Source organism: Plantactinospora mayteni (assembly GCF_016862935.1).
GTDB classification, from domain to species: Bacteria; Actinomycetota; Actinomycetes; order Mycobacteriales; family Micromonosporaceae; genus Plantactinospora; species Plantactinospora mayteni.
In genome coordinates, this window is the sequence record NZ_BONX01000049.1 from 113,282 (window position 1) to 169,146 (window position 55,865).

General features: G+C 72.5%; 47 protein-coding genes and 1 pseudogene (1 of these 48 cut by a window edge). 20 read left to right on the forward strand and 28 right to left on the reverse strand.

Features of this window, described 5'->3' with window-relative positions:
* Positions 1 to 535: the 5' portion of a hypothetical protein gene (locus Pma05_RS32815; protein WP_203861380.1), read on the reverse strand. It extends 11 nt beyond the left edge of the window; only the first 535 of its 546 coding nucleotides appear in the window; its start codon is at positions 533 to 535; its stop codon lies beyond the left edge, outside the window.
* Positions 536 to 642: 107 nt separating this feature from the next.
* Between Pma05_RS32815 and Pma05_RS32820 the strand changes: the two genes are divergently transcribed.
* Together Pma05_RS32820 and Pma05_RS32825 are read left to right on the forward strand one after the other, a co-directional pair.
* On the forward strand, positions 643 to 1,893 hold the full coding sequence (locus tag Pma05_RS32820) for a GNAT family N-acetyltransferase (RefSeq protein WP_203861381.1): 1,251 nt from the start codon (positions 643 to 645) through the stop codon (positions 1,891 to 1,893).
* Between the two features lie 117 nt (positions 1,894 to 2,010).
* Positions 2,011 to 2,322 carry a hypothetical protein gene (locus Pma05_RS32825; RefSeq protein WP_203861382.1) on the forward strand — a complete coding sequence of 104 codons (312 nt, stop codon included), beginning with the start codon at positions 2,011 to 2,013 and terminating at the stop codon, positions 2,320 to 2,322.
* Positions 2,323 to 2,385: 63 nt separating this feature from the next.
* On the opposite strand, the gene Pma05_RS32830 is transcribed toward Pma05_RS32825, so the two are convergent.
* The 3 genes from Pma05_RS32830 to Pma05_RS32840 all read right to left on the reverse strand — a co-directional run bounded on the left by Pma05_RS32830 (position 2,386) and on the right by Pma05_RS32840 (position 5,010).
* Entirely contained in the window at positions 2,386 to 2,859 is a 474-nt protein-coding gene (locus tag Pma05_RS32830; RefSeq protein ID WP_203861383.1) for a ribose-5-phosphate isomerase, read from the reverse strand.
* A gap of 136 nt (positions 2,860 to 2,995) precedes the next feature.
* Positions 2,996 to 4,270, reverse strand: coding sequence for a DUF1015 family protein (locus tag Pma05_RS32835; protein WP_203861384.1), 1,275 nt, complete (start codon positions 4,268 to 4,270; stop codon positions 2,996 to 2,998).
* 110 nt (positions 4,271 to 4,380) lie between these two features.
* The gene (locus tag Pma05_RS32840; RefSeq protein ID WP_203861385.1) at positions 4,381 to 5,010 is read right to left on the reverse strand and encodes a mycothiol-dependent nitroreductase Rv2466c family protein; all 630 of its coding nucleotides are present in this window, start codon (positions 5,008 to 5,010) and stop codon (positions 4,381 to 4,383) included.
* 222 nt (positions 5,011 to 5,232) lie between these two features.
* On the opposite strand from Pma05_RS32840, the gene pepN reads away from it, so the two are divergent.
* Positions 5,233 to 7,785: an aminopeptidase N gene (gene pepN, locus Pma05_RS32845; RefSeq protein ID WP_203861430.1), complete on the forward strand. Its 2,553-nt coding sequence runs from the start codon at positions 5,233 to 5,235 to the stop codon at positions 7,783 to 7,785.
* 421 nt (positions 7,786 to 8,206) lie between these two features.
* Here the strand turns inward: pepN and Pma05_RS32850 are convergent, their stop codons facing one another.
* From Pma05_RS32850 to Pma05_RS32865, 4 genes are all read right to left on the reverse strand, one after another.
* Entirely contained in the window at positions 8,207 to 8,632 is a 426-nt protein-coding gene (locus tag Pma05_RS32850; protein ID WP_239313613.1) for a DUF5130 family protein, read from the reverse strand.
* A gap of 4 nt (positions 8,633 to 8,636) precedes the next feature.
* A complete protein-coding gene (ctaJ, locus tag Pma05_RS32855; RefSeq protein ID WP_443678469.1) occupies positions 8,637 to 8,933 on the reverse strand; it encodes an aa3-type cytochrome oxidase subunit CtaJ in 297 nt (98 codons plus the stop codon).
* Positions 8,934 to 9,130: 197 nt separating this feature from the next.
* Positions 9,131 to 10,411 carry a kynureninase gene (gene kynU / locus Pma05_RS32860; RefSeq protein WP_203861387.1) on the reverse strand — a complete coding sequence of 427 codons (1,281 nt, stop codon included), beginning with the start codon at positions 10,409 to 10,411 and terminating at the stop codon, positions 9,131 to 9,133.
* A gap of 190 nt (positions 10,412 to 10,601) precedes the next feature.
* The gene (locus Pma05_RS32865) at positions 10,602 to 11,504 is read right to left on the reverse strand and encodes a tryptophan 2,3-dioxygenase (protein ID WP_239313616.1); all 903 of its coding nucleotides are present in this window, start codon (positions 11,502 to 11,504) and stop codon (positions 10,602 to 10,604) included.
* Positions 11,505 to 11,685: 181 nt separating this feature from the next.
* Here Pma05_RS32865 and Pma05_RS32870 point away from each other — a divergent pair, with 181 nt between their 5' ends.
* From Pma05_RS32870 to Pma05_RS32880, 3 genes are all read left to right on the forward strand, one after another.
* Positions 11,686 to 12,138: an Lrp/AsnC family transcriptional regulator gene (locus Pma05_RS32870; protein WP_203861389.1), complete on the forward strand. Its 453-nt coding sequence runs from the start codon at positions 11,686 to 11,688 to the stop codon at positions 12,136 to 12,138.
* A 149-nt stretch (positions 12,139 to 12,287) separates the two neighbouring features.
* The gene (locus Pma05_RS32875; RefSeq protein ID WP_239313594.1) at positions 12,288 to 12,809 is read left to right on the forward strand and encodes a hypothetical protein; all 522 of its coding nucleotides are present in this window, start codon (positions 12,288 to 12,290) and stop codon (positions 12,807 to 12,809) included.
* A gap of 14 nt (positions 12,810 to 12,823) precedes the next feature.
* A complete protein-coding gene (locus Pma05_RS32880; RefSeq protein WP_203861390.1) occupies positions 12,824 to 13,651 on the forward strand; it encodes a class F sortase in 828 nt (275 codons plus the stop codon).
* 5 nt (positions 13,652 to 13,656) lie between these two features.
* Here Pma05_RS32880 and Pma05_RS32885 read toward each other — a convergent pair whose 3' ends face one another.
* Positions 13,657 to 14,190: an HNH endonuclease gene (locus Pma05_RS32885; protein ID WP_203861391.1), complete on the reverse strand. Its 534-nt coding sequence runs from the start codon at positions 14,188 to 14,190 to the stop codon at positions 13,657 to 13,659.
* Between the two features lie 379 nt (positions 14,191 to 14,569).
* Between Pma05_RS32885 and Pma05_RS32890 the strand changes: the two genes are divergently transcribed.
* The 3 genes from Pma05_RS32890 to Pma05_RS32900 all read left to right on the forward strand — a co-directional run bounded on the left by Pma05_RS32890 (position 14,570) and on the right by Pma05_RS32900 (position 17,844).
* Entirely contained in the window at positions 14,570 to 15,589 is a 1,020-nt protein-coding gene (locus tag Pma05_RS32890) for a mechanosensitive ion channel family protein (protein WP_203861433.1), read from the forward strand.
* A 365-nt stretch (positions 15,590 to 15,954) separates the two neighbouring features.
* Positions 15,955 to 17,322 carry an MFS transporter gene (locus tag Pma05_RS32895; protein WP_203861392.1) on the forward strand — a complete coding sequence of 456 codons (1,368 nt, stop codon included), beginning with the start codon at positions 15,955 to 15,957 and terminating at the stop codon, positions 17,320 to 17,322.
* Between the two features lie 90 nt (positions 17,323 to 17,412).
* The gene (locus tag Pma05_RS32900) at positions 17,413 to 17,844 is read left to right on the forward strand and encodes a globin (RefSeq protein ID WP_203861393.1); all 432 of its coding nucleotides are present in this window, start codon (positions 17,413 to 17,415) and stop codon (positions 17,842 to 17,844) included.
* A gap of 16 nt (positions 17,845 to 17,860) precedes the next feature.
* On the opposite strand, the gene Pma05_RS32905 is transcribed toward Pma05_RS32900, so the two are convergent.
* The 4 genes from Pma05_RS32905 to ettA all read right to left on the reverse strand — a co-directional run bounded on the left by Pma05_RS32905 (position 17,861) and on the right by ettA (position 21,588).
* Positions 17,861 to 18,484 (reverse strand): type III secretion system chaperone family protein, encoded by a 624-nt coding sequence (locus tag Pma05_RS32905; protein WP_203861394.1) that lies wholly within the window; start codon positions 18,482 to 18,484, stop codon positions 17,861 to 17,863.
* 131 nt (positions 18,485 to 18,615) lie between these two features.
* Entirely contained in the window at positions 18,616 to 19,404 is a 789-nt protein-coding gene (locus Pma05_RS32910; protein WP_203861395.1) for a DUF8185 domain-containing protein, read from the reverse strand.
* An 11-nt stretch (positions 19,405 to 19,415) separates the two neighbouring features.
* Entirely contained in the window at positions 19,416 to 19,919 is a 504-nt protein-coding gene (locus tag Pma05_RS32915; protein ID WP_203861396.1) for an acyl-CoA thioesterase, read from the reverse strand.
* Positions 19,912 to 21,588: an energy-dependent translational throttle protein EttA gene (ettA, locus tag Pma05_RS32920; protein WP_203861397.1), complete on the reverse strand. Its 1,677-nt coding sequence runs from the start codon at positions 21,586 to 21,588 to the stop codon at positions 19,912 to 19,914. Before ettA ends, Pma05_RS32915 begins: the two co-directional genes overlap by 8 nt.
* Before the next feature lie 332 nt (positions 21,589 to 21,920).
* Between ettA and Pma05_RS32925 the strand changes: the two genes are divergently transcribed.
* Entirely contained in the window at positions 21,921 to 23,321 is a 1,401-nt protein-coding gene (locus Pma05_RS32925; RefSeq protein WP_101367673.1) for an alpha,alpha-trehalose-phosphate synthase (UDP-forming), read from the forward strand.
* A gap of 11 nt (positions 23,322 to 23,332) precedes the next feature.
* Entirely contained in the window at positions 23,333 to 25,927 is a 2,595-nt protein-coding gene (otsB, locus tag Pma05_RS32930) for a trehalose-phosphatase (protein ID WP_203861434.1), read from the forward strand.
* 89 nt (positions 25,928 to 26,016) lie between these two features.
* Here the strand turns inward: otsB and Pma05_RS32935 are convergent, their stop codons facing one another.
* The 4 genes from Pma05_RS32935 to Pma05_RS32950 all read right to left on the reverse strand — a co-directional run bounded on the left by Pma05_RS32935 (position 26,017) and on the right by Pma05_RS32950 (position 30,868).
* Complete coding sequence (locus Pma05_RS32935) at positions 26,017 to 27,243, reverse strand: WD40 repeat domain-containing protein (protein ID WP_203861398.1); 1,227 nt, start codon at positions 27,241 to 27,243, stop codon at positions 26,017 to 26,019.
* Between the two features lie 87 nt (positions 27,244 to 27,330).
* Entirely contained in the window at positions 27,331 to 28,614 is a 1,284-nt protein-coding gene (gene cobA / locus Pma05_RS32940) for a uroporphyrinogen-III C-methyltransferase (RefSeq protein ID WP_239313598.1), read from the reverse strand.
* Between the two features lie 2 nt (positions 28,615 to 28,616).
* A complete protein-coding gene (cobT, locus tag Pma05_RS32945) occupies positions 28,617 to 29,699 on the reverse strand; it encodes a nicotinate-nucleotide--dimethylbenzimidazole phosphoribosyltransferase (RefSeq protein ID WP_203861435.1) in 1,083 nt (360 codons plus the stop codon).
* Positions 29,699 to 30,868, reverse strand: a complete 1,170-nt coding sequence (locus Pma05_RS32950) for an aminotransferase class I/II-fold pyridoxal phosphate-dependent enzyme (protein ID WP_372441595.1) — start codon at positions 30,866 to 30,868, stop codon at positions 29,699 to 29,701. The genes cobT and Pma05_RS32950 overlap by 1 nt, the downstream gene beginning before the upstream one ends.
* Between Pma05_RS32950 and Pma05_RS32955 the strand changes: the two genes are divergently transcribed.
* Positions 30,839 to 31,285: a hypothetical protein gene (locus Pma05_RS32955; protein ID WP_203861440.1), complete on the forward strand. Its 447-nt coding sequence runs from the start codon at positions 30,839 to 30,841 to the stop codon at positions 31,283 to 31,285. The two genes, Pma05_RS32950 and Pma05_RS32955, sit on opposite strands and share 30 nt — an antisense overlap.
* 9 nt (positions 31,286 to 31,294) lie before the next feature.
* Positions 31,295 to 33,460: a transglycosylase domain-containing protein gene (locus Pma05_RS32960; protein WP_203861401.1), complete on the forward strand. Its 2,166-nt coding sequence runs from the start codon at positions 31,295 to 31,297 to the stop codon at positions 33,458 to 33,460.
* A 103-nt stretch (positions 33,461 to 33,563) separates the two neighbouring features.
* On the opposite strand, the gene Pma05_RS32965 is transcribed toward Pma05_RS32960, so the two are convergent.
* Positions 33,564 to 34,145, reverse strand: coding sequence for a GNAT family N-acetyltransferase (locus tag Pma05_RS32965; RefSeq protein ID WP_203861402.1), 582 nt, complete (start codon positions 34,143 to 34,145; stop codon positions 33,564 to 33,566).
* A 367-nt stretch (positions 34,146 to 34,512) separates the two neighbouring features.
* Complete coding sequence (locus Pma05_RS43825; RefSeq protein ID WP_203861403.1) at positions 34,513 to 36,789, reverse strand: cobyrinic acid a,c-diamide synthase CobB; 2,277 nt, start codon at positions 36,787 to 36,789, stop codon at positions 34,513 to 34,515.
* Between the two features lie 200 nt (positions 36,790 to 36,989).
* Here Pma05_RS43825 and Pma05_RS32975 point away from each other — a divergent pair, with 200 nt between their 5' ends.
* Together Pma05_RS32975 and Pma05_RS43025 are read left to right on the forward strand one after the other, a co-directional pair.
* Positions 36,990 to 37,823, forward strand: coding sequence for an SURF1 family cytochrome oxidase biogenesis protein (locus Pma05_RS32975; RefSeq protein ID WP_239313600.1), 834 nt, complete (start codon positions 36,990 to 36,992; stop codon positions 37,821 to 37,823).
* Between the two features lie 241 nt (positions 37,824 to 38,064).
* Complete coding sequence (locus Pma05_RS43025) at positions 38,065 to 38,706, forward strand: hypothetical protein (protein ID WP_239313602.1); 642 nt, start codon at positions 38,065 to 38,067, stop codon at positions 38,704 to 38,706.
* 25 nt (positions 38,707 to 38,731) lie between these two features.
* On the opposite strand, the gene uppS is transcribed toward Pma05_RS43025, so the two are convergent.
* The 3 genes from uppS to Pma05_RS32995 all read right to left on the reverse strand — a co-directional run bounded on the left by uppS (position 38,732) and on the right by Pma05_RS32995 (position 41,713).
* Positions 38,732 to 39,511, reverse strand: a complete 780-nt coding sequence (uppS, locus tag Pma05_RS32985) for a polyprenyl diphosphate synthase (protein ID WP_203861404.1) — start codon at positions 39,509 to 39,511, stop codon at positions 38,732 to 38,734.
* Between the two features lie 144 nt (positions 39,512 to 39,655).
* A complete protein-coding gene (locus Pma05_RS32990) occupies positions 39,656 to 41,428 on the reverse strand; it encodes an ATP-dependent DNA ligase (protein WP_203861405.1) in 1,773 nt (590 codons plus the stop codon).
* Positions 41,429 to 41,506: 78 nt separating this feature from the next.
* A complete protein-coding gene (locus Pma05_RS32995; RefSeq protein ID WP_203861406.1) occupies positions 41,507 to 41,713 on the reverse strand; it encodes a hypothetical protein in 207 nt (68 codons plus the stop codon).
* 184 nt (positions 41,714 to 41,897) lie between these two features.
* On the opposite strand from Pma05_RS32995, the gene Pma05_RS33000 reads away from it, so the two are divergent.
* Positions 41,898 to 43,589 carry a COG1361 family protein gene (locus tag Pma05_RS33000; RefSeq protein WP_203861407.1) on the forward strand — a complete coding sequence of 564 codons (1,692 nt, stop codon included), beginning with the start codon at positions 41,898 to 41,900 and terminating at the stop codon, positions 43,587 to 43,589.
* A 155-nt stretch (positions 43,590 to 43,744) separates the two neighbouring features.
* On the opposite strand, the gene Pma05_RS33005 is transcribed toward Pma05_RS33000, so the two are convergent.
* The 3 genes from Pma05_RS33005 to Pma05_RS33015 form a co-directional block, all read right to left on the reverse strand.
* On the reverse strand, positions 43,745 to 45,109 hold the full coding sequence (locus tag Pma05_RS33005; protein ID WP_203861408.1) for a dipeptidase: 1,365 nt from the start codon (positions 45,107 to 45,109) through the stop codon (positions 43,745 to 43,747).
* Positions 45,110 to 45,313: 204 nt separating this feature from the next.
* Positions 45,314 to 46,492 carry a M48 family metallopeptidase gene (locus tag Pma05_RS33010; protein WP_203861409.1) on the reverse strand — a complete coding sequence of 393 codons (1,179 nt, stop codon included), beginning with the start codon at positions 46,490 to 46,492 and terminating at the stop codon, positions 45,314 to 45,316.
* Between the two features lie 137 nt (positions 46,493 to 46,629).
* The gene (locus tag Pma05_RS33015) at positions 46,630 to 47,232 is read right to left on the reverse strand and encodes a uridine kinase family protein (RefSeq protein WP_203861410.1); all 603 of its coding nucleotides are present in this window, start codon (positions 47,230 to 47,232) and stop codon (positions 46,630 to 46,632) included.
* 49 nt (positions 47,233 to 47,281) lie between these two features.
* Between Pma05_RS33015 and Pma05_RS33020 the strand changes: the two genes are divergently transcribed.
* Complete coding sequence (locus tag Pma05_RS33020) at positions 47,282 to 47,692, forward strand: rhodanese-like domain-containing protein (RefSeq protein ID WP_203861411.1); 411 nt, start codon at positions 47,282 to 47,284, stop codon at positions 47,690 to 47,692.
* A 112-nt stretch (positions 47,693 to 47,804) separates the two neighbouring features.
* On the opposite strand, the gene Pma05_RS33025 is transcribed toward Pma05_RS33020, so the two are convergent.
* A complete protein-coding gene (locus tag Pma05_RS33025; protein WP_203861412.1) occupies positions 47,805 to 49,376 on the reverse strand; it encodes a cobyric acid synthase in 1,572 nt (523 codons plus the stop codon).
* The gene (locus Pma05_RS33030; protein ID WP_203861438.1) at positions 49,373 to 50,437 is read right to left on the reverse strand and encodes a cobalamin biosynthesis protein; all 1,065 of its coding nucleotides are present in this window, start codon (positions 50,435 to 50,437) and stop codon (positions 49,373 to 49,375) included. Before Pma05_RS33030 ends, Pma05_RS33025 begins: the two co-directional genes overlap by 4 nt.
* Positions 50,438 to 50,833: 396 nt before the next feature.
* On the opposite strand from Pma05_RS33030, the gene Pma05_RS33035 reads away from it, so the two are divergent.
* Positions 50,834 to 52,324 carry an acyltransferase family protein gene (locus Pma05_RS33035; RefSeq protein WP_239313604.1) on the forward strand — a complete coding sequence of 497 codons (1,491 nt, stop codon included), beginning with the start codon at positions 50,834 to 50,836 and terminating at the stop codon, positions 52,322 to 52,324.
* A gap of 192 nt (positions 52,325 to 52,516) precedes the next feature.
* Here Pma05_RS33035 and Pma05_RS33040 read toward each other — a convergent pair whose 3' ends face one another.
* A complete protein-coding gene (locus tag Pma05_RS33040) occupies positions 52,517 to 53,368 on the reverse strand; it encodes a single-stranded DNA-binding protein (protein WP_203861413.1) in 852 nt (283 codons plus the stop codon).
* A gap of 171 nt (positions 53,369 to 53,539) precedes the next feature.
* Between Pma05_RS33040 and Pma05_RS43030 the strand changes: the two are divergent.
* A pseudogene (locus tag Pma05_RS43030) lies at positions 53,540 to 54,544 on the forward strand (alpha/beta hydrolase); the annotation flags it as partial.
* 746 nt (positions 54,545 to 55,290) lie between these two features.
* Positions 55,291 to 55,488, forward strand: coding sequence for a hypothetical protein (locus Pma05_RS33050; RefSeq protein WP_203861415.1), 198 nt, complete (start codon positions 55,291 to 55,293; stop codon positions 55,486 to 55,488).
* Positions 55,489 to 55,865 lie beyond the last annotated feature (377 nt).

A 55,865-nucleotide genomic window follows, 5' to 3' on the forward strand; every position in this document is an offset into this window, starting at 1 on the left:
CCACCCAGGTCCACAGGTCGACCACCCACTCGGTCTGGCGCAGGTACGCCACCCCGACCCCGGCCAGGAAGATCCCGGTGACCAGGTGCGCGCCCCGGGCACTGCGGCGGATCCGGCCGAGCTGACGCTCCCAGACCACCCGGCCGACCAGCCGGGCCAGCGCGAAGAGGCCGACCGCGACCAAGAGGGTCAGCACGAAGGTGACCACCGGACTGGTCAGGTCGCCCCGGGCCGAAATCGCCCAGATCCCCCAGCAGACGAAGGCGAAGAGGCCGCCCAGCATGCTCCAGTGCCGTCCGATGCGCAGTTGCCGCCAGTGGTAGCCCGGCGGAAGCTGCTGCCGCTCCTGCTCCGGCACCGGCCACCCGGTACCGGTCGGCTCGTGCGGCGCCTCCGGCTCGGTACGCTGCCGTGGCACCCCGACCTGGGCCACGCCCCGCCGGAAGCCCTCGGGGCCCGGCGGCATCCCCGGCCCCTCCGCACCGGGCGGCATCTCGACGGTCCGCTCGGCCCACGGCTGCGTCTGGTCTGCCATCTGTCCTGTCCTCCCCATCGGCTCGGGCCCGGAGCCCGTCCCAGTTCCGAGGGTAGCCAGCCGGCAAACACCTCGCCGAGCCAGCGTCGATCGACTAGACAGAGTCGATGACCGCCACGACGCTCGGATCAGAGTCACCGATCGAGGTCGGCACCCCGACCGACCGGGCCGGCATCGCCGCGCTGCTGAACACCGTCTTCCACGCCCCGCCGGACGAGGCCGAGGCGGAGGCGGGCCGGGCCATCACCGAACCCGAGCGATCGTTGCTGCTCCGCTCCGGGGACGCCGTGGTGGCGCACGCGGCGGCCTTCACCCGGGAACTGACCGTGCCGGGTGCGGTCGTACCGGCCGCGCACGTGACCGGGGTCGCGGTGGCGGCCACCCATCGGCGGCAGGGGCTGCTCAGCCGGCTGATGCGGCGGCAGTTGCAGGACGTCCTGGCCGCCGGTCGGGAGCCGATCGCAGTGCTCTGGGCCAGCGAGGGGCAGATCTATCCCCGGTTCGGCTACGGCCTGGCGGCGCCACGGTGGCGCCTGGACGTGCAGACCGCCGGGCTGCGCCTGGCCGAGCCGGACGGTACCGGGCCGGCGATCACGCTCCGCACCGGCGACCCGGTCGCGCTGCAACCCACGCTCGCCGCTCTCTGGGACCGGCTCCGCCCCGACCGGCCGGGCTGGTCCAGCCGTACCGACCCGTGGTGGCGGTATGTCCTGCTCGACGGTCCCGTCCAGCGATCGGACGCGACGGCCCGGCAGGCCGTACTCGCCGAGACCGCGGACGGGCCGGTCGGCTACGCGCTGTGGCGGACCCGGCCCGACTGGGACGACCGGGGGCCCCGGGGCACGGTACTCCTCGACGAGCTGGTGGCCACCGGTCCGGCGGCGTACGCCGCGCTGTGGCGGTTCCTGCTCGGCATCGACCTGACCCGGAACGTCCGGTACGGCCACGCCGCTCCCGACGAGCCGGTGCAACACCTGCTCGACGAGGTACGCCAGCTCGGTGCCCAGCTCGACCACGGGCTCTGGGTCCGGATCGTGGACCTGCCGGCGGCGTTGGCGGCCCGCAGATACCCGATCGGCGTCGACGTCGTACTGGAGGTCACCGACCCGCTCCTGCCGGAGAACGCGGGACGGTGGCGGCTGACCGCCGACGCCGGCACGGCGCACTGTACCCGGACCGACGCCCCGGCCGACCTGGCCTGCGACGTACGCGATCTCGCCGCCGCCTATCTCGGCGGCCCGTCCCTCGCCGCGCTGGCCGGGGCCGGGCGGGTCCGGGAGGTCCGCCCCGACGTGCTGACCCGGACCTCCGCCGCGTTCGGCTGGCACCGGGCACCCGCCGGCCTGGCGAGCTTCTGAGCCCCGCACCGACACGCCACCGGCCGGTAGGGTCGGGCACATGACCGAGCGGAGCGACGGACTCGGCCGGCCCAGGCCCGCAGGTCATGACATCGACCGGCGGAGCGAGGAGACGGCATGACCGATCCGGAGCGTCGACGGCGGAGGCTGCGGCACGACCCGTCGGGCGGCAGTGGCGGCCAGTCCGGGGAGGGTCGTCGCGGCGGCGACTCCGGTACCGGGCCGGGGGCCGGGGACGACCGGGACGCGGAACGTGGCCTGCGCGGACTGATCGGCTCGGGCGCCTCCCAGGTGAGTGTCGGGGCGGCGATGCGGGCCCGGGACGCGGCCCGGCCGACCGAGGCCGACCTCGCCGAGGCGGCCGAACGGCTGGTGCTGGTCCGGCGCAACTGGGTACCCCGGGACGAGCTGCCGCGCGGCGCCCGCTGAGCGCCCGCCGCCGACCGCTGAGCGCCCGCCGCCGACCAGCGCGGGGCGGGCGGCTCGTCCCCGCTACGGCGTCGGCAGCGCCGGCAGCGCGCCGGAGCGCTCGTACTCGGCGACCTGTCCGATCCGCCGCGCGTGCCGCTCGTTGCCGGAGAACGGCGTACTGAGGAACGCCTCCACGATCGCCGTCGCCTCGTCCAGGGTGTGCTGGCGGGCACCGATCGCGACCACGTTCGCATTGTTGTGCTCCCGGGCGAGCTGGGCGGTCTCGACGTTCCAGGCGAGAGCCGCGCGTACCCCGGTCACCTTGTTGGCGGCGATCTGCTCGCCGTTGCCCGAGCCGCCGATCACCACGCCCAGGCCGCCCGGGTCGGCCACCGCTCGGGCTCCGGTGTGCAGGCAGTACACCGGATAGTCGTCGTCCGGGTCGAAGAGGAACGGGCCGACGTCCACCAGTTCGTAGCCCTGCTTGGCCAAGTGGTTGGCCAGGTGCACCTTCAGTTCGTAGCCGGCATGGTCGGATCCCAGATAGACGCGCATACCGCGCAGTCTGTCAGCCCGGCGCGGCCACCTGTTGGCAGGCACGGCGACAGCCGAACAGATCACAACGTGATCCGGTCCGGGATGGCCATCCGGGCGCCCGGAACGTCCTCCGAGCGCCCGACCACCCGCGCCGTCAGCCGCGCGGCGTCTCCGTCGTGTCCCGGCCGAGTTCGGCCAGGACCAGGCCGGCCCGGGCCTTCGGGGTGAACCAGGTGCTCTTCCGGGGCATCTTCTGCCGGGCCAGGTTGACCGCGACGAAGTCCCGTACGGTCACCGGGGCGATCAGGATCGCCAGCTCCGCCCGGCCCGCGTCGACCTCGCCGACCAGCCATCGGGCCGGGTAGTCGCCACCGACGTACGTGATCCGCTTGTCGCCGGGGTCGAGCCCGAGCGCGTCCCGCAGCAGCACCCGCTCGACGAGCGCGTGGTCCAGGTTCTCCACACCGTCGGAACCGGCGGGGAGCGTGAGCGTGACCGCGTAGGTCGTGCCGGCCGTGTAGAGCTGGATCGTGCCGCCGGAGTCCGGCACCGTCGCCGGACCGGCCACCGGCTCGACCTGGGCGCCGGCCGCGCGCAGCCGGTCGAGCAGCTCGGCCGGGGTGCTGGTCAGTTCGCTGACCAGCCGGTTGTAGGGCTGGATCGCCACCGAGCCGGGGGTGGTGATCACCGCGAGGAACCGGGGCAGCTCACCGATCTGCGCGGCCAGGCTCCGGTGGTTGCCGTCCGCGACGACCAGTTCCCCGGCGCCGGCCAGCGCCAGCAGGTCGTCCTGGCGCGGCCCCGGCCCGAGCAGCCAGATCGCGTGGGTACGCCCCGCCTGGTCGGTGTCGGTGGCGGCGGGCGCACCGGCCGTGTCGGTAGCCTCGGCCAGTGCCCGGTGCAGCGCCTCGCCGGCGTTCCGCCCCGGGTCACCCTCGGCGCCGCCCTCGGCCCCGGCCCGGTTGCCGGTCTGGAGCAGCAGCACCGGCGAGAGGAGATGGCCGGTCGCCTCGGCCAGTGCCACCCGCTCCCGTACCTTGGCGATGAAGACGTCCTCGTTCCGGATCACCAGCCCGGGCTCGTCGGCGCTGGTGGAGATCTGGTCGGTGTCGACCATGGCGAACATCCCGTACCCGGGTTCGTCGCCCGGCGCGGTGATCCGGTAGAGCACCACGACCTGCTCGGCCGGGGTGTAGCTGCCGTCGGCCCGGGCCTGGGCCAACCGGGTGACCGCGTCGGGCAGCGCGTCGGTGAAGGACCGCCCGAGGCTCTCCGGCGCCCGGTGCGGCATCTCGATCGCGAGTGCGCTGGATGGGTTGTCCCGGATGATCGCCGTGATCTCGGCGTCGTCGGCGAACTCGTCGTAGTTCTGGGCGCCGGTGCCGCCAGTGGTGACCCAGGCGCGGGTGATCGGATGCACGACCGTCATGTGCCGAAACGCTACCGGCGGCGCCGGACCCGGCGTACGGATACCCCGACCGTTTCCACCCCGTGGGCGGCCCGGGCCGGTGGGTCCCGGCCGGGGCCGCCAGGGTGGCTTCAGTCGAAGCTCGGCGACTCGGTACGGGTCCGCTTCAGCTCGTAGAAGCCGGGGATGCCGGCGACCAGGAGTACGCCGTCCCAGAGCCGGCCGGCCGCCTCGCCCTTGGGGGCCGGCGTGATCACCGGGCCGAAGAACGCGATGGTCTCCCCCGGCACCGGGCCGGGAGCGTGGATCACCGGTGTGCCGACCTCCTGGCCGACCGGCTTCATCCCGGCGTCGTGGCTGGCCCGCAGCGCCTCGTCGTACTCGGTCGAGTCGGCGGCCTCGGCCAGCGCCGGGTCCAGCCCGACGTCGGCCAGCGCCGCCCGGTACAGCTCGGGGCCCCGGTCCTCCTTGCCGAGGTGGATCCGGTTGCCGAGTGCGGTGTAGAGCTTGGCGACCGCCTCGGAGCCGTGCTGCTGCTCGACCGCGATGCAGATCCGCACCGGGCCCCAGCCGGTCTTCAGCCCCTCCCGGTACCGCTCGGGCAGGTTCTCCCGGCCCTCGTTGAGTACCGAGAGGCTCATCACCCGGAACCGGATGTCGACGGCGCGGACCTTCTCCACCTCCAGCAGCCAGCGGGAGGTGATCCAGGCCCAGGGGCAGATCGGGTCGAAGAACATGTCCACGGATGCGCGCTCGGACACGGCGCGACTCCCTTCGTCGTCACGGGTAGGCCGGAATCGGCGACACCGTTACAGATCTTCACCCGTGTGGGCCGACATCGACAGCGGGATGAGACCGTGACCTGGAGCACCAGTGCCATTCCCACCGGCATGAAACACTCGATGTCGAGCCGTGGGGATGGCTCGACGCTGTCGACGGGGACAGCCAGCGGGAAAGACCGGATGGAGATTCACGTGCCAGGAGTGCGTAACCTGACCCAGGTCGAGGCGACGGAGCGGGGGCGCCTGCTTGACGTCACCGGCTATGACATCCGCCTGGACCTGTCGTCCGCCGGGCTGGGCGCGGAGGTCCGCACCTTCCGTTCGACGACCGAGGTCCGGTTCCGGTGCGCCGAGCCGGGTGCCGCCACCTTCATCGAACTGGCCGCCGATTCGGTACGCGCCGCGACGCTGAACGGCACCCCGGTCGACCTCTCCGGCTGGTCCGCCGAGGACGGGCTGACCCTGACCGGTCTGGCCGCCGAGAACACCCTGGTCGTGGATGCCGACTTCCTCTACTCCTCCAGCGGCCAGGGGCTGCACCGCAGCGTCGACCCGGTGGACGGCGAGACCTATCTCTACAGCCAGTTCGAGACCGCCGACGCGCAGCGGGTCTTCGCCTGCTTCGACCAGCCGGACCTGAAGAGTGTCTTCACCTGGCACGCGACCGTGCCGGCGCACTGGCGGGTCATCTCCAACATGCCGGTCGACGGCGAGGAGCCGGCCGGCGCCGAGGCCAAGACGATCCACTTCGTCGAGTCGGCCCGGATGAGCACCTACATCACCGCGCTCTGCGCCGGCCCTTACCACGAGGTGCGATACACCCACGACGGTGTCGACCTCGGCTACTTCTGCCGGACCAGCATGGCGCCGCACCTCGACTCGGACGAGCTGAACCTGATCACCACCCAGGGCTTCGACTTCTTCCACCAGCAGTTCGGCGTCCGCTATCCGCTGCCCAAATACGACCAGGTGTGGGTGCCGGACTTCAACGCCGGCGCGATGGAGAACTTCGGCTGCGTCACTCACGCCGAGGCGCACTACCTGTTCCGGTCCCAGGAGACCGACTTCGAGTACGAGCAGCGGGCCAACACGATCCTGCACGAGCTGGCCCACATGTGGTTCGGCGACCTGGTCACGATGCGCTGGTGGAACGACCTGTGGCTGAACGAGTCGTTCGCCGAGTGGGCCAGCCACTGGGCCAACACCAACGCCACCCGGTTCGTCGACGCCTGGACGACCTTCCTCTCCATCCGCAAGAACTGGGGCTACCGGCAGGACCAGCTCTCCTCCACCCACCCGGTCTACTGCGAGATGCCGGACCTGGAGGCCGTCGAGGTCAACTTCGACGGCATCACGTACGCCAAGGGCGCCAGTGTGCTCAAGCAGCTCGTCGCGTACGTCGGGGAGGCGCCGTTCCGCGAGGGCCTGCGCAGCTACTTCGGCAAGTACGCCTGGAGCAACGCCACCTTCGACGACCTGCTCACCGAGCTGGAGGCGGCCTCCGGCCGGGAACTGCGCAAGTTCGCCGCCGAGTGGCTGGAGACCTCGCAGGTCAACACGCTCCGCCCGGAGGTGTCGATCGGCCCGGACGGGACGTACGAGTCGGTGGTGGTCCGGCAGGAGGCGCCGAGCGAACACCCGACACTGCGTACGCACCGGATCGGGGTGGGCCTCTACGACCTGCGCGGCGACCGGCTGGTCCGGCGGGACCGGATCGAGGTCGACGTGGCCGGCGAGCGTACCGAGCTGCCCCAGCTCGCCGGGGTGGCGGCGCCGGACGTGCTGCTGCTCAACGACGACGACCTGACCTACGCCAAGCTCCGGTTGGACGAGCGGTCGATGGCGACGGTCGTGGGGCACATCGCCGCCTTCGAGTCGTCCCTGGCCCGGGCGCTGTGCTGGGCCGCCGCCTGGGACATGGTCCGGGACGCCGAGCTGGCCGCCCGGGACTACGTGGCGCTGGCGCTGGCCGGGCTGCCCGCCGAGACCGACATCAACCTGGTCACCGCTACGCTGCGGCAGGTCTCCGCCACCCTCACCTCGTACGCCGCGCCGGAGTGGGCGCCGACCGGTTGGGCGCAGTTCGCCCGTACCGCGGCGACCGCACTGCGCGCCGCCGAGCCGGGTAGCGGCCTGCAACTGGCCTGGGCCCGGACCTACGCCTCGGCGGCCCGCAGCGAGGACGAGCTGGCCGTGCTCCGCGGCTGGCTGGACGGCGTGGAGGTACCGGACGGGCTGACCGTCGACACCGAGCTGCGCTGGACGATCCTGCGGGCCCTGGTCGCGGGTGGCGCGGCGGAGCGCGCCGAGATCGACTCCGAGCTGGCCGCGGACCGGACGTCGAACGGCGAGCGGGAGGCCGCGCTCGCGCACGCGCTGGTCCCCACCGCCGAGAACAAGGCGACGGTGTGGCGCACCCTGACCGGGGACGAGGCGCTGCCGAACTGGCAGCACCGGGCACTGCTCCAGGGCTTCCAGCATCCGGCGCAGGTCGAGCTGACCGCCCCGTACGCCGAGCCGTTCTTCCAGGTCGTCGCCCAGATCTGGAAGAGGCGGGACAGCGAGCCGGCACAGGAGTTCGTCATGCTGGCCTACCCGGCCTACCAGATCACCGAGGAGACCATCCGGATGACCGACGCCTGGCTGGCCGAGCCGGGGCATCCGGCACCGCTGCGCCGGCTGGTCGCCGAGGGCCGGGACGGAGTGGTACGGGCGCTGAAGGCCCGGGCCAAGGACGCCGCGTCGCCGGCCTGACCTCACCACCGAACTGACCGCCGCCGGGCGCCGGATCCGATCCGACGTCCGGCGCCGTCGTCACGTCCGGAAACGATCCGGGTACCGGCCAGCGGGCAGCCCGGCGCTCCATTCGCCGAACTCGGGCCAGGCGGTGCCGAGCGCGAGTTCGGTCCCAGCGGTTCCGACCCACCGGCCGGCATCGAGTCGTACTGGCGGATCGAACGGGCCGAGCGGGGCCCGGTCGCGCACCTCTATCTGCGCGCCCCCGCCGGCCACTACGAGCTGCACCGCTCCGTGCCGCCGACCGGTACGGAGCTGGTCGAGCTGCCCTTCCCGGTCCAGGTCGCCCCCGGCACCTGGCTGTCCTGACCAGTCATGCTGCCCTGACCGGCACCGGAGGCCCGCTCGGGGCGGGGCGCCGGCCGGACGAGTGCGACGGTCAGGCGTTCCGACCGGCCCGGGTGGCGAGCTGGTCGAGGCCGCTGACGACGCCGCCGGTCAGGTCGCCGCCACCGAAGGCGGCCACCATGGAGAGCGCGGCGAGCTTGGCGTCCCGGTCCGGGATCCGCTTACGCGCCTCGGCACCGGTGACGACCTCCAGCACCCGCTGGTTGGGCGACACTGCGACCAGTACGGCGCGGGCCGGGTCGGCCAGCTCCAGGTGCAGCCGCTGCGCGTGCTCGCGTACGGGTTCGGTCAGCGGACCGACGTAGACGGTGAAGACCAGACCGGTGGACTCGTCTGCGATCCGCAGCGCCTCGTCGATCCGGAGGAGCTGTCGGGTGGTGAACGGACCGTCGAGAACGTTCGGCCGGGCGGTGGCGCTCGGCCCGACCTCGGCCTCGGGCCGTTCGGCCGTCGCCACGCTCTTACCAGCGGTCACTTGCGCCCCCCGTCACGCCCGCGCGCTTCGGCGCGCTGATGGTCTCGATCTCGCCGCTGGTCAACGCCCGGGCCTCGGCGCCGGCCGGCAGCGCGGTCCGGGCGGACTCGCTCAGGTGCTCGGGCGAGGAGAGGAACCAGACCGGCGTGAACTCGAACGGCCGCCCCGGGCGGTACCGCCGGGCGTTACGGCCGCTCTTGCCGGCCCGGGCCAGCACGGTGATCACGAGCACCGCGGCGGCCGGGATGGCAACGAAGACCAGCAACGTGTCGGAAACAGACAACCTCAACGCCCCCACGCGAAAACGGGATCATCGTGCCCGGCCGGAGCAGGTGACGATCTTGTCCACCCGACCGACCCGGTCGCCGTTCACGGTATCGGAAACCGCTGACCACCAGATCTCGGGGTGCCGATCCGGCCCCGCGCCGGCCGGCTTCCGGTCGCCCGGGGTCCGGCCGGCGCCCCGGGGGACGGGCCAGGTCAGCTCTTGTCGACCAGTCGGGACAGCGCCTCGGCCGCCCGCCAGCAGTCGTGGTACGTCGAGTAGAGCGGCACCGGGGCCAGCCGGATCACGTCCGGCTCCCGGTCGTCGACGAGTACCCCGTACTCCTGGGACAGCCGCTCGGTCAGCGCGGCGGCCCCGCCCCGGCCGATCCGGACGGAGAGCTGGCAGCCGCGCCGGGCCGGATCGCGCGGGGTGAGCACGGTGAGCGGCCGGCCCGGGATGACCTGGTCGAGCAGTTCTTCGAGGAAGCCGGTCAACCGCTCGCTGCGGTCCCGCAGTGCGGGCATCCCGACCTGCGCGAAGATGGCCAGGGCGCTGCGCATCGGGGCCATCGCCAGCACCGGCGGGTTGGAGATCAGCCAGCCCTCCACGGTGGCCGGTGGCCGGGAGACCGGGGCCATCTCGAACCGGGTCGCCTCGTCAGTACCCCACCAGCCCTCGAACCGGTCCACCGTCGGGTCGCCGAGGTGCCGTTCGTGCACGAAGGCCCCGGCCAGCGCCCCCGGACCCGAGTTCAGGTATTTGTAGGTGCACCAGGCGGCGAAGTCCACGTCCCAGTCGTGCAGTGCCAGCGGCACGTTGCCGACCGCGTGCGCCAGGTCCCAGCCGACCAGGGCGCCGGCCCGGTGCCCCGCCTCGGTGATCTCCGGGATCTCCATCAGCTCGCCGGTCAGGTAGTTGACCCCGCCGAGCAGGACCAGCGCCACCCGCTGCCCCTCCCGGTCGAGGTAGTCGAGCACGTCCTCGGTACGCAGGGTCTCCTCGCCGGGGCGGGGGCGCAGCCGGACCACGGCCTCGTCCGGGTCCAGCCCGTGGTGCCGGGCCTGGCTGCGCACCGCGTAGCTGTCGGACGGGAACGCGGTGTCCTCGATCACGATCCGGTCGCGGCCGGCCGTCGGCCGGTAGAACGAGACCATCAGCAGGTGCAGGTTGACCGTCAGCGAGTTCATCACCACGGTCTCGGCCGGCAGGGCGCCGACCAGCGACGCGCTCGGCCCGGTCAGTGATCGGTACGACGGCACCCAGGGCCGGTCGCCGGAGAAGTGGCCGGAGACGCCACGGGTGGCCCAGGTCTCCAGCTCGGCGTCGAGGTCGGCCCGGGCGGCCCGGGGTTGCAGCCCGAGCGAGTTGCCGACCAGGTAGGCGCTCTCGGCGTACCGGCCGCCCTCGGCCGGCGGCACGTGGAACAGGTGCCGGTGGCCGGGTTCGGCCTCGTCGCGGCGCCGGGCCGCCGCCTCCTGCTCCAGGCTGGTCATCCGCTCGTCACTCCTCTGTCGCTCGCCCCGGCACGCCCGGGGCGGTACTCCGCTGTCGCTCACCGTCGGCGCCCCGGGGCGGTCCCGCCGCTGTCGCTCGCACCTTGGCACACCCCGGGGCGGTCCCGCCGCTGTCGCTCGCAGTCCGGCACACGCCAGGGCGGTGACGGCGCGCACTCCATCTCCGGCGTTACATGTCCGTGCGGGCGGCCCACAGCTCGGGGAAGACCTCCCGGGCCATGCTCCGGCGCAGCCAGGCCGCGCCGGCCGAGCCGCCGGTGCCGACCTTCGCGCCCATGGTCCGGCGTACCGCCTTGAGGTGCTGGGCGCGCCAGTCGTCGAACTGCTCGACGATCTCCACCAGGGTCTCACCGAGTTGTCGCAGGTGGTTGTCGGGCCCGGTGTCGGCGTAGATCTCCACCCAGGCGGCGGTCAGCTCGGCGCTCGGCTCGGCCTCGGCGGAGAAGTCCCGGTGCAGCAGCGCGTCCGGCAGCGCGAAGCCCCGGCGGGCCAGCAGGGCGGTCACCTCGTCCCAGAGGCTCGGCGCCCGGAGCGTCTCGACCAGTTCGGCGTGCACCTTCGGCTGCCGGTGGAACGGCCGGACCAGGGTGGCGGACTTCAGCCCGAGCAGGAACTCCAACTGCCGGTACATCGCGGACTGGAACCCGGAGCCCTCGCCGAGCAGGTTACGGAACCGGTTGAAGTCCGCCGGAGTCATCCAGCGCAGTCCGCGCCAGGCCGCGTTCAGCCCCTCCAGGTGCAGGGCGGCCCGGTGCAGCGGGGCGAGTGCGCCCCAGAGGTCGTCGGCGCGCAGCCGCTGCCGCGCCCCGCGCAGCTCGAAGCAGGTCAGCCCGAAGTACAGCTCCATGATCTGGCTGACCATCAGGAACGACATCTCGCCGGGATCCCGGCTCAGCGGCTGCTGGAGGCGGTGCAGCGTACTCGCGTGCACGTACGCGTCGTACGGCGTCCGTTCGGCCGCTTCCAGGGTCGGCTCGCCACCGTTCGCCGCCGCCCGGGCGGCCCGCTGCGCGGCGTTGGCCGGGCGTACCCGGGGTCGGCCGGGTCGCCGCTGCCGCTGGGTACTCTCCACCGTCGCCTCCGTTCCGTTACGCGCTACCGTCATGATCTCTCCGCCCCACCGCCGGACGGAATGCCGGACCAACGGCGGTACGAGCCCAGATCCAGCGGTTGGGTGGTTCGGCACCGGAGTGGCTTAACGTTTGAAAGGTTGATCCGAGGATTCGCGGTTACGTCACGGGGAGTGAACGACGATGGACGACATGGACTGGGCGCTGCTCCGGGAACTCCAGGCCGACGCCCGGCTCTCGTTCAGCGAACTCTCCCGCCGGGTGCACCTCTCGCCGCCGGCCGTCGCCGAACGGGTCCGCCGGCTGGAGGAGGCCGGCGTGGTGACCGGGTACCACGCGCACGTCGACCTGGCCCGGGCCGGCCGGAACGTGGTGGCGATGATCCGAATGTCCTGTTACGGGGCGCGCTGCATCCTCCGCGACCCGGAGGTACCGGACTGGCCGGAGATCCTGGAGATACACCGGATCACCGGGGACGCGTGCAGCATGCTCAAGGTCGCGGCCGAGTCGATCGAGGCGTTCGAGCAGGTCATCGACCGTCTCGCCCCGTACGGGCAGCCGTCGAGCACGATGGTGCTCTCCAGCCCGCTGGACTGGCACCCGGTGCTCCCGATTCCCCCCGCGCAGGGCGGCTGACCGGGGCGACAGTCCGGTTGTCGGCCCGCCCGGAGGCGTGTGTGCTCCGGGTCGGTGGGAACACGTCACCCGACGACGGTCGCGCACCCGATCCGCGCCCGACGCGACGGGTGCCCGGCCGAGGGGATGCACCGCCGGGGAGGGAAGTCATGCTCACTGCCAAGGTCGTCGGCCGTACGATCGCCGCCGGCGTCACCGTAGCCGCCCTGGTCCCCGGGCCACTGTTCGGGAACGTGACCGAGGTACGGGCCGGACCGAACACCTTCGTGGAGGTCACCCCGAACACCGTCCAGGCGGGTAGCCGGGTCAACATCCGGGCGAGCTGCGACGGCGCGAACAACCAGCAGGCCACGGTGCACTCGGACGCCTTCGGCCGGGTGATCCTGCGGCCCGACAACGGCTTCCTCACCGCATCGGTGACGGTCCCGGGCAGCAAGGCGCCGGGGGCGTACGCGGTCAACCTGAGCTGCCAGCAGAACGGCAACAACGCCACCACCACGCTGACCGTGGTGAACATGAGTCAGGGCAGCCAGGGGCCGGCCACCGGTGGCGGCGGTACGGCCACCGGCCCGGGCGGGGCGATGATGATCGCCGGTGGTCTCGGCATCGTCGTGCTCGCGATCGGGTTCGGGATGGCCGGCCGGCGACGGCGTGCCGAACCGAGTAGCTGACCCGCGGATCGGGCATGTTCCGCTTCCCCACGGGCGACGGCACGTGGCGGGGCCGGACCGGCCGGTGGTGGGCGCGTACCGGCCGGTGGCGACGCCGTACGGCCCGGCTCGCCCGGCAGGCCACCGCGGCGAGCATCACCAGCCCGGATCCGACCGACGGCACCCCGCCCGGCACCCTGGACCCGGCGCCACCCCGGCGGGCCCGACGGACGAACCGGCGTCGGTGGGCCTGGCGTCCCGGACCGGCACCCGTGATCACCCTGCTGCTGGGCCTGCTCGTCACCCTCTTCGGGGTGCAGAGCGTCACCGGGATCACCCTGCTGCCCAGTGGGATGCCGTTCGGCGCTCCGGCGCCGCCCCGAAAGTTTCCGGTGCTGGAGTCGAGCCCGCCGGTCGGGATCGGCATCCGGTCGCTCGGCCTGACCGCACAGGTGCATCCGGTCGGGGTCGCACCGGACGGCACCATCGAGGTACCGGCGTCGGACCGCCGCGACGAGGCCGGTTGGTACAGCCAGAGCCCGACCCCGGGCCAGTACGGGCCATCGGTGATCGTCGGCCACGTCGACACCCGGACCGGGCCGGCCGTCTTCCACGACCTGGCCGGGCTGCGCCCCGGCTCGAAGATCGAGATCAACCGGGAGGACGAGTCGGTGGCGGTCTTCGAGGTCAACTCCGTCAAGCGGTTCGACAAGTCGGAGCTGCCGGTCGACCGGGTCTACGGCGACTTCAGTCGGCCCTCGCTCCGGCTGATCACCTGCGGCGGTCGCTGGGTCGGCGGCGCCACCGGGTACGCCGACAACGTGATCGTCTTCGCGTCCCTGGTCTCGGCCCGGCACACCTGAGGTGCTCAGGCGGCCTCGGCCTCGCGCAGGTCCAGCCAGTCCGCCCAGCGCGGGTCCGGCGCCCGGTGCCCCAGCACCCGCCAGGCGATGCCCTTCGGCGCGGCCGGCAGCGAGTGCAGCCGCCAGCCCAGCTCCGCCGGGGTCTTGTCACCCTTGGTGTGGTTGCACTTGGCGCAGGCCGCCACGACGTTCTCCCAGGCGTGCCGGCCGCCCCGGCTGCGCGGGAAGACGTGGTCGATGGTCTCGGCCGGGCCCCGGCAGTAGACGCAGCGCCAGTTGTCCCGGGCGAAGATCGCCCGGCGGGAGAGCCCGACGTGCGTCCGGTACGGCACCCGGACGAACCGGGTCAGCCGGACCACCGACGGCACCGGCAGGGAGTTGCGGGCACTGTGCAGGATCCCCTCCCCGTCGGCCACGCAGACGGCCTTGGCGGAGAGAACCAGGATGGCGGCTCGACGCACTGAAACGACACACAGCGGCTCATAGGTGGCATTGAGCACCAACGCTCCGGAGCCCACCGTGGGTCGTATGTCAGGCATCGCGCTCACCCTCTCGGTTGTTTCGCGTCCGCTCCCTCGCCCGCCTGGTGCCGGCCCCGCCCCCGGTGGCCGGTCGGCAGCACGCACCGACAGGCCGCCACGACCACGGCCGACGCCGGCAGATCACCGGCGTCCGTGCGCCAATAGTCCCCGATAGCTGGCGCGATTGCACGTACTAATCGGGGGTCCCGCAGAAAGCTTTCACGTCCCGTGGCAAGATGACCGGTTCCGTCCCCCACCCGGGTCCGAGGTGGCGTGGGCGCCGGCCTGGCCAGGGCGTCCGCCACGAGGCGGCGGGTCGGCCGAGACCGGCGGACGCCGGTACGGTACGAAGGCAACCGTGAACCCCACGACGCTGATCACTGCCGCCGGGCTCGGAATGCCGCAGCCCGAGACGCCGGACCCGAAGCCGAGCTGCCAGGACACTCCGCTCTGCGACCTGGTCTTCGGGGTGACCAAGTCGGCGTGGTTCGCCGAGGGGAGCAACCTCTTCCTGATCAAGCCGGCCACGATCGTGCTGATCCTGCTGGTGGCGATCCTGCTCCGCTTCCTGCTGCACCGGACCATCGACCGGCTGGTGCGGAGCACCTCGGAGAGCCGGATCCCGGCGGTGCTCCGGCCGCTGCGGGAACGGATCCCCAGCGCCGCGCCCGACCCGCAGGCCGTCGTACCCGAACGGCGCCGGCAGCGGGCCGAGGCGATCGGCTCGGTGCTGCGCAGCATGACCACGGCGGTGGTCTTCGCGATCGCCGTGCTACAGATCCTCAGCGAACTCAGCTTCGACCTCGCCCCGTTGCTGGCCAGTGCCGGCATCGCCGGCCTGGCCCTCGGGTTCGGCGCCCAGACGCTGGTCAAGGACCTGCTCGCCGGGCTGTTCATGCTGCTGGAGGACCAGTACGGGGTCGGTGACACGGTGGACCTGGGCGAGGCGACCGGGGTGGTCGAGGCGGTCGGCCTGCGGATCACCACCGTCCGGGACGCCCGTGGGGTGGTCTGGTACATCCGCAACGGCGAGATCATCCGGGTCGGCAACAAGAGCCAGGGCTGGGCGATGGTCGTGGTGGACATCCCGATCGGCTTCGCCCGTACCGAGGAGGCCACTGCGGTACTGCGGACCGCCGCCGCCTCGGTCGCGGTCGACCCGGAGCTGGCGCCCGAGCTGATGGAGCCGCCGGAGGTGGTCGGGGTCGAGCAGATCACCGTGGACGGTTCGGTGATCCGGACGGTCGCCAAGACCACCGCCGAGGGGCAACTCCCGGTCTCCCGCGAACTGCGCCGCCGGCTGGCCGAGGCGCTGGAGAACTCCGGCATCACCGCCGGCATCGCGGCGACCAGGATGTTCCCCCGGCCGTCGACCCCACCGGCCGACGGCGAGACCGGCCAGGGTGGAGCCACCTGAGCGCGCCATCCAGCGTGATCACCCCGTGGGCGTATGGCAACCGGCGCCTCGCCGGCCGGCTGCCGCACCCTCGGAACGGGTCGGCACGGGGTACCCCGGACGGTGCCGTGGGCGTACCGGACGGCCCGGACGGAGGGCCGCCCGTCAGGGGTCGCGTACCGCGCGGGCGGTCGGGTATCGTCCGTTCGACCAGTCGGAGATGCGACGATCTATCCGTTCGCCCTAGCCAGTCGTCATACGATCGGGCAGAATCCAGAACTAGCTCCCTCCCGGAGCGTAACGAAGACCTTGCTGATCCGAACGTCTAACGTTCCCGGCAGCCCCATCACATTTGGTCAGCGGTCGAGAACGATGGAGGCCCACCGGTGTCCAAAGAGACACACACTCCCGAGCGGCCGGCAACCTTTCGGGAGGTGTTCGCCCAGCGTGAATACCGGGCGGTCTTCGCGGCCACCGTACTGACCTGGACCGGCGACTATCTCGCCAAGGCCGCCGTCACGCTGCTGGTCTACCAGCAGAGCGAGTCCGTGGCCCTCTCGGCTGCCGCCTTCGCCATCAGCTACCTTCCGTGGCTGATCGGCGGCCCACTGCTCACCACGCTCGCCGACCGGTACCCGTACCGGACGGTCATGGTGATCTGCGACCTCGTCCGACTGCCGCTGTACGCCGCCATCGCGATCGACGGCCTGGACACGCCGGTGATCCTGGCGCTGCTCTTCGCCGCGACCCTGGCGAATCCGCCCAGCCAAGCGGCCCGGTCCGCGATGCTCCCGCTGCTGCTCAGCGGAGACCGGCTGGTGGTGGCGCTCTCCCTGCACGGCAGCACGGCACAGGCGGCACAGGTCTTCGGCTACGCCGTCGGGGCCGGCATCGCGCTCTACAGTCCGGCGCTGGCCCTGCTGCTCAACGCCGCCGCCTTCGGGCTCTCCGCGACGATCCTCTGGTTCGGTGTCCGGCACCGGCCCGCCGTACCGCCCGAGCAGGGCCGGCGGAATCTGCTCCGGGAGACCGGCGCCGGCTTCGCCCTGGTGTTCGGCACCCCGGTGCTGCGGGCCATCGCGATCATGGTGTTCTGCGCGATGCTCTTCGCGATCGTGCCGGAGGGGCTCGCCGCGGCCTGGGCCACCGAGTTCGCGGGTTCGGGTGCCGACCGGAGCGCCACCCAGGCACTGATCATGATCGCCGCACCGGCCGGCTTCATCCTCGGTGGCCTGCTGGTCGGCCGGGGTCTCCGGCCGGAGCTGCGCCGGTCCCTCGTGCGGCCGTTCGCGGTACTCGCCCCGCTGGCCCTGGTGCCCGCCCTGTTCGACCCGCCGCCGGTGGTGGTCGCGCTGCTGGCCGCGGTCGCCGGCTTCGCGGTCGCCGGGCTGATGCCGGTGACGAACGGGCTGTTCGTGCTGGCCCTGCCGCACGGCTACCGGGCCCGGGCGAACGGCGTGATGAACACCGGCGTGCAGGTGACGCAGGGCGTGGCGGTACTCGCCACCGGCCTGCTGGCCGAGCGGTTCACCATTCCCCGGGTGGTGGGGCTGTGGAGCGCCGCCGGAGTGCTGCTGATGCTGTTGCTGGCGCTGCGCTGGCCGCAGGCCGAGCGGTTCGACGCGGCGATCGCGGAGGCCCGGCGCCGCTCCGCCGACCCCCAGGCCGCGGTCGGGCCGGGGAAGCGGCCGGCGGAGACGTCCCCGCCCAACCCCCGGCCGCCCTCCTCCGAGGCCGGCATCGGCGCGGTCTGAGCCCCTGCACCGCTGTGCTGTGAGCCAGCCCGCACCGGGGCGACGGCTCCGACTGCGGTCGATCGCCGAGCCGGATGGCAGGATGGAGCGGTGAATCCCGCAGGTGAGCGAGAGCAGACCCGCCCGTCGGCGACCTTCTACGAGGAGATCGGCGGCGAACCGACCTTCCGGAGACTGGTCGACGAGTTCTACGCGGGTGTCGCCACCGACCCGGTGCTCCGGCCGATGTACCCGGAGGCGGACCTCGGCCCGGCGGCTGACCGGCTCACGCTCTTCCTGATCCAGTACTGGGGCGGGCCGAACACCTACTCGGCGCAGCGTGGGCATCCCCGGCTCCGGATGCGGCACGCGCCGTTCCGGGTCGGGCCGGTCGAGCGGGACGCCTGGCTACGGCACATGCGCCGGGCCGTGGACCGGCTGGAACTCTCGCCGGAGCAGGACGAGACGCTCTGGCAGTACCTCGAACGGGCCGCGTACTTCATGGTCAACACCATGGACGAGACGCCGGGGCCGGCACACTGAGCGCGGGCGTCCGCCCCTAGAGCAGGGCGCCCTCGTCGTGCAGCCAGTCGACGAAGGTGGTCGCCACCGCCGCTCCGCAGTCCAGCATCTCGACGAGCAGGGCGTCGTGCGCGCCGGCGCTCAACGGCACCTGCAACTCGGCGTAGATGGGCAACTGACCGCGCTCGGTGGGGTCCCCGACGTACGCCTTGCAGAACCGGCGGGTGTGGTTCCACTCGTTGACCACCCGGTAGGCCCGGTCGGCCCAGTCCGGCGGGACGGTGGAGTGTGGACGCGCCCGCATGACGAGGATCTCGTCGTCCGGCCCCTCCAGGGCGAACAGCACGGCGTGTCGCTCCCACATGGCCAGCAGGCTGCCGTCGCCGTCGGCGAGATAACGCACGTCGAGCAGGTCCAGTGCGTCACCGACCCGGCGTAGCGTCACCGGTGCGATCACCGGCGGAATCTCCCTGATCGACGCCCGGTCCCCGGGCCGGGAATCCCGATCCCCGGGCCTGGCCTCGGGTTCCGGCCGGGAGTCGTGTTCCGGCTCCCGAGGCGCCGGTGGCCCGACCCGGACGGCACCGTCGGACGCGATCCTGCTTCGAGTTTCCGGCTCGCCGCCACCGGCGTGGCCGGGGCGCCATGACCACCACGGCATCGCTTGCGCACCTCACTCCCCAGCGGATCCACATGCCTACGTTGCGTTGGATCCGAGGCCCGACGGTACCCGTACAGCCGGCTTGAAGCACCCCCCCAACTGCACCACCAGGACGGATGGACCATACCTCCTCATCCGTTCGGGTGATCACGCGCCGGTTTTATCGCAAGCTGGCTGACTTTCTGTGACCATGCCACTCCGAATGGTGCGGCCAATCCGACCCAACGACCCGTGATCCGCACCTGTACGGCGTCCTGCCCAGGCAGGCCGGAGGAGCCGAGAAAGCCCATCCGGACGATGGCCTGGACCAGTCGTTGAGAGATCTCGATCCGGCCGCTGGCGGGTACCGGATCGGTGCCGGCGGTGCCGGGGCCGGGTAGCGGATCGGTGGTCGGCGGCGGTCCGGTCACCACCACCGCGACGTGGTCGAGCAGGGCGTCCCGGACCGCGCGCTGGCCCACCGCCCGGCCGGCGACGCCGCCGGTGGCCGCGCCACGCAGGGTCTCCGCCGCCGCCGCCGCGATCCGGCGCAGTTCGGCCCCGGAGATCGTCTCCAGCACCGTCCCGGGCCCGCCGGGCACCGGCCACCGCCAGTCGGCGTCCCGGCGCCGCGGCAGAGCCGCACCATCCCGGCCGAGTTCGGCCAGCAGCTCGGCGGCAGAGACCGTGGCGTCGCCGGGACCGGGCCCGGCGACCACCCGGCCCACCAGCACGTCCCAGGGCAGCCGCGCCCAGAGCACGGTCCGGTCCGGAGCCCCGGCCGCCGCACCGGGGGCCCCGGAGCGGAGCCGCACCACCGCACCCGGGTCGAGCCGGGTCAACCGGGCCAGGAAGGCACCGGCGTCCGGCAGGCCGGCGAGCCCGTGCCCGTTCCCGGTCGCCACTCCCGCACCACCCGTAGCCTTCTCCCCAGCGGGCACCGAGCCACCCCCTACGCCGGCTCGTCCCGGGCCGCCGGCTCGACCAGATATCGCCGCAGGAACTCCTGCTCCTCGTCGGTCAGCCGGCGGGGTCGCTGCCGATCGAGATCGAACGGCACCAGCACCGACCGGGCCCGGCTGGCCAACACCGTACGGTCGAACAGCTCGTACGCGATGGTGAACCGGGACTGCCGCAGGTCCTCGACCCACATCTCGATGTGTACGGTCGGGGCGCGCTCGGCGGTCGCCGGGTCGAGCGTGTACGCGACCGGACGCAGATAGTCGATCTCGTGCCGGTAGATCACCACACCGTCGGCGAACGAGCCGACTCCCCAGGCCCGGCCGCCGGCGAACATCAGCGCCACCCGGGCCTCCTCGTAGAGGGTGAGGAAGCGGGCGTTGTTGACGTGCCCGTACGCGTCGAGGTCGGACCAGCGCAGGGTGCAGTCGTAGCCGAACCGCCGGCCGTCGAGCTGCTCCTCCTGGGCCGGACGGGCCCGTACCGGACTAGTCACGGGTGAGCTTGCGGTAGGTGACCCGGTGCGGCCGGGCCGCCTCCGCGCCGAGCCGGTCGATCTTGTTCTTCTCGTACGCCTCGAAGTTGCCCTCGAACCAGAACCACTTCGACGGGTCCTGGTCGTCGCCCTCCCAGGCCAGGATGTGCGTCGCCACCCGGTCCAGGAACATCCGGTCGTGCGAGATGACCACGGCACAGCCGGGGAACTCCAGCAGCGCGTTCTCCAGCGAGGAGAGGGTCTCCACGTCCAGGTCGTTGGTCGGCTCGTCGAGCAGGATGACGTTGCCGCCGATCTTGAGGGTCAGCGCCAGGTTGAGCCGGTTGCGCTCGCCGCCGGAGAGCACCTTGGTCGGCTTCTGCTGGTCGGGACCCTTGAACCCGAAGGCCGCCACGTACGCCCGGGACGGCATCTCGACCTTGCCCACCATCAGGTGGTCCAGCCCGTCCGAGACCAGTTCCCAGACTGTCTTGTCGCCGTGCAGGCCCTCCCGGTTCTGGTCGACGTACGACAGCTTGACCGTCTCGCCGACCTTCACCGAGCCGTCGGTCGGCTGCTCCAGCCCGACGATGGTCTTGAACAGGGTGGTCTTGCCGACGCCGTTCGGGCCGATGATGCCGACGATGCCGTTGCGGGGCAGCGAGAAACTGAGGTTGCCGATCAGCACCCGGTCGCCGAACCCCTTGCGCAGCGAGTGCGCCTCGATCACGGTGTTGCCCAGGCGCGGGCCCGGCGGGATCTGGATCTCCTCGAAGTCCAGCTTCCGGGTCTTCTCGGCCTCGTTGGCCATCTCCTCATAGCGGTCCAGCCGGGCCTTGGACTTGGTCTGCCGGGCCTTGGCGTTGGACCGGACCCACTCCAGTTCCTCGCTCAGCCGCTTCTTCATCTTGGCGTCGCGGCGCCCCTCGACGGCCAGCCGGGCGGCCTTCTTCTCCAGGTAGGTGGAGTAGTTGCCCTCGTAGCCGACGGCCCGGCCACGGTCGAGTTCGAGGATCCAGCCGGCCACGTTGTCGAGGAAGTACCGGTCGTGGGTGATCGCCATGACCGTGCCGGCGTACTTGGCGAGGTGCTGCTCCAGCCACTGCACGCTCTCCGCGTCCAGGTGGTTGGTCGGCTCGTCCAGCAGCAGCAGGTCGGGCGCCTCCAGCAGCAGCTTGCAGAGCGCGACCCGGCGCCGCTCACCGCCCGAGAGTTGGGTGACGTCGGCGTCCGGCGCCGGGCAGCGCAGCGCGTCCATCGCCAGTTCGAGCTTGGAGTCGATGTCCCAGGCGTCCTCGTGGTCCAACTCCTCCTGGAGCTGGCCCATCTCGGTCATCAGCTCGTCGGAGTAGTCGGTGGCCATCTGCTCGGCGATCTTGTTAAACCGCTCCAGCTTGGCCTTGGTCTCCGCCACCGCCTCCTCGATGTTGCCGAGCACGGTCTTGGCGTCGTTCAGCGGCGGCTCCTGGGCGAGCAGCCCGACGGTGTAGCCGGGCATCAGCCGGGCGTCGCCGTTGCTCGGCCGATCCAGGCCGGCCATGATCTTGAGCAGGCTGGACTTGCCGGCGCCGTTCGGACCGACCACACCGATCTTGGCCCCCGGCAGGAAGCTCAGCGTCACGTTGTCCAGCACGACCTTGTCGCCGTGCGCCTTGCGCGCCTTCTCCAGGACGTAGATGTACTGGGCCACGGTGCGGCCTACCTCCCACGGATGTGATGTCCCCGGATGCCGTGTTTACGACCGACCACGACGTCGGGCTTGCTGTGGACCGCGGTGCCGGTGTCAGGCCGGCCACGCGGTGCGGCGAAGAAACGCCGTCGTCAATCCTGACAGGTCCGGCCCGTCCCGCCCACATCACCCTCCGCCGGAGCGCCGCCGCGCCGACCGAGTGGTCATGATCACCTTTGCGTTTCTCCGTCGTATCCCGCAGGGCAGTACTTGTGGCACTGGGGGTTAGGCACCGCAGCTACGCTCAGTACGCTCAGCGGTGGACACCCGTCATCACCGGAGGTGCACTGATTGTGACCGTACGTAGCTCGTTCGTGGTCGTCGCGAATCGCCTGCCGGTCGACGAGGTGACCACACCCGAGGGACGCCAGTGGCGCCGCAGCCCGGGAGGACTGGTCACCGCCCTGCATCCGGTGCTCGCCCAGCACCAGGGGACCTGGGTCGGCTGGGCCGGCGGGGTGGGCGCCGCACCGGAGCCGTTCGACCTGGAGGGAATCCGGCTGCACCCGGTGCCGCTGAGCGCCGAGGAACTCGAACGCTACTACGAGGGCCAGTCCAACGCCACGATCTGGCCGCTCTACCACGACGCGGTGGAAACACCGGCGTACAAGCGTCGCTGGCGCGAGGCGTACCGGCTGGTGAACGCCCGGTTCGCCGAGGCAGCGGCCGAGGTGGCCGCCGAGGGCGCGACGGTCTGGGTGCAGGACTACCAGCTCCAGCTCGTGCCGGCGATGCTCCGCGAACTCCGGCCCGACCTGCGGATCGGCTTCTTCCTACACATCCCGTTTCCGCCGATCGAACTCTTCATGCAGATGCCGCTGCGCGCCGAGGTGCTACGCGGGCTGCTCGGCGCCGACCTGGTCGGTTTCCAGCAGCGGCTGGCGGCGCAGAACTTCGTCCGGCTGGCCCGGCACCTGCTCGGGCTCCGTTACGAGGGCCAGATGATCCAGGTGGACGGCCGGCAGGTCAAGGCGGGCGCGTTCCCCATCTCGATCGACGTCGCCGAGATGGAGCGGATGGCCGTCGACCCGGCGGTGCAGGCCCGGGCCAAGCAGATCCGTACCGAGCTGGGCGACCCGAAGACGGTGATCCTCGGGGTGGACCGGCTCGACTACACCAAGGGGATCGAACTTCGACTCAAGGCGTTCCGCGAGTTGCTGTCTGACGGAAAGTTGACAGTTCCCGACGCGGTTATGGTGCAGGTTGCTACGCCAAGTCGGGAACGGGTGGAGCACTACCAGGCACTCCGGGTCAAGGTGGAACGCGAAGTTGGTCGAATTAATGGCGAATTCGGCCGGGTCGGTGTACCGGCAGTCCATTACCTCCATCAGTCGTACAGTCGCAGTGAACTGGCCGCGCTCTACTGCGCGGCCGACGTGATGATGGTGACCCCGCTGCGAGACGGAATGAATCTGGTGGCCAAGGAGTACGTAGCAACACGCGCCGACTCGGGCGGCGCCCTCGTGCTCAGTGAGTTTGCCGGCGCCGCCACCGAGCTGCGCCAGGCATTCCTCTGTAACCCGCACGACCCGGACGGAGTCAAGGACGCGCTGCTGCGTGCGGTCCACGTCGACAAGGTCGAGGCCCGGCGCCGCATGCGCATCATGCAGCGCCACCTGCGTACCCACGACGTCGGACACTGGGCCCGGTCCTTCCTCAACGAGTTGGGCGTACCCGAGACGGAGGACGAGTGAAGTCCGGCTCACTGCTCGACGGGGGTCCCCGCACCCTCGACACGATCGACCCCGAGCTGCGGGCCGCGATCGGGCGGATCGCCCGGGTGCCGCAGCTCCTGGTCGCCTGCGACTACGACGGCACCCTCGCGCCGATCGTGGAGGACCCGACCAAGGCAGTGCCACTGCCCGAGTCGGTAGCCGCCGTACGCGCGCTGGCCGCCCTGCCGCAGACCACCGTCGCCGTGGTCTCCGGCCGGGCCCTGCGGGACCTGGCCACCCTCTCCCGGCTGCCCAGCGAGGTGCACCTGGTGGGCAGCCACGGCTCCGAGTTCGACATCGGTTTCGTCGAGCGGCTCTCCCCCGAGCTGATCGAGGTACGCACCCGGCTCCGCAACGAGCTGCGGCAGATCGTCGCCGGCCGGGCCCGGGTACGCCTGGAGACCAAGCCGGCCAGCATCGCGGTGCACACCAGGGGTGCCGATCCCGAGGTGGCCGCCGAGGTCGTCGCGGCGGTGGACGCCGGCCCCGCCGTCTGGGCGGACGTCACCGTGACCCGGGGCAAGGAGGTGATCGAGCTGTCGGTGATCCCCACCAACAAGGGCACCGCGCTCGAACAACTCCGTACCCAGCTCTCGGCGAGCGCGGCCCTCTTCCTCGGCGACGACGTCACCGACGAGAACGCCTTCGCCAAGCTGCACGGGCCGGACGTCGGCATCAAGATCGGGCCGGGCGAGACCCGCGCCGCCTTCCGGATCCAGGAGCCGGTCGACGCCGCCCGGGTACTCGCACTGCTCCTGGAGGTACGCCGGAACTGGCTCTTCGGCGAGCGCGCCGTACCGATCGAGCGGCACTCGATGCTGGCCAACGGGCGTACCGTCGCACTGGTCACCCCGGAGGCGAGCCTGAGCTGGCTCTGCCACCCCAAGCCCGACTCGCCGGCGATCTTCGCCGACCTGGTCGGCGGCAACCCGGCCGGCTACTTCAGCATCGCACCGGAACGCGGCGGCCTGCCGCTCGGCCAGCGCTACCGGCCGGGCACGATGACCGTGGAGACCCGCTGGTCCGGACTGACCGTCACCGACTGGCTGGACCGGCCGTCGGCCGACAGCGTGCCGAGCGGTCCGGCGGTGATCAGCGGCGACTCGACCCTGGTCCGGGTGCTCAGCGGCGCCGGCCGGGTCCGGCTGGACTTCGCGCCCCGGCCCGAGTTCGGCCAGGTCGCCGTGCAGCTCCAGCCGCTCGGCGACGGGCTGCTGGTGCTCGGCTCCAACGAGCCGATCGCGCTCTACTCCCCCGGCGTGGAGTGGCAGATCGTCAACGACGGCGGCTACGAGACGGCCCGGGCCGTGGTCGACCTGGCCGCCGCCGGTGGCTCGGTCACCTGCGAGTTGCGGTTCGGCTCGCACAGCCTGGACCACCACCGGGTACCCGTGCAGGAGCGGCAGGCGATGGCCGAGCAGCCCTGGCGGGACTGGGTCGCCGGGCTGCGGCTGCCCACCTCCGCCCGCGACCTGGTCGGGCGGAGCGCGCTGACCCTGCGCGGGCTGGTGCACGAGGCCAGCGGCTCGATCCTGGCCGCCGCCACCACCTCGCTCCCCGAGGAGCTGGGCGGGGTACGCAACTGGGACTACCGGTACTGCTGGCTCCGGGACGCGGCGATGACCGCCCGGTCGCTGGTCGACCTCGGCTCGCTGGCCGAGGCCGAGGGCTTCCTGCGCTGGGTCGACGGCTGTGTCGAGCGCACCGGCGGGCACCCGGAGCGGCTGCATCCGCTCTACACCGTCGACGGGTTCGAGCTCGGCGCCGAGGCGGTCATCGACACCCTGCCCGGGTACGCCGGCTCCCGGCCGGTCCGGGTCGGCAACCTCGCCAACCACCAGCTCCAGCTCGACGTGTTCGGGCCGGTCGCCGACCTGCTGGCGGCGGTCGCCGACCTGCGCGGCGAGGTACGCGACACCGAGTGGCGGGTACTGGAGAACATGGTCGAGGCGGTCGCCCGGCGCTGGCACGAGCCCGACCACGGGCTCTGGGAGGCCCGGCTGCCACCCCGGCACCACGTCTACTCCAAGGTGATGTGCTGGATGACCGTGGACCGGGCGCTGCACGTGGTGCGGCGGCACGGGGACGGCGACCGGCCGGAGTGGGTCGAGCTGCGCGACCGGATCGGGCACAACGTGCTGGAGTTCGGCTGGCACGAAGGCGCCGGCGCCTACACGGTGGCGTACGGCGAGGAGGAGATGGACGCCTCCTCGCTCTGGATCGGCCTGTCGGGTCTGCTGCCCGACGACGACCCCCGGTTCCTGGCCACTGTGCTGAAGGTCGAGGCCGACCTGCGCAGCGGTCCGGTGGTCTACCGCTACCGCTGGGACGACGGGCTGCCGGGCCGGGAGGGCGGCTTCCACATCTGCACGGCCTGGCTGATCGAGGCGTACCTGCGCACCGGTCGGCGGTCCGACGCCGAGGAGCTGTTCACCCAGATGGTGGACACCGCCGGCCCGACCGGCCTGCTCCCCGAGCAGTACGACCCGATCTCCGAGCGTGGGCTGGGCAACCACCCGCAGGCGTACAGCCACCTCGGGCTGATCCGCTGCGCCCTGCTGCTCGACAACATGGTCAAGGGCTGACCGGTACGCCGCTGCCGTGGACCGCGCCGAGTCGCGTCCACGGCAGCGGCGGCCTGGTCGTCCCGCGAGCGCTGGCGGGCCAGGAAGACTCAGAGCTTGTGGACGGTGACGCCGCGCCCATCGAAGTCTGCGGCCACCAGGCTCCCGTCGTCGGAAAAGGCGAGACCTTGGAAATAGTGATTCCGCCGTCCGTCATTGCCCCGCAGTCGTACTCCGATCGGCTCCCGGTTGGCGGCCGTGAACAGGTCAACGATCCCCGACCCTACTATTGCGAGGAACCTGCCGTCGACGGAATAGCGCCACCGGTGTAGCGAGGAATCCTCGGGCTGACCCGCATCGGGAAATGTCCAGGCCAGCTCTCCGGACTCCAGGGAAATAGCGCGCAGCCTTCCCGAGACCTCCCCGATCACTAGAGTCCCCGACGGATCGAAGTCGATATCGAAGAAGTGGTCAGAGTTTTCTATTTTCTTTACCAGCCGCCGCCCGTCAACATCCCAGATCTCTATCTCGCTCGGCTTGTCCAACGCCCCCCGATCAACCCGCAACAACGCCAGCCGGCGTCCAGAGGATGAAAGCGCGCCGGCCTGGTAGTGGGTCGGCGATTCGGTCGACACCTCGAACAGCGTCGCACCCTCGGCATCGACCACCTGGGCACGACCACTCAAAGAGCCGGTATTGCTCAGCCAGCCGGTGTACTCCATCAGCAGCAGGCGCTGCCGAGTCCCGTCCCAGCCGTGCCGGGCGGGACCTATGGCGTATCCGCCCTGGCAGCTAGCCAGAAGCCGGCTCCCGCCGGTAGCCAGGTCCAGCCGCCGGACCTCCTTTTCGAGCAGGTAGACGACGCCCGTACCGTCATGATCGAAGTACATGTCGCGCACGTTGGAATAGTGCTGCACACCGCTTCCGGGTATGGAATGCACCAGACGCCGAAGGCCGGTCACGACATCGATCAGACAGATCTCGGTCGCGGATTCGTCCCAGAGCCCGATGACGGCAAGCAGGGTGCCGCCATCCGGATGCAGATCGACGCCGCGCAGATAACGGTTCGGACCGACCCGGCACTCCAGCACCGCCTCACCCGGTGCCACGGCGTCCCGGTCACGGACGATCACGAACCCGCGCCTCAGCCGCTTGTCGACCTCGTCCGCCAGGGCGTCACGTGCCCCGTCCTCGGTGAAGAAATCGACGGCGCTCTCCCGTGGCTTGCCGCTGCCGGCCCAACTCGCCCTGGTCAACCGCGTTCCGACAAGCCGCAACCGGCAGTATCTTGGCTTTTGCGGGTCAGGAAACGTCAGCAGAATCTGATCTTCAGGCACCCCGCGATGCTAACCACTCGGTACGACAGACACGAATGTCGTCGAGGTGCTGCACGATCGTGTCGACGATGCGCTGCGGCCGGCAGCCTATTCTCCGGCAGGCGACCGGTCGGGCAGGGCGCTGGACAACGTCGTCACCACGTCACCGAAGACCACCACCGCCGGGGGTCGGATCCCGGCCGCGCGGGCGTGCGCCGCGACCTCGTCCAGCGTCGACCGGACGACCCGCTGAGCCCCGGTCGTGCCCTCCTGCACCACCGCCGCCGGAGTCTCCGAGGGGCGGCCGTGCGCCCGCAGCGCGGCGGCGATCGCCGGCAGGTTGTTCAGCCCCATCAGCACGACCAGGGTGCCGCGCAGCCGGGCCAGCGCCGACCAGTCGACCAGCGAGTCGGGATGCTCCGGCGGGAGGTGCCCGGAGACCACCGTGAACTCGTGCGCCACGCCCCGGTGGGTCACCGGGATGCCGGCCGCCGCCGGAGCGGCGACCGAACTGGTCACCCCGGGGACCACGGTCACCGGTATCCCGGCGGCGGCGCAGGCCAGCGCCTCCTCGCCGCCCCGACCGAAGACGTACGGGTCGCCGCCCTTGAGACGGACCACCCGGGCGCCAGCCAGGGCCCGGTCCACCAGTACCCGGTTGATCTCCTCCTGCGCGGCGGCCGGCCCGTGCGGGATCTTGGTGGCGTCCACCAGTTCGACCTCGGGCCGCAGTTCGTCGAGGAGCAGCCCGGGGACGAGGCGGTCGGCGACCACCACGTCGGCCTCGGCGAGCAGCCGCCGGCCGCGGACCGTGATCAGTTCGGGGTCGCCGGGACCCGCGCCGACCAGCGCGACCCGGCCGACGGGCCGCTCCGGCGGGCCGGGCGGGGTGACGCCGTCCGGCACCGACCCGTCGGCTCCGGTCCGCTCCGCCGGCCTGCCGGAGAGCGTTCCGCTGATCAACTGCTCCCGGATCGCGTCCCGGACGGCGACGGCCCGGCGCGGGTCACCTCCGCCGAGCACGGCGACGGTGAGCGGGCCGTGCCGGGTCACCGCCGGGGTCCAGGCGGTCGCGGCGTCGCGGTCGTCGGCGCGTACACAGAAGATCTGCCGGTCGAGCGCGGCGGCGCTGACCGCCTCGGCGGCGGCCGGATCGTCCACCGCCACCTGCACCAGCCAGGCCCCGTCGAGGTCGGCCGGCGCGAACTCGCGGGCGACCCACTCCACCCGGCCCGCGTCGACGTGTGCCCGCAGCGCCGGGGTCAGCTCGGGGGCGACCACCACCACCCGGGCCTCCGCGTCGAGCAGCGCCGGTACCCGCCGGGTCGCCACCGCCCCGCCACCGACCACCAACACACGCCGGCCGGCAAGCCGCAGCGCAAGCGGATACATGATCATTTCTCCGACACTCCCGCCGCGTCGAAGGTGGCCACCTCGTGCAGTACCCGCACCGCGCCGGCGACCACCGGATAGGCAAGCAGGGCGCCGGTGCCCTCGCCGAGCCGTAGGCCCAGGTCGATTATCGGCAGCAGACCCAGCCGGTCCAATCCGGCGGTCGCGCCCGGCTCGGCCGAGCGGTGCCCGGCGACCATCGCGCCCACCGCGTCCGGCGCGAAGGCGACCGCCGCGAGCGCGGCCGCGACCGCGCTCACCCCGTCCAGCAGTACCGGGACCCGCCGCGCGGCGCCGCCCAGGACGAAGCCGGCCAGCGCCGCGTGCTCCAGCCCGCCGACCGCGGCCAGCACGCCGAGCGGATCAGCCGGATCGGGTACGTGCCGAGCCAGCGCCGCCCGCACCACGGCCACCTTGCGGGCGTACGTAACGTCGTCGATCCCGGTGCCCCGTCCGGTGGCCTCGGCCGGGTCGATTCCGGTGAAGGCGGCGATCAGCGCGGCAGCCGCCGTGGTGTTGCCGATCCCCATGTCACCGGTGACCAGGATCCCGGCGCCGGAGTCGAGCAGTTCGTGCGCCACCCGGATGCCGGTCTCGACCGCGCTGCGCGCCTCGTCCCGGGTCAGGGCGGGCCGGGCGCTCATGTCCCGGCTGCCGGCCCGGACCTTGGCGCTGACCAGCCGGGGAGTCGACCGCCCCGACCGCTGCGCCGGTACCTTCGGCTGCGCCAGCGGGGTGGCCACCCCGACGTCGACCACGGTGACCGTGGCGCCGGTCTGCCCGGCGAACGCGTTCACCACCGCACCGCCGGCCAGGAAGTTGGCCACCATCTGCGCGGTGACCTCCTGCGGCCACGGGGTCACCCCCTGGGCGTGCACGCCATGGTCGGCGGCGAAGATCGCCACTGCGGCGGGCTCGGGCAGCGGCGGCGGACAGGTGCCGGCCAGCCCGGCCAGCCGTACCGAGAGTGCCTCCAGCGCGCCCAGCGACCCGGCCGGCTTGGTCAGCCTGGCGTGCAGGTCCTGAGCCGCGGCCATGGCCGCCTCGTCGAGTGGACCGATCTCGGCGAGGGTGGCGTCCAACATCATTCCTCCAGGATTCCGGCCAGCGCGGCCACGAACAGGTCGGTGGTGGCAGTGTCCCGTACCGCGAGGCGCAGCCAGTCGGGGCCCAGCCCCGGGAAGGTGTCGCCACGGCGTACCGCGAAACCCCGGTCGCGCAGGGCCAGCCGTACCCGGGCCGCCCCGGGCAGGTGTACCAGGACGAACGCGCTGGCCGGGGTACCCGCGACGCGTACCCGGGGCAGCTCGCCCAGCCGCCGGACCAGGTATGCCCGCTCGACGGCGATCCGGGCGGCGATCCGGCGCTCCGCCTCGACCGCACCGGGCGTGGCGCAGGCCGCCGCCGCGGCGAGCGCGGGAGTCGAGACCGCCCAGAGCGGTTGTACCGCCGCCAGCCGCTCGACCAACTCGGCGGGAGCGAGCAGGTAGCCGATGCGGAGCCCGGCCAGTCCCCAGGTCTTGGTGAGGCTCCGCACGACGACCAGCCCCGGCAGGTCGCGCCGGGCCGCCAGGGACTCGGGTTCACCGATCCCCCCGACCGCTCCCCCGTTGCCGATCCCGACAGAGCCGGCCCCGGTGGACAACGTCCCGGCAGATCCTGTCGCGGCAGATCCGGTCCCGGCAGACCTGCCGTCGCCGGACCCGATCTCGGTGGACCCGATCTCGGTGGAGCCGGTGTCGCCCGACCCGGTGTCAGCGGAGCCGGTCTCGGCGGTGATGGTGGAGTCGGCGAATGCCTCGTCGACGACCAGTACCCGGCCGGGACGGGCCAGGCTGGCCAGTACGTCGGCCGGGTGGAGTACCGAGGTGGGGTTGGTCGGGTTGCCCACGAAGACCAGATCGGCGTCGGCCGGTACCCGATCGGGGTCCAGCCGGAAGCCGGTCTCCGCCGGCAGCAGCACCCGCTCGACCCGGTGCCCGGCCGCTCGCAGCGCCGCCTCCGGCTCGGTGAACTGGGGATGCACGACGACCGGCCGGCGCGCTCCCCGGAGGGCCTGGGCGAGCAGCACGAACCCTTCCGCCGCCCCGGCGGTGAGCAGTACCTCGTCGGCCGGTCGGCGGTGTCGGGCGGCGACGGCGGCCCGGGCCGGGGCCGGATCGGGATAGCCGGTCAGCGTCTCCAGCGAGGCGAGAATCGGCTCCCGCAACCAGGGCGGCATCGGGTGCCGCTGCACGTTGACCGCGAGATCCACCAGCCCGGGAGCCAGCTCGACGTCACCGTGGTGACCGAGATCGGGGCCGTCCTCGCCGTGCAACCCGTGCTGCCCGTGCTGGCCACGCTGATCGGGTCCGTGCTGGTCGAGAGGGCCGGGCCGATGCTGGCCGTGCTGGTCGGGTCCGTGCTGATCGGGTCCGTGCTGATCGGGTCCGTGCTGATCGGGTCCGTGCTGATCGGGTCCGTGCTGGTCGAGGTCGGGCCGGTGGGGGCCGAGGTCGGGCCCGACGGAGGGCGGTGCGGGTGCGGGCCGGTGCATGGGCATGATCCTGCCGGTCGGCCGGCCGCGACGGCCAGCGGGCTTTCCGGAGCGGATCGGGAGCGGTCGAACCGATCGGTCGGGGGACTCGCACATCCGCGAATTTTTATCATGTTTTACCAAGATTTATCCTAGCTTGGAAACGTGACCAACCCCACCACCCCTCCTGCCCCTGGTCGGCTCGTACCCCTGCTCCGTGCCGGACTCATCGCCGGTGTGGTCGTCGCGGCGGCGCTGTTCCCGTTCGTCGCGGTCGGCGGACTAGCTGCCAAGGTCGGCGCCGACATGGTCAAGAAGACCCCGGCCGATCTGCTCGCCTCGGTGCCCGCGCAGACCAGCTACGTCTACGCCGCCGACGGGACGACCCTGATCACCACCTTCTACGAGGAGCACCGGCGGTACGTGCCGATCTCGCAGATGTCGCCGTACATCCAGCAGGCGATCGTGGCGTCGGAGGACTCCCGGTTCTACGAGCACAACGGGGTCGACCCCAAGGGTGTGCTCCGGGCCTTCGTCGCCAACCAGCAGGCCGGCGGAGTGTCCCAGGGCGCCTCCACGCTGACCATGCAGTACGTCCGGATGGCCCTGCGGGACAGCGCGAAGACCCCGATAGAGGCCCGGCAGGCCACCGAGCAGACGCCGCTGCGCAAGCTCCGCGAGATGCGACTCGCCCTCGACCTGGAGAAGGAGACGACGAAGTCGCACATCCTGGAGCGCTATCTCAACTCGGCCTACTTCGGCCACCGGGCGTACGGCATCTACTCGGCGTCGGAGATCTTCTTCTCGAAGCTGCCGAAGGACCTCACCCCGGTCGAGGCGGCCACCCTGGCCGGGCTGGTGAAGGCGCCGACCGAGTACGACCCGGCCAGCTCGGACCGGAAGGCCGCCACCGACCGGCGCAACTACGTACTCGACCGGATGCAGGCGATGGGCTACCTGTCGCCGCAGGCTGCGACGGCGGCGAAGTCCGAGCCGATCGAGCTCCGCCTCAGCAGCCCGCCGAACGACTGCATGTCGGTGCCGAAGGAGCACAACAGTTGGGGTTTCTTCTGCGACTACCTGAAAGCCTGGTGGGCCGCACAGCCGGCGTTCGGCAGCAACTCCCTGGAGCGCCTCGACCGGCTGCGCCGGGGCGGCTACACCATCGTCACCAGCCTGGACCCGAAGATCCAGGAGGTCGCCGACGAGCAGGTGCAGGCCGGGGTATCGAACGGCAGCCCGTACGGAAACGGCCTGGTCGCGGTCGAGCCCGGCACCGGGTACGTCAAGTCGATGGCGGTGAACCGGTCCTATTCGCTGGACCAGAGCGTGAACGGCCCACACTCCGACCCGGACAAGCGCAGCCGGATGAAGGGCAACTACCCGAACACCGTGGTCCCGCTGCTCGGCGGTGGAGACCTCCCCGGCTACCAGGCCGGATCGACGTTCAAGATGTTCACCATGCTCGCCGCGCTGGACGCCGGGCTTCCGCTCAGCACGGACTTCAACTCACCGCACAAGTTCGTCTCGATCTACCCGGACGGCAGCGGTGGCCCGACGGACTGCGGCGGGTACTGGTGCCCGTCGAACGCCAGCGGCGCGATGACCGGCAACCAGACCATGTGGTCCGGCTTCGGCAAGTCGGTCAACACGTACTTCGTCTGGCTGGAACAGAAGGTGGGCGCCGAGAACGTGGTCCGGCTGGCCGAACGGTTGGGCCTACAGTGGCGTACCGACATCGACAAGCGGCAGGCGTCGCCGAGCCAGGCGAACAAGTGGGGTTCGTTCACCCTCGGGGTCTCCGACGTCACCCCGCTGGAGATGGCCAACGCGTATGCCACGGTCGCCGCCGAGGGACGGTTCTGTGAGGCGCTGCCGGTCACCTCGATCGTCGGGCCGGACGGCATGCCGGCGACGCACCGGACCGGTTCCGGGATGGATCTGGAGATCGCGCTCCCCCGGTGCAGCCAGGAGGTCAGCGCCGACGCGGCCCGGGCCGCCACCGACGCCGCCCGGTGCCCCACCGGGGACACCCCGGCCCGGGGCTCCTGCGGCGGCTGGTCCACCGCCGACCGGGTCCGGGGCATCGTCGGTCGGCCGGTAGCCGGCAAGACCGGTACCACCGACAGCGACCGGGCCGCCTGGTTCGTGGGCTACACCCCCGAACTGGCCGCCGCGAGCTTCCTCTCCGACCCGGACAGCCCGATGAACCCGGTCGGCTCGGGCCCGGCCAACATTCCGATCGACGCGGTCGCCGGCTTCCTGAAGAACGCGCTGAAGGACCAGCCGGTGCGCCAGTTCAACCCGCCCTCGGCCGAGATGACGGGTTGACCGGGCACGGCCGAGACGAGCCGGCTGACCGGGCACGGCTGGGATGACGGGCTGACCGGGCACGGCGGACATGACCCGGTTGACCGGGCACGGCCGCACCGGGTCAGTGGCCGGGTGAGTGCAGGTCGGCGGCGACCAGCGACCAGACCTCCAGGTCGACCCGGCCGCTGTGCACGTACCCGGCGTTGCGCAGCAGCCCCTCGTAGGTGAACCCGGCCTTCTCGGCGACCCGTCGAGACGCGGTGTTGCCGGGTGCCACCCGCAGTTCGAGACGTTGGAAACCGTGCTCCAGGATCAACGCGACGGCTATCGCGTCGACCGCCTCCGCCGCCATGCCGAACCCGCGCGCCTCCGGCGCGATCGCGTACGACACCTCGGTGACCCGGCCTCCCCAGTCGGTACGCTTGGTCCACAGGCAGCCCACCAGCCGCTCGTCCTCGCGCCGGATCACGCCGTAGTGGTCGCCGTTGCCGCTGTCCCGCCGTTCCTGGGCCATCTCGGTGCACCAGGCGTCGGCGTCGATCTGCCCGAGTTCGCGCTGGAACGGCAGCCAGCGCTGGGTCTGCTTGTCGGCGAAGATCGCCGAGACCGCGTTCGCGTCCGACCCCCGCAGCGGTCGTACGTGCACCCGTGGCGTCGACACGGTCAAGGTCGGAAAGCGGCGCACCGCCACCTCTCCGCTCATTCTGCCGGCTCACCCCACTCGCCGCTGTTCATGCCCACCAAGCCCGCCGTCCTGCCCAAAACACCGGCTTTAGCTGCCGATCCGACGCCACCCAAAACACCCGCTCACGTTGGCCGATGCCGACCCCGCCCCGCAGGTCGGCTCGCGGCCGGGCCGGGCCGCTCGCCACCGAGCGGGAGCCTGCCCTGGTCGATCCGTACACCCATCCCGACTGCCATGCACACCGCGCGCCTCGTGCGCTCCACACGGGCACCGGCTCGGGGCCACGGACACGCCGGCCGCGCACGCCGCGCGCCTCGGACGCTCCACACCGGCATCGGCCCCGGGGCGGCCACGGACACGCCGGCCGCTCGGGTCGCCGACCGGATCACGCCACCGGTCCACCCGCCGGACTGCTCGGCACGGCGCCGGCCACCGGCTCGGACCCAGCCGCCTCGCCCGGTCCGGCGACCTCCGCCGCCGGCTCGATATCCGTCCGGCCCGCCCCGGGCGCCACACCCGAGCCGTCACCGGCCCTGACCGGCACCGGTCGGTCGGTGGCGCCTCCCGGCACCGGTTGCTCGTCGCCGGGTACCGGCCTCGGACGGGGCGCGGCCACCGATCCCGGAGCCTCGGCCGCGCCGCCCGACATCGGCCCGGTCTGCGGTCGCGGTCCCGTCCCGGGCATGCCGGTGGCCGACCTCGGCGCGCCGGACGGCGCGGTGCCGGTCGCTCTCTGGGCTGGACCGCCGGCCGGGGCAGGACCGCCAGCCGGGGCAGGACCGCCAGCCGGGGCAGGACCGCCAGCCGGGGCAGGACCGCCAGCCGGGCCAGGACCGCCAGCCGGGGCAGGACCGACCGGAGCAGGGCGTGCCGGAGCACGGCCACCGGAAGGTGCAGGGCCGGCCGGGCCGGGACCTGCGGACGGCGCGGTGCCCCTGGAGGCGCTGCCGGGAGTTGACTGCCGGGGCGCGACCGCATCCGGACCGGCCGGACCTGTGGGTCGGACGGCGGCGGACGGCGAGACCGGGGCGGACGGCGAGACCGGAGCGGACGGACCGGCCGGTGCCGGAGGTGACACCGGAGCAGTCGGCGTGCCCTGGCCCAGCAGGGAGACCTGACTCGACGGGGAGACCGGGGCCGACGACCCGACCAGCCCCGGTGACACCGGTGCGGCCGGACCGGCCAGGCCGGCCGGCGAGACCGGCGCGGCGGGACCGGCGGGACCCGCCGACGGCACCGGACCGGCCGACGCAACCGGGACAGCCGGCGGTACGGCAGCCGGGGCGGGCGTACCGGCCGACGCGGCGGCGGCGACCAGGCGGCTGGCGATCACCGGGCTGCTCGCCCAGTGCAGGGTCAACTGGGAGGCGTGCACCCGGCGCCAGACGAACCCCTCCGGCGGGCCACCACCCCAGCTCCATGCCGGGGTCTGCCCGGCCCGTGGGGTCAGTACCCCGCGATGCTGCTTGTAGCCGATCACCCGGGCACCGATCCGGGCCACCGGGGTGTCCGCGCGCGCCGTCGCCTCGCGGTAACCGACCACGGTCCGGTCCAGGCTCGCCCCCGCCGCGTCCAGCACCCCGCACATCGGGCGCCCGTCGAACTCCCGGGCCAGCCAGAGCAGCCCGGCTCCTTCGGCGATCACCGGTCGACCGGTACGGGCCAGTTCGGCGACGGCGATGCAGAGCCGGCGGTTGGCGGACAGCTCCTCGGCGTACGTCTCGGGCAGCGCACCGCCGATCACCAGCGCACCGGCGTCCGCCGGCAGTACCTCGTCGCGGAGCGGATCGAAGGTGACCACCTCGGCACCGGCCGCCGCCAGCAGTTCGGCGGTCTCGGCGTACGAGTACGACAGGGTCGGCCCGCCGGCCAGCGCCACCACCGTACGGGTGGCCGGCGCCTCGCCGACCGGCCCCAACTCGGCGAGCGCCTCCGCGGCCGACCAGGCGGTCACCGGCACCCGGGGTGCCGAGCGGGCCAGCGCCAGCAGCCGGTCGAGGTCGACGGCTCCGGTGATCGCCTCGCCGAGCCGGCGCACCCCCCGGTACGCCTCCACGCCGCGCTGCATCACCGGCACCACACCGTGCTGTCGGGACGGCAGGACGGCGGGGAGGTCCCGTCGGCGCAGCGCACCGAAGACCGGTACGCCGATGTCGTCCAGCGCGTCGCGGAGCAGTTGCTCGTGCCGGTCCGAGGCGACCCGGTTCAGGATCACGCCACCGAGCCAGAGCATCTCGTCGTACGCCCGGAAGCCGTGCGCCAGCGCGGCGACCGACTGGCCCATCGAGCCCACGTCGACGACCAGCACCACCGGGGCCCGCAACGCGGTGGCGATCGCGGCGGTCGAGTCGACCTCCGGCCGGCCGGCCAGGCTGTCGAAGAGTCCCATCGTGCCCTCCACCACCGCGATCTCGGCGTCGGCGGAGCCGTGCGCGAAGAGCGGGGCGATCCGCTGCGAGCCGACCAGCCGGGGGTCGAGGTTGCGGCCGGGCCGCCCGGCGGCGAGTCCGAGATAGGCGGCGTCGGTGTGGTCGGGGCCGACCTTGAACCCGGCGGCGTCCAGCCCTCGCGCGGCGAGCGCGGCGAGCAGGCCGACCGCGATCGCGGTCTTGCCGTGTCCGGACGACGGTGCGCTCACCACTACGCGCGGCGCGGCGATCATGGTCGGCTCCTCGGGGCGCGGTCACCGGCCCGGGGCGGGCGGTGCGGAGGATGGTACGGACGGTGGTGGTGCGAGGGACGGCCCGGCCCGACCCGTCGATCGAACCGACGCGCGTGAGGATACCCGGCACCGCGCGCCGTGCCGGTCCGCCGAGCCGGCCACCTGGCAAACCGGCGGAACCGCCCGGGTAGCCTCATGCTGTGTACCGGTTCCTGCTCACGCCCCGCTGGCTGGGCATCCTCGCGCTGACCCTGGCCGCGGCCACCGTGATGGTGCTGCTCGGCAACTGGCAGTTGAGTCGCTACCAGGAGCGGGCCGCGATCAACGAGCGGATCGACGAGACGGCGAAGCTCGCGCCGGTGCCGGTCGACCAGGTGCTGCCCCGACCGGGTGGCGCGGCCGGCACGACCGGGCAGGCGCCGCCGGCCGGCGCGGCCTGGACCCGGGTCACCGTGACCGGGCGGTACGACAGCACGAACGTGATCCTGATCCGCAGCCGTACCGTGGAGAGCAAGGTCGGCTTCGAGGTGCTCACCCCGCTGCGGCTGGCCGACGGCAGCGCCGTACTGGTGGACCGGGGCTGGATCCCACCGGCCGTCGGCGGCAGCGCGCTCGCCCGGCCCGAGGTCCCCGCCGCCCCGTCCGGTGAGGTGACCGTGGTGGGCCGGGTGCACCTGTCGGAGAGCAAGCCGGACGCCGTGGCCCGGCGGGACGGCCGGATCGAGACCCGCCGGATCGCCGTGCCGACGCTGGCCCGGGAGTTGCCCTATCCGCTCTACTCCGCATACCTGCTGCTGGACGAGCAGACTCCGGCCGCCGATCCGGCCTTCTCGGCGATACCGATCCGCCACGAGAACGACTGGCAGAACGGCGGTTACGTCGTCCAGTGGTGGCTGTTCGCGGTGCTGGCCCTGGTCGGCTTCGGCTGGGCGGCCCGCCGGGAGGCGCGTGGCGACCTGAGGGACGGCGACGACAACCGGGACCGGGCCGGACCGGACCGGCTGGACCAGCCGGCCGCCGCCCCGAGCCCCTGAGCCGACCAGCGCCCCCTTCACCCGCATACCCGTCCGACCGACCATCGGCGGTCAGCCGTCGACCGTCGACGGTGGTACCGGACGCACCTCGGCGTGTCAGGCGTCACGGTTCGGGTTAAGGTCTGCGGAGCGGGCCGGTGTGGCACTGGGGAGGAGCCGGCATGAGCAAGCGAAGCGAGCGAATCAGCCAGTTCAGGGCGGGTGTGCCTCAGGACGGCACGGAGCGCAGCGGAGTGCCGGCATGAGTGTGGACCCGGGCGGAGCGCAGGACGTACCTCCGCCAGCACCGACCGATCCGTGGCCGACCGACGCCTCGGTCTCGCCCGGCTATCCGCCGCCGCCCACCCCAGACGACCCGCCGACCCCGACGCCGGGCTACCCCGGGCAGCCCTATCCGGTCAGCGGGCAGCCCTATCCGGGGTCCCCGCAGCCCTATCCGGTGCCGGCACAGACCTATCCGGTTCCGGCACAGACCTATCCGGGCGGAGGCCAGCCGGGCGGCGGAACGGCGTGGTCGCCCCCGGTCCGGCCGGAGCCGGTGGTCGCGCAGATCGGCGAGATCGCGGTCACCTCGTCGACGGTACGCACCCCGAGCGGCGACATCCCGCTGGCCGGCTCGCAGTGGCACGTGGCGGACTACTGGCAGAGCGAGCAGAAGATTCCGACCTGGGCGATCGTGGTGGCGGTGGTCGGCTTCTGCGTACTGACCGTGTTCAGCCTGCTGTTCCTGCTGGTCAAGGAGACCGTCTACCGTGGAATGGTGCAGGTGACTGTCACCAACGGCGCGCGGCAGTACGTCGCCCGGATCCCGGTCACCGACCAGTTCCAGGTCCAGCAGATCCACCAGCAGGTCAACTACGTACGCTCGCTGGCCGCGATCTGAGCCGCCCCGGTCAGCCGACCGGTGTTCAGGCGCCAAAGCGGCGTTGCCGGGCGGCGTACGACCGCAGGGCGCGCAGGAAGTCGACGTACCGGAAGCCGGGCCAGTACGCGTCGCAGAAGTACAGCTCGGAGTAGGCCGCCTGCCAGAGCAGGAAACCGGACATCCGCTGCTCGCCACTGGTCCGGATGATCAGGTCGGGGTCGGGCTGCCCCTGGGTGTAGAGGTGCGCCGCGATGTCCTCGGCGGTGAGCCGCTGGGCCAGTTCCGTCGGGGTCGTACCCGCCCGGGCCGCCTGGTCCAGCAGGGAGCGGATCGCGTCGACGACCTCCGCCCGGCCGTCGTAGCCAACCGCGATGGTCAGGTGGAACCTCGCCCCACGGTCGGCGGTCGCGTCCCGGGCCAGCTTCAGCGCGTGCCGGGTCGAGTCGGGCAGCGCGTCGAGCCGCCCGGCGAGGTGCAGCCGCCACCGGCCGGGACGTTCGGCGAGCCGGGCGGCGACGATCCGCTCGACCACCTCCTCCATCAGATACCGGACCTCGTCCGACGGCCGTTTGCGCAGGTTGTCGGTGGAGGCGACGAAGATCGTCACGTGTTCGATGCCGAGGTCGGCACACCAGCCGAGCACCTCGTCGACGTGCTCCCCGCCGTACCGGTGGCCGACGCTCGGGTTCTCGAAGCCCTGCTTCCGGGCCCACCGCCGGTTGCCGTCCATCACCATCGCCACGTGCCGGGGCAGTGACCTGGTGACCAGCTGTGCCCGCAGGCGGCGGACGTACAGCCGGTAGAGCGCGTTCCGGAAGATCATTGTCGAACCGTAGCAACCCGTGACCAGTGAACCTTTTTCAACCTGAACCGCGCGGCGTGTGCGGCTCGACTTGCGCCTGCGGCCACGACGGACCGCAAGGGGAGGTTGAAAAAGGTTCAGTCGGGGTGGATTCCCCGACGGCGGTCAGTCGGGACGCCGACCTGCGTGGATGGCGCGTACGGTGTCGATGGTGTCCGCCTCCGCCGCGCTCTTGTCGTGGCGGTAGCGCAGCACCCGGGCGAAGCGCAGCGCCACGCCGCCCGGATAGCGGGGACTGCTCTGCACCCCGTCGAAGGCGATCTCCACGACCTGCTCGGGGCGTACCCGGACCACCCAGTCACCGCGCTCCACCGCCAACTCCTGGAACCGCTCGGTCTGCCAACGCAGCAACTCGTCGGTCAGCCCCTTGAAGGTCTTGCCGAGCATCACGAATCCGCCGGTCTCGGGATCACGGGCGCCGAGGTGGAGGTTCGACAGCCAGCCCTTGCGTCGGCCGTTGCCCCACTCCACGGCGAGCACCACGAGGTCGAGGGTGTGCCTCGGCTTCACCTTGATCCAGGCGGCACCCCGCCGCCCCGCGTCGTACGCCGCCTCCGGCGCCTTGACCACGATGCCCTCGTGCCCGGCGTCGACCGCCGCGGCGAACGCCTCGGACGCCTGCTCGACCGTGTCGACGGTGATCCGTTCGACGAGCTGTGCCGCCGAGACGGTGCGGGCCAGCGCGGCCCAGCGTTCGTGCCCCGGCGCGTCGAGCAGGTCGACGCCGTCCAGATGCAGGATGTCGAAGAAGTACGGCGTCAGCACGACTCCGCCGCTGGTGTTCGCCGCCGCCAGCACCGACGGGGCGGCGGCGACCGGACGGTCCGGCCCGGGGATCTCGGCGGGCGCCGTTCCGGAGGTGCCGATCCGGGGCACCTCGGAGAGGTCCACCGGGCCCACCGCCCGTACCGACCCGGCCGTCGACGGTGCGACCGGCGCCGCCCCGAAACTCCGGGTGCCGCCCTCGGCGGCATCGGCACCGTCGCCGGATCCCGGCTCACCCGAGGCGCCGACGGCCCGGCGGGCTCCCCTGGTGGCCGCCCGGCTGGCGGTCTCCTGGAACGGTCGTGGCCGGCCGGACGCGTCGAGCGCGATCGCCTCGCCGTCCAGCACCAGCTCGCGGGCCGGCAGGGAGCGCACCGCCGCCACCACCTCGGGAACCCGGGAGGTGATCTCGTCGAGGCTGCGGGTGAAGACCGCGATGTCGTCGCCGGAGCGGTGCACCTGGATGCGGATGCCGTCGAGCTTCACGTCGACCACAGCCGGCAGCCCGACCGCGGTCAGCGCCTCCTCGACCGATGCCGCGCTCTGCGCCAGCATCGGCGCGAGCGGGCGGCCGACCCGCAACGCGAACCCGGTCAGCGCGCCCGAGCCGCCGGTGAGCGCGGCCACCGCGACCGTCTTCAGGTCACCGGCGAGCAGCAGGGCCCGGCGGACCGCCGGCAGCGGCACCTCGGCCGCCCGGGCGATCGCCTCGGCCAGCAGGCCGGCCTGGGCGCCCTGCCGCAGCTCACCGCTGAACAGGCCGAGCAGCAGCCGCCGCTCCTCGACGGTGGCGGCGCCGAAGAGGGCGGCCAGCAGCTCACGGCGGCGCTGCTGCGAGCCCGGCCCGCGCACCTCGGCCAACTCGGCTATCGCCGCGTCGACGCCGGCCACCGTCAGGGTGGGCTGCTCGGCCGCTGGCGGCAGCTCGCGGAGGCTGGCGTAACCGACCCCGGTCTGCCGCTGGCGCAGCTCTCCGGCCAGATAGCCCGAGCCGGCGACGAGTTCCTCCGGGGCGAGGTTGCGCAGCGCCTCGGCGAGCAGCTCGACCTTGGCCCGCCGCCCCGAGGTGGCGGCGACGGCGGCGGAGGTGGCTGCCAGGTCAACAAAGCGCACGGCTCCATCCTGGCAGCCACCACCGACAACTTTCCGGCCGGCCCGCCCTCGTCCCCCGGCTGAGCTGGGTGGGGACGGTTAGGCCGGGGCAGGCTCCTCGATGCGTAGGCCACGGGCACGCACGCCGTCGGCCACCCGGGCGAGGGCGGCGTCGAGCGCGCAGAGAACGGTGGAAAGCTCGCCGAGCTGGTCCCGGAGCGCATCCTCGGACCACGCGGAGACGTCGACGTCCCGCAGCGCACTGACCGCGGCGTCGAGCCGCGCGATGGTCTCGTTCGTACTCATGTACTAAATCTTACCGCCTCGGCGATCCCGCCGGGCGCTTTCTCCGCTTTCTTCCCGCGAACCTCCGCTGGTGGGACGAGTGGGCTATCTTTCGACTACGGACATCCGTCCTCTGTCCACACTCCCCTCCAGCCAGACGCGGCCCGTTTCCGGGCCCGGGCTCCGGCGAAACCCCCGGAGAGTCATGACGAACGCCATCCTCCGCCCAGGCAGACGGGTCGGCGCGGCTGCCGCCGCAGTGCTCGCGACGCTCGCCCTCACCGTCGCGCCCACCCCGGCGCACGCCGCCGCGCAGCCCCGGCTGGAAGTCTCCGGCCCGGTCGACGCGACGATCGACAGCGCCGGCACGACCATCGGCTTCCACCTCCGCAACACCGGGGACACCCCGGCCACCTCGGTCAACGCGGTCTACGACGCCCAGCCCACCACCGGCGACGTCCTCTTTTCGGTCCCGTCCGGGTCCGAGGACTGCCGGCAGTCGCGGAAGGCGGCGGACTGCCGACACGGCGACCTGGCGCCGGGCCAGGAGCGGCTGGTCGAGCCGATCGTGCTGCGCAGTGCCCCGGACGCCCGGCCAGGCCCGGCCGGGACCGTGCGGGTCAGCCTCTCGGCCCAGGGCCCCGACGGCGCGGTCTCGGCGACGTACGAGCTTCCGGTGAGCATCCGGGCCACCGGATCCGGCCTGGTGGCCGAGGTCGACGACCTCGGTTCCGCGCAGCAGCGGGTCGGCGGCGGCGACCGGCGACCGCTGCACGCCACCGTCTTCAACTTCGGAAACAGCCCGCTGCCCGGCTTCCTGCTGACCATCACCCTCCCGCTCGGGGCGACCTTCGCCGAGCGGTACGGAGACTGCGTCTACGGCGACGGCCTCCCCGGCGAGCCACCGGAGGGCTACGTCTACGGCCCGCAGCGGGTGACCTGCCCGATGCACCTGATCCTGGAACCGGGCAACGGAGTCGCCTTCTCCGATCCGGTCTCCGGCGACGCGGCGTTCAACGTCGTCTTCGGCAAGAACCTGCCGGGGCCCGCCGAGGAGACCGGCCGGTTCGAGGCCGGCGTACTGGACCAGCCGCTCCCCGAGGCCCAACGCAAGGCCGGAGCACCGGACGGCCCGTCGCTGGCCGGCAAGCTCGCCGAACTGCGGGCCAAGGCGGAGCAGCGGGCCGGGACCGGAGAGCACTCCCTGGCCAAGCCCCGCACGCCGGAGCAGCAGGGCGGGGGCGAGCAGCGGAGCACGCCGGGCCGGCAGGCCACGACCGGCGGCGCCGACCCGGCCCGGGTGGCCGCCGGTGCCGAGCCCAACGTCGCCGAGTTCAGCATCTGGACCAAACCCAACAGCCACGACCTGGAGGTACGCGCGACCTCGGCCACCGGCGCGGTCGGTGACACGGTGGAGGTGCCGTACACGGTCACCAACCACGGGCCGTCGGACGGCGGCGCCGCCTGGCGGATCGTCGCGCCGAGCGGCACCGTGCTGCTGCCCAGCCAGTGGTGCACGTTCCGGGACGAGCAGGGTGAGCCGGTCGCCGAACTGACCGAGGTCGACTGCGGTACCGAGAGCCAGTGGCCGGCGACCGCCTCCGGCCAGGGCGTGGTGTCGTCCGTCGTACGGGTCAAGATCAAGTCTGCACCGGGTACGGACGGCACGATCACGATCCGGGGCCTCGGCCCGTCGACGGAGACCGGTCCGAAGAGCAACACCGCGCAGCTCCTGATCAACGAGCCGGGCGGTGGTGGTGGCGACGACGGGCTCCCGATCACCGGGGTCCGGACCGGTCCGATCGCCGCGCTCGGTGGCAGCGCCCTGCTCCTCGGCGCGGTGCTGCTGCTGCTCGGCCGGCGGCGCCGGTCGACGGCACCCCCACCCTCCGAGTAACCGGATACGCGCGCCGGGCAGGCGTGTCGACGCGTCCGGGGGTCGTGACCCGCAGATCCGGGTTCCGACCCCCGCACGCCCTGCCCCGATCCCGCACGCTCGATCCAGACCCCGCTGACCGGGCGGTCAGACCGGGACGGTCAGGCCGGGCGGGGTCAGCCGGCGGCGGTCGCCTCGGCGACGTTGGCCAGCAGCAGCGCCTCGGCCAGGCAGACCCGGGCGAACTCGCCCAGGTGCAGGCTCTCGTTCGGCCCGTGGGCCCGCGCGTACGGGTCCTCGACGCCGGTCACCAGGATCGCGGCGTTCGGGAACATCCGGCGGAACGTCTCGATGAACGGGATGGAGCCGCCGACGCCCATGTCCACCGGCTCGACGCCGTCCCAGGCGGTCCGGAAGGCGGCCCGGGCCGCGTCGTACATCGGGCCCGTGGCGTCGATCACGCACGGCTCGCCGTCGTGTTCCAGGGTCACGGTGACGGTCGCGCCGTACGGGGCGTACCGGCGCAGGTGCTCGGTCAGCGCGGCGTACGCCTTCGCGGCCTGATCGCCCGGGGCCAGCCGGACGCTCAGCTTGGCCTTCGCCGACGGCACCAGCGCGTTCGGCGCCTCGGCGGTCGACGGTGCGTCCAGGCCGATCACCGAGATCGCCGGCTTGTTCCAGAACCGGTCGGTCAGCCGCCCGGTGCCGATGAACGAGACCCCGTCGAGCATCCCGGCCTCGGTACGCAGCCGCTCCTCCGGATAGTCGACGGTGGCCCCCGCCGCGCTGACCAGCCCCTCCACCGCCACGTCACCGGACGGGTCGTGCAGGGTGGCGAGGAGCTGGCAGAGCGTGGTCAGCGCATCCGGTACGCCGCCGCCGAACATGCCGCTGTGCACGGCCTGGGAGAGGGTACGGACCTCCACGAAGCAGTTGACGATGCCACGCAGCGAGGTCGTCAACGCCGGTACGCCGATGTCCCAGTTGCCGGAGTCGGCGATCACGATCACGTCGGCGGCGATCTCGTCCCGGTGCTCGGCGAGGAGCCGCTCCAGCGAGTCGGAGCCGTACTCCTCCTCACCCTCGACGAAGAGCACCACGCCGACCGGCAGCGCGTCGCCGAAGGCCCGCAACGCGGCGACGTGGGCCAGCACGCCGGCCTTGTCGTCGGCGGCGCCCCGCCCGTAGAGCCGGCCGTCGCGCTCCACCGGCTCGAAGGGGTCGCTCTGCCACAGGCTCAGGTCCCCGACCGGCTGCACGTCGTGGTGCGCGTACAGCATCACGGTCGGCGCGCCGGGCGGCGCCGGACGCCGGCCGATCACCGCCGGCTGGCCGCCGGACCGGACCACCCGCACGTCGAGGGAGCAGCCGCGCAGCAGTTCGGCGACCGCCTCGGCGGAACGCTCGACCTGGGAGTGGTCGAAACCGTCGAAGGCGATGCCGGGGATCCGGACCAGCCGCTCCAGGTCGGCCCGTACGCCGGGCAGCTCACGCTCGATCGCGGCACGCAGTTCGGACTCGGTGCGGAAAGTCGTGGTCATGGAAAAGATCGTAGGCGGCGCCGAGCCAGCGTGATCGTCCGAGGTCCCCGGGCTCCCCAGCGTCCGGGTCCCGGCCCGGGATCATCCGAGTCCCCGGGACTCTCGGTCGTCCGGCTCCCCGGGCCGTCATCGTCCGAGTCCCCGGGACCCCGTGCCGAGCCCTCGAAGCCGTTCGGTCGTCGCGGACGAGTCGTCGAGCCGGTGCTACCGGGCTTCCTCGGCCGGCGGTTCCGGCCCGTCGCCGTCGGCTCCGGCGCCCGGGTCGGCCGGGTCGGCGGGGCCGGTCGCGCCCGGCTTGCCGCTTCGGCGGGTACGACCGGCGGCCCGGGCGGCGGCCTCCCCGGCCGCGTTCATCCAGGAGCGGGCCCGGCCCGCGCTGCCGCCGGCCCAGTCGCCGAGGTCACTGGCGCCGTCGCCGAGCCGGCGCAGCAGGCCGACCAACGGGTCCTGGGAACGTCCGAACGCCTCCCGGTACGACTCCGCCGCAGCCTTGATCTCGGCGGATACCGAGGTCAGGTCGTCGTCCTCCCGGCGCGGATAGTCACCGCCGAGCAGTCGGGCGTACTCGCCGGAGTCGACCCATCTGCGCAGGTCCGCCGTCCGAGCCACCGGCACCGGGTGGGTACTCCAGGCGGTCATCCGGATCTTGTGCAGGCTGTCCCGGAGGTCGCCGCCGCCCTCGTACTCGGATGCCTGCTCCAGGAAGGCGGCCGTGTCGATCTGGCTCAGGTCGCCGCCGCCGGCCAGCTTCATCAGCACCCGCACCGCCGCCGCCGGGTCCTGGCCGGCGAGCAGCCCGGCCCGGTCGCCCGACAGCTCCGCCTTGCGCCACCACTCCAGCATCGCGGCGATGATCGCCCGGAGTGCGAGCGCACCGACCGGCAGCCAGCTCAGGTTGGCCGCCCACCGGGTCAGGATGGTCAGGATGGTCTTGTAGACGGCGTGCCCGCTGCCCACGTGGCCCAGCTCGTGGCCGAGCAGGAAGCGAAGCTCGTCGTCGTCGAACTGGCTGACACAGGCCGAGCTGATCACGATGAACGGCCGGTCGAGGCCGATCGCCTCACCGGTCAGCCATGGCGACTGGGTCACGAAGAGTTCCGGCAGCTCGGTCACGTCAAGCGCGGCGCCCGCCTCGGCGTAGAGCCGGTAGACCCGCGGATACTGCCGGTGGTCGACCCGGATCGCGGCGGCGAGGTAGGAGAGCCGGAAACCGCGCTCGTTCCACATCCCGAAGAACGCCTTGACCACGTCGTCGAAGCCGCGCAACTCGCGCAGTGCGGTCAGCGCGCCACGGTCGGCCGGATGTTCCCAGGCCCGGGAGCTGATTCCGCCGAGTACCACCCGCCGTCGGGCGGGAGTGCCACTCGTACCGCCTGCCGTCATGGTGTCCCCCCGCCCGCCGCTGCGTCGGCCCGTACTGCCGATCGTGCCGCAGCGATCCGGATACGTCCATAAGCGGACCAGGGTCAGTCCGTCACCGGACCCGGACGTGGTGCCGCACCGGAGCCGGACGGAGTTCCTCACCGGAGCCGGACGAAGGTGGCGCCGTCCAGCGCCGGGCCGGCGGCGCCGTCCACCACCAGGTCGGCCCGTTCGACGGTACGGTCCGCGGCGAAGTGCGCCCGCTCGCCGCGACGCCAGACCGTGAGCTGGGGTGTCAGCGCCTCGCCGTCCCGAGCCAGGGTACGGTCCCGGCACAGTTCCGCCGGTGCGGTCACGAAGGCGGCGAGGGTCAGTTCGGTGGCGATGACCGCGCGGGCGCTGGAGACTCCTTCGACGATCACCACCGGGGCGGGCGGCAGCACGGTCCAGTCCTGCCCGAAGCGGCCCCGGGTCCAGTCGTACCGGCGGTAGCGTGCCGCCCGGCCGGCACGTAGCGGGGCGAGTATCCACTCCTCCAGCCGGGGCCAGAAGGTGAACTGGTCCGCCCAGCCGTCGAGCAGGTCATCGGTGTGCAGCACCGGCGTGACGGCGTCGAGCGCGTCGGCCAGCCTGTCGGCGAAGACCGTCTTGCCGGCTCCGCTCGGCCCGTCGACCGCGACCAGTCGGGTTCGCCCCAGCCGGGCCGGTTGGCGCCGGATCCGTGCCGCCAACTCGGCGTACGACTCGACGACGGGTGCCATCCGGCCGACCCTACTCTCCGCTGATCTGGGCCGGGGAGACAATGATCCAGTGTCTGATCAAGATCGGGGCGTGGCCGCGCTGCTGGCTCGCACCCGAGCCGGGGTACGCCGCCTGACGCCGCTGGAAACGCTCGCGGCGGGCCGGCACGGGGCGCTGCTGGTGGACACCCGTACCGATCCACAACGGGCGGAGCAGGGCGAGTTGCCGGGGGCACTGGTGATCGACCGCACCGTGCTGGAGTGGCGACTCGATCCGGCGAGCGGGTCGCGGATCCCGGAGGCGGTCGGCTACGACATCGAGATCGTGGTGGTCTGCCGGCAGGGCTACAGCTCCAGCCTGGCGGCGGCGAGCCTTCGTTCCCTCGGATTGTGGCGGGCGACGGACCTGGTCGGCGGCTTCGAGGCTTGGCTGCGGGCCGGGCTGCCCTGTGCCGATGCCCCGGCCGACGTACGAAGGTGACCCACCGCACGTCGACGCGCCCGGCCCCGGCCGCCCACCGTCGGTGTGCCGGGCCAAGGTGTCTGCCGTCGGGCCGCTGCGCCGGGTGGCGACCCGGCTCGGCCTGAGACGGTTATCTCCGTGGAACGCGCTGGGCCGGGGCGGGTGCCGGCGGTGCGCCCGGCGGGACGAACGGTAGCCCGGCCGGCGGGCCCTGCTCGACGAGCCGCCACAGGGCGGTGGTGTCGAGGTGCTCCTCCACCAGGTCGCCGAGCAGGTCCAGGGTGCGTTCCCGGGCGGCGGCGAACGAGGTGTCCGGGGCGACCTGGAAGCCGTGCCGGCCGGCCAGTCGGGCCACCTCGGTGAGGAACCGGCGGCGGAACCGGTCCGAGGTGAATGCGCCGTGCCAGTGGGTGCCGAAGAGGTGACCGACCGCCGCGCCCTCCGGTCGGCCGTCCGAATAGTGGATCAGCGGTGCCGGTGCGGGGTCGGCACCGGAGACGTACCCGTGGTGGATCTCGTAGCCCTGGACCGGGACCGACCCGAATGCCGTGCCGACCGAACGCGTCACGGTCTTGGCTGCGCCGAAGGTGATCTCGATGGGCAGTAGGCCGAGGCCGGCGACCCGGCCGCGCCCGCTCTCCACCTCGTCGTCGATGCTCCGCGCCAGCATCTGGAAGCCGCCGCAGATGCCGAGCAACGGTCGCCCGGCGGCCACGTGTGCGTGCACCACCTCGGCCAGCCCGGTACGACGCAGCCAGTCCAGATCGGCCACGGTCGACTTCGTCCCGGGCAGTACGACAAGATCGGCGGCGGCCACCTCGGCCGGCTCGACGGTCAACCGGACCCGTACGCCCGGCTCGGTGGCCAGGGCCTCCACGTCGGTGGCGTTGGAGACCCGGGGCAGCCGGATCACCGCCACGTCCAGCCACCCGCCGCCCTTCGGCGGTGCCGGTCGGCCGAGCACCCGACCGTAGGCGAGCGAGTCCTCGGCGTCCAGCCACAGGTCGACGTGCCAGGGCAACACCCCGTACGTCGGCCGCCCGGTGAGCTGGGTCAGCATGTCGAGCCCGGGACGGAGCAGCTCCAGGTCGCCCCGGAACTTGTTGACCACGAAGCCGGCCACGAGTTCCTGGTCGGCGGCGTCCAGCAGGGCCACGGTGCCGAACATCGAGGCGAGGACCCCACCCCGGTCGATGTCGCCGACCACGATCGTCGGCAGCCGGGCATGCCGGGCCAGGCCCATGTTGGCGTAGTCGGTGTCCCGCAGGTTGATCTCGGTCGGACTGCCCGCCCCCTCGCAGACCACCACGTCGTAGTCGGTGCGCAGCTCGGCGAGCGCCTCGAAGGCGGTCGTGGCGAGCCGGGGGCGGAGGGTACGGAAGTTGCCGGCGGTGACGGTGTCGACCGCCCGGCCGAGCAGCACCACCTGACTCGACCGGTCACTACCGGGCTTGAGCAGTACCGGGTTGAACCGCAGGTCGGGCGGGATTCCGCAGGCGGCGGCCTGCATGGCCTGGGCTCGGCCGATCTCGCCGCCCCGCCCGTCCGCCCCGACCACCACCGCCGAGTTGTTGGACATGTTCTGCGCCTTGAACGGCGCCACCCTGACTCCCCGGCGGTGCAGCCAGCGGCAGATACCCGCGGTGAGCACGCTCTTGCCGGCGTCCGAGGTGGTGCCGGCGACCAGCAGCCCGCCGCTCACCGGGCTGCCGAGGCTGTGGAGTGGGCCGTCTCCGGGAACCGCCGCTCCACTTCGGACGGTGCTCCGAGCCGGCCCAACCGGCGGGTGAGCCAGCCGGTCGTGACTCGGCGCGGCCGGCTGGTCGCCGCGTACGCCACCGCCACGCCCAGTGCGGCGAGCCCGACCGCTCCGGAGAGCCGGGCGGCCCGGTCGATGTGCCGCGCCTCCGGCCGAGGGCCGTCACCGAGGAACGGCCGGACCTCAGACCGTCCGAAGTAGACGTTACGGCCGCCCAGCCGGACGCCGAGTGCACCCGCCATCGCCGCCTCGCACTGCCCGGCGTTCGGACTGGGATGGTCCGCCCGGTCACGCCGCCAGACCTGCCAGGCACGCGCCCGGTCGCCCCGGACCAGCGGGGCGGTGGCGATGGTGAGCAGCCCGGTCAGCCGGGAGGGCACCAGGTTGAGCAGGTCGTCGAGGCGGGCGGCGGCGGTGCCGAACCGGGCGTACCGCTCCGACCGGTGCCCGACCATCGCGTCCAGGGTGTTCGCCGCTCGGTAGCCCAGCAGGCCGGGCAGCCCGGCCACCGCGCCCCAGAGCAGCGGTGCGACCACCGCGTCGGAGGTGTTCTCCGCCACCGACTCGACGGTGGCTCGGGCGAGTTCGGGCTCGTCCAGCGCGGCCGGATCCCGCCCGCAGAGGTGGCCGAGCCGCCGCCGTGCCGCCGGCACGTCCGCCCGGCGGAGCGCCTGGCTCATGACCGTGGCTTCGCTCCGCAGCGTCCGCCCGCCGAGCACCGTCCAGGTGGCGGCGGCGACCAGCGCCGCGCGGGCCAGCGGTCGATGCCGCGTGGCGACCGCCGCCGCTCCGCCGAGCACCACCGGTACGCCGACCGCCACCGCCGCGAACCCGGCCCCCGACGTACGCCGAGGCTGGTACATCCGGCGTTCGAGCGCACCCGCGAACCGCCCGAACCCGGCGACCGGATGACCCCGCCGAGGGTCCCCGAAGAGCGCGTCGAGTGCGTAGCCGGTGGCCAGCCCGGCGGCGTTGGCCGCGCCGCTGCCCAGCCACCCCGGCATCCCGCCCCGACTGCCGATCCGGCCCGTCCCGCCGGACCACACCCGGCCGCGTCGGCTCGCCGCGCGGCCGGTTCCGGACAACCTGCCATCTGGCCGCACGGCGACCACCTCCCCGCTCCGGAGCCTAGCCCCGCCGCCTCTTTGGCGATCAACACCACGCTGACCAGCGCCGCCACCGGTACGGCGAGCCGGGCGGTGCACACGGCCACACTGGGCCACCCCGGCAGCGGTGTACGCGGCCACGCCGGGCCACCTCGGCACCGGATAGGGTCGCGGGCGGACTCGCGACAGCGGGGGTACCCAGCCGGGAGGCTCCGCACGACCGGACATCCCGGCACAATCCAGCCGACGGGAGGCGTAAGTGCTGGCCATCGATGTGCCCATCGAGGAGGTCCGATGACCAGTGTGACGCCCGCCACCGAGGACGCCGCCGGCCGATCGGCTGCGGCCGGTCGACCGGAGGAGGCCGGTCGAGTGGATGCCGCCGGCCGATCGGAGGTGGCCGGTCGAGTGGATGCCGCCGGCCGATCGGAGGAGGCCGGCCGATCGGCAGATGGTGCCGAGAGCGCGGATGCCGGCACGGCAACGGACGTCGACACGGCGACCGCTGCCGCCGGTCGGGCGGGACGGGGCGCCACCACCGGCGCACTGCACCGGCTGCCGTCCCTGACCGGACTGCGCTGGGTCGCCGCGATGCTGGTCTTCGGTTTTCATGTCGGCACGATGCAGATCGTCGCCGAGCCCGAATATCGCCAGATCGTCGACTGGGTATTCACGCTCGGCCTCTCCGGGGTGCAGTTCTTCTTCATCCTCAGCGGGTTCGTGCTGGTCTGGTCCGCCCGACCCGGTGACACGAAGCGGGCTTTCTGGCGGCGTCGGGCCGCGAAGATCTATCCGAACCACCTCGTCACCTTTGCCGTGGTCATCGCGCTCGCGATCTACTGGGCCGACCCGGTCAACGTGAAGGTGGCGCTGGCCAACCTGTTCCTGGTGCAGGCATGGATCCCGGTCGACGGCTATTTCTACAGCATCAACAACGTCAGCTGGTCGATCGCCTGCGAGATGTTCTTCTATCTCTCGCTCCCGTTCGTCCTGCCGCTGATCCGTCGGATGCGGGCGTGGCAGCTCTACGCCGTCGTCGTCGCCATGCCCCTGCTCATCCTGGCGATGTGGCCGGGCCAGCAACTGGTGCCGGAGGCGGCCCGCTGGTGGTTCACCCAGATCTTCCCCGTCGTACGCTCCTTCGAGTTCTGGATGGGCGTCGCCGCCGCCGAACTCATGCTGCGGGGGAAGTGGCGAGGGCCAGGTCTGCTCGTCTCCACCGGCCTCTTCGTCGGGATCTGGGTGGCCTCGATGGAGTGGATCCGGGCCGAACTCTGGACCACCGTGCTGGCCTTCGGTTACGTACTGGTGATCGCGAGTGCGGCCCGGGCGGACACCACCGGTCGCTGGTCGCCGTGGCGGTCTCGACCGCTGGTCTGGCTCGGCGAGGTGTCGTTCGCGTTCTATCTGGTCCATGTGTTCCTGATCAAGGCCATCTTCCGTTTCACCGGGCACACCGGCGGGTTCCCCGGCTGGCAGGGCCCGGTCGTCGCGGTCGCCGCGCTGCTGGTGAGCCTGCTGGCCGCCTGGTTGCTCTTCCGGTTCGTCGAGACCCCGATGGTGCGCCTCCTCAATCCTCGACGCCGGGCTCGCCCCACGCCCCCGCCGCCCCGGGTCATACGGCAGCGGCAGCCCGACCAATCGGATTCAGCCCGCCGCTCCGGGCCGGACCGTGGTTCGCCCGGATCCCCCGAGCCCAGAAGGCCCCCCGAGCCCCGGAGGTCCCCCGAGCAGGTGAGCACGGGAGCACCTGAACCCGGGAAGGGGTCGACAGGCGCCGCCTGACGGTTCGGGTGGGGAGATCGGTCAGTGCCGCGACCGACCTCCCCACCCTCGGTCGGCCCGGATGGCGGTGGGGAGGCGACCACCGCGTCGATCCGGGCGACCCGCTGTCCGGCGCCTATCCGGGCCGGATCGCCGGACCAGGCACGTCCCGGCCGGACCCCTTCCGACCGGTAGCGCCCGGGCCGAATGTGTTCAGGCGGAGACCGGCAGCCGGCCCCGGCCACGGCGGCCACGACCAGCGCCGTCGGTCTTGCCGAGGTCTGCGGTGTCGGCGTCGTCCTCGTCGCGGAACTCCAGGTCGTCCTCGTCTCCACCGTCGGTGTCGGGTTCGATCTCGCCGTCCCCGACATCGACCGCGTCGACGCCGTCCCGCCCGCCGTCACGAGCCAGCGGACCGTGGGTGCTGCCAGTCGACGAGGTGGCTGCCTCGCCCCGGCCGGTCACGTCACGGTCGGGCAGCCCGTCGAGATCGATCTGGTCGTCGAAGGGATCGGCCGGCAGGTGTAGCGAGTCGAAGCCCTGGCCCGGTGGCACCGGCAGGCCCCGGTAGTCGCCGTCGTCGTCGAGCGGGCGCTCGTCGGGCAGCGCTGGAGCTTCCTCGGGCGACACCGTCTCGGTGGCCTCGCCGTGCACCCGGGCCTCGGCCTCGGCCTCCTCCATCGAGGAGGTCGCCATCGACGGTCGGTTGCGCGCGAACCGTGCCCTACCCCGGGACAGGTCGTGGCCGACGGCCACCGCCTCCAACTCGTACATGGTTCGGTGGTTGCCGGCGTCGTCGGTCCAGTCCCGGGTGTAGAGCCGGCCGACCACGACAACCGGGTCGCCGACCATCACCGAGGAGGCAACGCCCTCCGCCAGCTTCCGCCAGCAGTTCACCCTGACGCGCAGGCTGTTGCCGTCGACCCATCGCCTGCTCTCCCGGTCGAGGCGACGGGCGGTCGAGGCCACCTTGAAGTTGGCCACCAGGGTGCCGCTCTGGGTGGTGCGCCGCCATTCTGGAGCAGTCAGCACATTGCCGACAATAGTCACGTAAGTGTCGAACATCGTCCCTCCACAGGGATGCGGTTGTTCCTGTCCGAGCCGACTCGATCGATAGCGTCGCCGCCGTACCCGCTGGGCCGCCAGCGCCGCCGGCCCGGCTGTGGACAACCGGGTGCCCTGTGGAAAAGGCCCTGATCAAGGACCGATCTGGTATTGCCGAGTAGCGTCAGGGAGGTGGAACCGGACCTGCTCGGACCGCCCTACGAGCGGCAGACGATCGACCTCGGCCGCGACGAGGAGGGGCCGGTACTGGCCACCCTGGTCCGGCGCCGGGCCAGCCGGCCGAGCGACCGGGCGGTGCTCTACGTGCACGGCTTCGTCGACTACTTCTTCCAGACCCACCTGGCGGACTTCTTCGTCGAGCAGGGCTGGAACTTCTACGCGCTCGACCTGCGCAAGCACGGGCGCAGCCTGCTGCCGCACCAGACGCCGAACTTCTGCCACGACGTGCCGGAGTACTTCCCGGAACTCGACGCGGCGACCCGGATCATCCGCGAGACGGACGGCAACCGGACGTTACTGGTCAACGGACACTCGACCGGCGGGCTGATCACCGCGCTCTGGGCGCACGCGCGCCGCTCCGCCGGAGTCGTCGACGGACTCTTCCTGAACAGCCCGTTCTTCGACCTCAACATGCCCTGGCTGGTCCGCCGACCGGCCCTGGCGATGCTCGCGCGGGTCAGCCACCGGATGCCGTACCGGATCGTCCCGCGCCGGCTCTCCCCGGTGTACGGCCACAGCCTGCACGCCGAGCACCGGGGCGAGTGGAACTACGACCTCGCCTGGAAGCCGGTCAGCGGTTTCCCGGTCCGGGTCGGCTGGCTCGCCGCGATCGGACGGGCGCAGCGGCAACTGCGGGCCGGGCTGGAGATCCCGGTACCGGTCCTGGTGAGCATCTCGAACCGCACCTTCCGGGGGCGGGCCTGGCACGAGTCCGCCGCACTGTCGGACGCCGTACTCGACGTCGAGCACATCGCCCGCTGGGCGCCGAGCTTGGGTCGGCACGTGACACTGATCCGGTTCGACGGCGCCCTGCACGACCTCACCCTGTCCGGGCCGGCCGTACGTCAGCAGGTGTTCACCGAGTTGGCCCGCTGGGCCTCGGCTTACGTCGCTTCGAACCCCGCACCGGTGGCCGCTCCGGCCAGTCCGTCGTCCCTCCGTCACCCGACCGCTGCCGAGGCACCCGGTATCGACCCGGCTCCGGGCCCGACGCGCCCCGCCACCGACCCGGCTCGGGTCCGGATTCCGGCTCCGACTCCGGGTCCGGCTCTGGGCGAGGACCACCGTGCCACCGGGCCCGACCTGCCCCTGACTCCGGCCGGGGACCATCCCGCCACCGGTCCGACTCGGGCGCGGACTCCGGCTCCGGCCGAGAGTCACCTCGCCGCCGACCCGGCGCCGGACCCGGCTCCGATCGAGGAGCACTCCGCCACCGCTCCGGCTCAGGCTCAGGCTCCGCTCGGGAAGCACTCCGCCACCGCTCCGGCCCAGGCTCCGGGGCCGCTCGGGAAGCACTCCGCCACCGCTCCGGCCCAGGCTCCGGGGCCGCTCGGGAAGCACTCCGCCAACGCTCAGGCTCCGGCTCCGGCTCAGGCTCAGGGGCCGCGCCACGCCAGCGCCCAGGCTCCCGGAACCGCTCCGGATCCCGGAACCGCTCCGGATCCTCGCGCCGGGTCTCCCGCTCCGGCGCCCGAAGGTCCCGCTCCCGCTCCGGTTCTGCCCGAAGGTCACGCTCCCGCTCCGGGCTCTCCCAGCGTTCCGGCTCCGGACCCGACTCCTCCCACCGATCCGGCTGCGGCTCGGGCTCCTGCGTCGCCCCATACGCCGACCAGCCGCCCTGCCGCCACACCAGCAGCTCGCGACTGAGCAGATTCTGGTCGCCCGCGAAGAAGATCCGATCCACCGCCCGCCGTACCTTCGCCATGCCCGGCCGGGACGCCGTACCAGTGACGATCACCACGTCCCGGGCCGGTACGCCGACGACCAACTCGCCCGGCACGGACCGCTCCAGGTCCTCCCAGACCTCGGCGGCGAGCAGCACGGTGGACTCCAGGCCGCCGAACGAGAGCATCGGTGCGGGCGGCTGCCCGTCGATCCGCATCCTGGGCAGCAGGCGGTAGAGGTTGTCGACGGCCACCTGCCGCAGCTCTGCCTGGCTGATCTCTAGCTCGTCCAGATCATCCCAGGTGACGAGGCGACTACCGTACGGCGGTCCGAACGAGTAGCCGACGTCGAGGTCCTGGGTGAAGTCTTCAAGCAGGTGACTCTCGCCGTACCGGGTGTCTTGGGTCGACACCAGGAGCGGCAGAAACAATGTGCTCGTCAACTGCACGCCTCGAAACCTAGTATGTGCAGGCCAGATCGTCACGTCCTCGCCGACCGTTGTCCTGGCAACGGTAGCCTGCTGGGGCACACGACCACGCCCCGCGCCCGTAGCTCAGCGGATAGAGCAGCTGCCTTCTAAGCAGTTGGTCGCAGGTTCGAATCCTGCCGGGCG

What these genes read in the sequence shown, in the direction of transcription:
- Pma05_RS33000 (WP_203861407.1), top strand. Translation starts at nt 41,898, where the DNA reads ATGACGAACGCCATCCTCCGCCCAGGCAGACGGGTCGGCGCGGCTGCC.
- kynU (WP_203861387.1), bottom strand. Translation starts at nt 10,411, where the DNA reads ATGACCAGCCTGGAGCAGGAGGCGGCGGCCCGGCGCCGCGACGAGGCC.
- uppS (WP_203861404.1), bottom strand. Translation starts at nt 39,511, where the DNA reads ATGATCTTCCGGAACGCGCTCTACCGGCTGTACGTCCGCCGCCTGCGG.
- Pma05_RS32825 (WP_203861382.1), top strand. Translation starts at nt 2,011, where the DNA reads ATGACCGATCCGGAGCGTCGACGGCGGAGGCTGCGGCACGACCCGTCG.
- Pma05_RS32830 (WP_203861383.1), bottom strand. Translation starts at nt 2,859, where the DNA reads ATGCGCGTCTATCTGGGATCCGACCATGCCGGCTACGAACTGAAGGTG.
- Pma05_RS32870 (WP_203861389.1), top strand. Translation starts at nt 11,686, where the DNA reads ATGGACGACATGGACTGGGCGCTGCTCCGGGAACTCCAGGCCGACGCC.
- Pma05_RS32905 (WP_203861394.1), bottom strand. Translation starts at nt 18,484, where the DNA reads ATGCCGTGGTGGTCATGGCGCCCCGGCCACGCCGGTGGCGGCGAGCCG.
- Pma05_RS32875 (WP_239313594.1), top strand. Translation starts at nt 12,288, where the DNA reads ATGCTCACTGCCAAGGTCGTCGGCCGTACGATCGCCGCCGGCGTCACC.
- Pma05_RS32890 (WP_203861433.1), top strand. Translation starts at nt 14,570, where the DNA reads ATGCCGCAGCCCGAGACGCCGGACCCGAAGCCGAGCTGCCAGGACACT.
- Pma05_RS32820 (WP_203861381.1), top strand. Translation starts at nt 643, where the DNA reads ATGACCGCCACGACGCTCGGATCAGAGTCACCGATCGAGGTCGGCACC.
- Pma05_RS33050 (WP_203861415.1), top strand. Translation starts at nt 55,291, where the DNA reads ATGCCCGGCCGGGACGCCGTACCAGTGACGATCACCACGTCCCGGGCC.
- cobT (WP_203861435.1), bottom strand. Translation starts at nt 29,699, where the DNA reads ATGTTGGACGCCACCCTCGCCGAGATCGGTCCACTCGACGAGGCGGCC.
- cobA (WP_239313598.1), bottom strand. Translation starts at nt 28,614, where the DNA reads ATGTATCCGCTTGCGCTGCGGCTTGCCGGCCGGCGTGTGTTGGTGGTC.
- Pma05_RS43025 (WP_239313602.1), top strand. Translation starts at nt 38,065, where the DNA reads ATGAGTGTGGACCCGGGCGGAGCGCAGGACGTACCTCCGCCAGCACCG.
- Pma05_RS33015 (WP_203861410.1), bottom strand. Translation starts at nt 47,232, where the DNA reads ATGGCACCCGTCGTCGAGTCGTACGCCGAGTTGGCGGCACGGATCCGG.
- Pma05_RS32885 (WP_203861391.1), bottom strand. Translation starts at nt 14,190, where the DNA reads ATGCCTGACATACGACCCACGGTGGGCTCCGGAGCGTTGGTGCTCAAT.
- Pma05_RS32880 (WP_203861390.1), top strand. Translation starts at nt 12,824, where the DNA reads ATGTTCCGCTTCCCCACGGGCGACGGCACGTGGCGGGGCCGGACCGGC.
- Pma05_RS32995 (WP_203861406.1), bottom strand. Translation starts at nt 41,713, where the DNA reads ATGAGTACGAACGAGACCATCGCGCGGCTCGACGCCGCGGTCAGTGCG.
- Pma05_RS33035 (WP_239313604.1), top strand. Translation starts at nt 50,834, where the DNA reads ATGACCAGTGTGACGCCCGCCACCGAGGACGCCGCCGGCCGATCGGCT.
- Pma05_RS32965 (WP_203861402.1), bottom strand. Translation starts at nt 34,145, where the DNA reads ATGAGCGGAGAGGTGGCGGTGCGCCGCTTTCCGACCTTGACCGTGTCG.
- Pma05_RS33030 (WP_203861438.1), bottom strand. Translation starts at nt 50,437, where the DNA reads ATGCCGGGGTGGCTGGGCAGCGGCGCGGCCAACGCCGCCGGGCTGGCC.
- Pma05_RS43825 (WP_203861403.1), bottom strand. Translation starts at nt 36,789, where the DNA reads ATGATCGCCGCGCCGCGCGTAGTGGTGAGCGCACCGTCGTCCGGACAC.
- Pma05_RS33040 (WP_203861413.1), bottom strand. Translation starts at nt 53,368, where the DNA reads ATGTTCGACACTTACGTGACTATTGTCGGCAATGTGCTGACTGCTCCA.
- Pma05_RS33005 (WP_203861408.1), bottom strand. Translation starts at nt 45,109, where the DNA reads ATGACCACGACTTTCCGCACCGAGTCCGAACTGCGTGCCGCGATCGAG.
- Pma05_RS32835 (WP_203861384.1), bottom strand. Translation starts at nt 4,270, where the DNA reads ATGACGGTCGTGCATCCGATCACCCGCGCCTGGGTCACCACTGGCGGC.
- Pma05_RS33010 (WP_203861409.1), bottom strand. Translation starts at nt 46,492, where the DNA reads ATGACGGCAGGCGGTACGAGTGGCACTCCCGCCCGACGGCGGGTGGTA.